This window comes from [Zimmermannella] alba NBRC 15616, assembly GCF_001570905.1.
In the GTDB taxonomy this organism is placed as follows: domain Bacteria; phylum Actinomycetota; class Actinomycetes; order Actinomycetales; family Microbacteriaceae; genus Pseudoclavibacter; species Pseudoclavibacter albus.
The window spans coordinates 57,672-115,342 of the sequence record NZ_BCSO01000002.1; the positions used below are offsets into that span (position 1 = coordinate 57,672).

46 protein-coding genes (2 of these 46 cut by a window edge) are annotated in these 57,671 nt (G+C 65.2%); 25 read left to right on the forward strand and 21 right to left on the reverse strand.

What is annotated here, in order from left to right; all coding sequences use genetic code 11:
- Window positions 1–60: the 3' portion of an LCP family protein gene (locus tag ZAL01S_RS02940; protein ID WP_159421554.1), read on the forward strand. The gene continues 1,317 nt to the left of window position 1, outside the view; the window shows 60 of its 1,377 coding nt (coding positions 1,318–1,377); its start codon lies beyond the left edge, outside the window; its stop codon occupies window positions 58–60.
- A 19-nt stretch (window positions 61–79) separates the two neighbouring features.
- Here ZAL01S_RS02940 and ZAL01S_RS02945 read toward each other — a convergent pair whose 3' ends face one another.
- The 8 genes from ZAL01S_RS02945 to ZAL01S_RS02980 all read right to left on the reverse strand — a co-directional run bounded on the left by ZAL01S_RS02945 (window position 80) and on the right by ZAL01S_RS02980 (window position 12,261).
- Complete coding sequence (locus ZAL01S_RS02945) at window positions 80–1,228, reverse strand: glycosyltransferase family 4 protein (RefSeq protein ID WP_066079505.1); 1,149 nt, start codon at window positions 1,226–1,228, stop codon at window positions 80–82.
- Window positions 1,225–2,085, reverse strand: coding sequence for a dTDP-4-dehydrorhamnose reductase (rfbD, locus tag ZAL01S_RS02950; RefSeq protein ID WP_066079882.1), 861 nt, complete (start codon window positions 2,083–2,085; stop codon window positions 1,225–1,227). Before rfbD ends, ZAL01S_RS02945 begins: the two co-directional genes overlap by 4 nt.
- A gap of 32 nt (window positions 2,086–2,117) precedes the next feature.
- Window positions 2,118–3,104, reverse strand: a complete 987-nt coding sequence (gene rfbB, locus ZAL01S_RS02955; RefSeq protein ID WP_066079507.1) for a dTDP-glucose 4,6-dehydratase — start codon at window positions 3,102–3,104, stop codon at window positions 2,118–2,120.
- Window positions 3,105–3,243: 139 nt separating this feature from the next.
- Entirely contained in the window at window positions 3,244–4,470 is a 1,227-nt protein-coding gene (locus ZAL01S_RS02960; protein WP_066079510.1) for an SGNH hydrolase domain-containing protein, read from the reverse strand.
- Window positions 4,471–4,615: 145 nt separating this feature from the next.
- Complete coding sequence (locus ZAL01S_RS02965; protein WP_066079513.1) at window positions 4,616–5,539, reverse strand: glycosyltransferase; 924 nt, start codon at window positions 5,537–5,539, stop codon at window positions 4,616–4,618.
- An 80-nt stretch (window positions 5,540–5,619) separates the two neighbouring features.
- Window positions 5,620–7,842, reverse strand: a complete 2,223-nt coding sequence (locus ZAL01S_RS02970) for an acyltransferase family protein (protein ID WP_066079516.1) — start codon at window positions 7,840–7,842, stop codon at window positions 5,620–5,622.
- Window positions 7,843–7,869: 27 nt separating this feature from the next.
- The gene (locus ZAL01S_RS02975) at window positions 7,870–10,038 is read right to left on the reverse strand and encodes an acyltransferase family protein (protein ID WP_159421555.1); all 2,169 of its coding nucleotides are present in this window, start codon (window positions 10,036–10,038) and stop codon (window positions 7,870–7,872) included.
- Between the two features lie 96 nt (window positions 10,039–10,134).
- On the reverse strand, window positions 10,135–12,261 hold the full coding sequence (locus ZAL01S_RS02980) for an acyltransferase family protein (RefSeq protein WP_066079521.1): 2,127 nt from the start codon (window positions 12,259–12,261) through the stop codon (window positions 10,135–10,137).
- A 127-nt stretch (window positions 12,262–12,388) separates the two neighbouring features.
- Between ZAL01S_RS02980 and ZAL01S_RS02985 the strand changes: the two genes are divergently transcribed.
- Window positions 12,389–13,003, forward strand: coding sequence for a dTDP-4-dehydrorhamnose 3,5-epimerase family protein (locus tag ZAL01S_RS02985; RefSeq protein WP_066079524.1), 615 nt, complete (start codon window positions 12,389–12,391; stop codon window positions 13,001–13,003).
- A gap of 3 nt (window positions 13,004–13,006) precedes the next feature.
- A complete protein-coding gene (rfbA, locus tag ZAL01S_RS02990) occupies window positions 13,007–13,894 on the forward strand; it encodes a glucose-1-phosphate thymidylyltransferase RfbA (protein ID WP_066079527.1) in 888 nt (295 codons plus the stop codon).
- Between the two features lie 210 nt (window positions 13,895–14,104).
- On the opposite strand, the gene ZAL01S_RS02995 is transcribed toward rfbA, so the two are convergent.
- Window positions 14,105–15,247: a glycosyltransferase gene (locus ZAL01S_RS02995; protein ID WP_083523008.1), complete on the reverse strand. Its 1,143-nt coding sequence runs from the start codon at window positions 15,245–15,247 to the stop codon at window positions 14,105–14,107.
- A gap of 103 nt (window positions 15,248–15,350) precedes the next feature.
- Here ZAL01S_RS02995 and ZAL01S_RS10225 point away from each other — a divergent pair, with 103 nt between their 5' ends.
- The 5 genes from ZAL01S_RS10225 (at window position 15,351) to ZAL01S_RS03020 (ending at window position 23,696) form a co-directional block, all read left to right on the forward strand.
- Window positions 15,351–16,793: a rhamnan synthesis F family protein gene (locus tag ZAL01S_RS10225; protein WP_159421556.1), complete on the forward strand. Its 1,443-nt coding sequence runs from the start codon at window positions 15,351–15,353 to the stop codon at window positions 16,791–16,793.
- A gap of 78 nt (window positions 16,794–16,871) precedes the next feature.
- Window positions 16,872–17,513 carry a hypothetical protein gene (locus tag ZAL01S_RS03005; RefSeq protein WP_066079536.1) on the forward strand — a complete coding sequence of 214 codons (642 nt, stop codon included), beginning with the start codon at window positions 16,872–16,874 and terminating at the stop codon, window positions 17,511–17,513.
- Window positions 17,514–17,621: 108 nt separating this feature from the next.
- A complete protein-coding gene (locus ZAL01S_RS03010) occupies window positions 17,622–20,780 on the forward strand; it encodes a rhamnan synthesis F family protein (protein WP_066079539.1) in 3,159 nt (1,052 codons plus the stop codon).
- 112 nt (window positions 20,781–20,892) lie between these two features.
- Window positions 20,893–22,119 (forward strand): acyltransferase family protein, encoded by a 1,227-nt coding sequence (locus ZAL01S_RS03015; RefSeq protein ID WP_066079543.1) that lies wholly within the window; start codon window positions 20,893–20,895, stop codon window positions 22,117–22,119.
- Window positions 22,116–23,696 (forward strand): alginate O-acetyltransferase AlgX-related protein, encoded by a 1,581-nt coding sequence (locus tag ZAL01S_RS03020; protein WP_066079546.1) that lies wholly within the window; start codon window positions 22,116–22,118, stop codon window positions 23,694–23,696. Before ZAL01S_RS03015 ends, ZAL01S_RS03020 begins: the two co-directional genes overlap by 4 nt.
- 5 nt (window positions 23,697–23,701) lie before the next feature.
- Here ZAL01S_RS03020 and ZAL01S_RS03025 read toward each other — a convergent pair whose 3' ends face one another.
- From ZAL01S_RS03025 to ZAL01S_RS03035, 3 genes are read right to left on the reverse strand one after another with little or no spacing between them, the layout of a single operon-like run.
- On the reverse strand, window positions 23,702–24,229 hold the full coding sequence (locus tag ZAL01S_RS03025; RefSeq protein WP_066079549.1) for a hypothetical protein: 528 nt from the start codon (window positions 24,227–24,229) through the stop codon (window positions 23,702–23,704).
- A 5-nt stretch (window positions 24,230–24,234) separates the two neighbouring features.
- A complete protein-coding gene (locus ZAL01S_RS03030; RefSeq protein ID WP_066079552.1) occupies window positions 24,235–24,507 on the reverse strand; it encodes a hypothetical protein in 273 nt (90 codons plus the stop codon).
- A 30-nt stretch (window positions 24,508–24,537) separates the two neighbouring features.
- Entirely contained in the window at window positions 24,538–25,671 is a 1,134-nt protein-coding gene (locus ZAL01S_RS03035; RefSeq protein WP_083523009.1) for a C2 family cysteine protease, read from the reverse strand.
- 212 nt (window positions 25,672–25,883) lie between these two features.
- Between ZAL01S_RS03035 and ZAL01S_RS03040 the strand changes: the two genes are divergently transcribed.
- The 7 genes from ZAL01S_RS03040 to ZAL01S_RS03070 all read left to right on the forward strand — a co-directional run bounded on the left by ZAL01S_RS03040 (window position 25,884) and on the right by ZAL01S_RS03070 (window position 34,212).
- On the forward strand, window positions 25,884–26,942 hold the full coding sequence (locus ZAL01S_RS03040; protein ID WP_066079558.1) for an NAD-dependent epimerase/dehydratase family protein: 1,059 nt from the start codon (window positions 25,884–25,886) through the stop codon (window positions 26,940–26,942).
- Between the two features lie 80 nt (window positions 26,943–27,022).
- A complete protein-coding gene (locus ZAL01S_RS03045) occupies window positions 27,023–27,823 on the forward strand; it encodes an ABC transporter permease (RefSeq protein ID WP_066079561.1) in 801 nt (266 codons plus the stop codon).
- A complete protein-coding gene (locus ZAL01S_RS03050) occupies window positions 27,823–29,022 on the forward strand; it encodes an ABC transporter ATP-binding protein (RefSeq protein WP_083523010.1) in 1,200 nt (399 codons plus the stop codon). The genes ZAL01S_RS03045 and ZAL01S_RS03050 overlap by 1 nt, the downstream gene beginning before the upstream one ends.
- A 390-nt stretch (window positions 29,023–29,412) precedes the next feature.
- Entirely contained in the window at window positions 29,413–32,097 is a 2,685-nt protein-coding gene (locus ZAL01S_RS10440) for a hypothetical protein (protein WP_066079565.1), read from the forward strand.
- Between the two features lie 133 nt (window positions 32,098–32,230).
- Window positions 32,231–33,073, forward strand: coding sequence for a glycosyltransferase (locus tag ZAL01S_RS03060; protein WP_066079568.1), 843 nt, complete (start codon window positions 32,231–32,233; stop codon window positions 33,071–33,073).
- Window positions 33,073–33,801, forward strand: a complete 729-nt coding sequence (locus ZAL01S_RS03065) for a glycosyltransferase family 2 protein (RefSeq protein WP_066079572.1) — start codon at window positions 33,073–33,075, stop codon at window positions 33,799–33,801. Before ZAL01S_RS03060 ends, ZAL01S_RS03065 begins: the two co-directional genes overlap by 1 nt.
- A 9-nt stretch (window positions 33,802–33,810) precedes the next feature.
- Window positions 33,811–34,212, forward strand: a complete 402-nt coding sequence (locus ZAL01S_RS03070; RefSeq protein WP_066079575.1) for a DUF2304 domain-containing protein — start codon at window positions 33,811–33,813, stop codon at window positions 34,210–34,212.
- 61 nt (window positions 34,213–34,273) lie between these two features.
- Here ZAL01S_RS03070 and ZAL01S_RS03075 read toward each other — a convergent pair whose 3' ends face one another.
- Both ZAL01S_RS03075 and ZAL01S_RS03080 read right to left on the reverse strand, forming a co-directional pair.
- A complete protein-coding gene (locus ZAL01S_RS03075; protein WP_066079578.1) occupies window positions 34,274–36,076 on the reverse strand; it encodes a DUF2142 domain-containing protein in 1,803 nt (600 codons plus the stop codon).
- Complete coding sequence (locus tag ZAL01S_RS03080; protein WP_066079580.1) at window positions 36,073–37,572, reverse strand: O-antigen ligase family protein; 1,500 nt, start codon at window positions 37,570–37,572, stop codon at window positions 36,073–36,075. Before ZAL01S_RS03080 ends, ZAL01S_RS03075 begins: the two co-directional genes overlap by 4 nt.
- Before the next feature lie 196 nt (window positions 37,573–37,768).
- Here ZAL01S_RS03080 and manA point away from each other — a divergent pair, with 196 nt between their 5' ends.
- The 4 genes from manA (at window position 37,769) to ZAL01S_RS03100 (ending at window position 44,216) form a co-directional block, all read left to right on the forward strand.
- On the forward strand, window positions 37,769–39,049 hold the full coding sequence (gene manA / locus ZAL01S_RS03085; RefSeq protein ID WP_066079583.1) for a mannose-6-phosphate isomerase, class I: 1,281 nt from the start codon (window positions 37,769–37,771) through the stop codon (window positions 39,047–39,049).
- Window positions 39,050–39,313: 264 nt separating this feature from the next.
- Window positions 39,314–39,631 carry a WhiB family transcriptional regulator gene (locus ZAL01S_RS03090; protein ID WP_083523013.1) on the forward strand — a complete coding sequence of 106 codons (318 nt, stop codon included), beginning with the start codon at window positions 39,314–39,316 and terminating at the stop codon, window positions 39,629–39,631.
- Between the two features lie 56 nt (window positions 39,632–39,687).
- Entirely contained in the window at window positions 39,688–42,648 is a 2,961-nt protein-coding gene (locus ZAL01S_RS03095; protein WP_066079586.1) for a glycosyltransferase family 2 protein, read from the forward strand.
- A gap of 2 nt (window positions 42,649–42,650) precedes the next feature.
- Window positions 42,651–44,216: a DUF5719 family protein gene (locus ZAL01S_RS03100; RefSeq protein WP_066079589.1), complete on the forward strand. Its 1,566-nt coding sequence runs from the start codon at window positions 42,651–42,653 to the stop codon at window positions 44,214–44,216.
- Between the two features lie 18 nt (window positions 44,217–44,234).
- Here the strand turns inward: ZAL01S_RS03100 and ZAL01S_RS03105 are convergent, their stop codons facing one another.
- Window positions 44,235–44,600 carry a hypothetical protein gene (locus ZAL01S_RS03105; RefSeq protein ID WP_066079592.1) on the reverse strand — a complete coding sequence of 122 codons (366 nt, stop codon included), beginning with the start codon at window positions 44,598–44,600 and terminating at the stop codon, window positions 44,235–44,237.
- 161 nt (window positions 44,601–44,761) lie between these two features.
- Here ZAL01S_RS03105 and ZAL01S_RS03110 point away from each other — a divergent pair, with 161 nt between their 5' ends.
- A complete protein-coding gene (locus tag ZAL01S_RS03110; protein ID WP_066079595.1) occupies window positions 44,762–44,974 on the forward strand; it encodes a DUF3499 family protein in 213 nt (70 codons plus the stop codon).
- On the forward strand, window positions 44,964–46,418 hold the full coding sequence (locus ZAL01S_RS03115) for a phosphomannomutase/phosphoglucomutase (protein WP_083523014.1): 1,455 nt from the start codon (window positions 44,964–44,966) through the stop codon (window positions 46,416–46,418). The genes ZAL01S_RS03110 and ZAL01S_RS03115 overlap by 11 nt, the downstream gene beginning before the upstream one ends.
- A gap of 52 nt (window positions 46,419–46,470) precedes the next feature.
- Here the strand turns inward: ZAL01S_RS03115 and ZAL01S_RS03120 are convergent, their stop codons facing one another.
- Entirely contained in the window at window positions 46,471–47,340 is an 870-nt protein-coding gene (locus ZAL01S_RS03120; protein ID WP_159421558.1) for an RDD family protein, read from the reverse strand.
- Between the two features lie 16 nt (window positions 47,341–47,356).
- On the opposite strand from ZAL01S_RS03120, the gene ZAL01S_RS03125 reads away from it, so the two are divergent.
- Window positions 47,357–48,349, forward strand: coding sequence for a stage II sporulation protein M (locus tag ZAL01S_RS03125; protein WP_066079601.1), 993 nt, complete (start codon window positions 47,357–47,359; stop codon window positions 48,347–48,349).
- Between the two features lie 2 nt (window positions 48,350–48,351).
- On the opposite strand, the gene ZAL01S_RS03130 is transcribed toward ZAL01S_RS03125, so the two are convergent.
- The 5 genes from ZAL01S_RS03130 to ZAL01S_RS03150 are packed head-to-tail and all read right to left on the reverse strand — an operon-like array spanning window position 48,352 to window position 54,098.
- The gene (locus ZAL01S_RS03130) at window positions 48,352–49,659 is read right to left on the reverse strand and encodes a DUF58 domain-containing protein (RefSeq protein WP_066079606.1); all 1,308 of its coding nucleotides are present in this window, start codon (window positions 49,657–49,659) and stop codon (window positions 48,352–48,354) included.
- Window positions 49,660–50,613, reverse strand: a complete 954-nt coding sequence (locus ZAL01S_RS03135) for an AAA family ATPase (protein ID WP_066079611.1) — start codon at window positions 50,611–50,613, stop codon at window positions 49,660–49,662.
- Window positions 50,603–51,913: a DUF4350 domain-containing protein gene (locus ZAL01S_RS03140; protein ID WP_066079614.1), complete on the reverse strand. Its 1,311-nt coding sequence runs from the start codon at window positions 51,911–51,913 to the stop codon at window positions 50,603–50,605. Before ZAL01S_RS03140 ends, ZAL01S_RS03135 begins: the two co-directional genes overlap by 11 nt.
- A complete protein-coding gene (locus ZAL01S_RS03145) occupies window positions 51,910–52,611 on the reverse strand; it encodes a DUF4129 domain-containing protein (protein ID WP_066079617.1) in 702 nt (233 codons plus the stop codon). Before ZAL01S_RS03145 ends, ZAL01S_RS03140 begins: the two co-directional genes overlap by 4 nt.
- Window positions 52,608–54,098: a hypothetical protein gene (locus tag ZAL01S_RS03150; protein WP_066079620.1), complete on the reverse strand. Its 1,491-nt coding sequence runs from the start codon at window positions 54,096–54,098 to the stop codon at window positions 52,608–52,610. Before ZAL01S_RS03150 ends, ZAL01S_RS03145 begins: the two co-directional genes overlap by 4 nt.
- 194 nt (window positions 54,099–54,292) lie before the next feature.
- Here ZAL01S_RS03150 and mtrA point away from each other — a divergent pair, with 194 nt between their 5' ends.
- The 3 genes in view from mtrA to ZAL01S_RS03165 are tightly spaced (at most 3 nt apart) and all read left to right on the forward strand, a layout consistent with a single transcriptional unit that may run on beyond the window.
- On the forward strand, window positions 54,293–54,976 hold the full coding sequence (gene mtrA, locus ZAL01S_RS03155; RefSeq protein WP_066079624.1) for an MtrAB system response regulator MtrA: 684 nt from the start codon (window positions 54,293–54,295) through the stop codon (window positions 54,974–54,976).
- A gap of 3 nt (window positions 54,977–54,979) precedes the next feature.
- Window positions 54,980–56,923: an MtrAB system histidine kinase MtrB gene (mtrB, locus tag ZAL01S_RS03160; protein ID WP_244875312.1), complete on the forward strand. Its 1,944-nt coding sequence runs from the start codon at window positions 54,980–54,982 to the stop codon at window positions 56,921–56,923.
- On the forward strand, window positions 56,920–57,671 hold the beginning of the coding sequence (locus ZAL01S_RS03165; protein WP_066079627.1) for an LpqB family beta-propeller domain-containing protein. Its footprint extends 949 nt past the window's final position; only the first 752 of its 1,701 coding nucleotides appear in the window; it begins with the start codon at window positions 56,920–56,922; the stop codon falls past the right edge of the window. The genes mtrB and ZAL01S_RS03165 overlap by 4 nt, the downstream gene beginning before the upstream one ends.

The following is a 57,671-nucleotide window of genomic DNA, read 5'->3' on the forward strand; positions in this document are numbered from 1 at the left end:
GAGGACGGTGCGCCGCAGGGCCTCGCGCGCGATCCCGAAGACGAGCGCGCCGTCGCGTAGTGCTTGAGCCGCTCAGCGGCTAGATGTCGGCGTGGAGGGTCCAGAGTTGCTCAGCCGAGTAGCCCCAGTGGTAGACGCCCTGACGGTCGCGGCCGGCGATACGCAGTCGACGCTCGACCGTCTCGTCAGAGAGGACACGAGCAATCGCCCAGCACAGGCGCTCGTGGAAGCTTGAGAGATCGCCACGCTCAACGACGAGTGTCGCATCCATACCCACCTCGACGAGGGCAGGAGCATCCGAATGGATGACGGGCGTCCCGAACTTGAACGCCTCAACAATCGGGTGACCGAAGCCAGCAGCGAGGCTCGGCACGAGAAGCGCGGCGGCACGCTGCAGGGCCACTGCAAGCTGCGGGTCGGGGATGACGCCAAGGTGGACGACGCGCTCCGCCGGGCATCCGGTGCGAGCGAGCAGCTCGTCAAAGCTGTGGCCAGGAATCTCGCGCTGCCCCACCACGACGAGCTTGAGACCCTCAAGCTCCGGACGGGCGATCGCACGGAGTGCGTGCTCCAGGCCGTGACGCGGCTCAAGATCGGCGAGGGTGACGACGTAGAGATCGGGAAGACCCAGCGATTCAGCCATCTGCTCGGCCTCGTCATAGTCGTCCGGGAGGCGAATCGTGCGCGAGGAGGCACCACCAATAACACGGAGACGGTCACCAAAGTTGTAGTGCTCGAGGAGTTCGTCCGCCACTGCATTCGTGGGTGTGACAATTGCCGAAGCGAAGCGGTAGGCGCGCTTGAGGAGCAGCTCCTTCGCTTTCACCTCGTCGGGCGTGACCAATTCGGGGTGCGTGAGGAAGGCGAGGTCTTCGAGCGTGACGACCGTCTGATCGATGCCGTAGCTCAGCGAAATGTCCTTCATCGGTGCCCACAGGTTGAAGGAGTGGAGGAAACCGCCGCCAGCAGCCGAGAGCGAGTGCCCTCGCGGCCAATTCTTCGTGAGCGACTCGCGCTTGCGGCGAGCCAGCGACACCTCGGCGAGGCCGGGGATCTCGGCCGAGACCGCCTCCTCCTCATCCACGCCCACCTTGGGGAGGACGCCCTCGACGCTCGTGCCGTGAGGCGCCCGGCGAACAACTTCGCGGGCAAGGCTCACGGCCGTGCGGCGGGTGCCGCTCGGTCGCGCGTCAAGGAGTGGATCGAGAAGGAGGCGGAGGGTCGTCATGCCGAGGTTTCGTCCTCCAAGAGGCCCTGGGCAACAGCGTCGTGGAACGCCTCGCGCCAGTCACGCATCTCGGGGATGCCAGCACGCGTCCACGCGTCGTGGCCGAGCACCGAGTACGCGGGACGAGCAGCCGGGCGCGGGAAGGAAGCCGAGTCGGTCGGCTTCACGTTCGCACGCGGGTAGCCAGCAGCCTCGAAGATCTCCTGCGCAAACTCAAACCAGGTGGCCTGGCCCGAGTTCGTGCCGTGGTAGATACCGGCGGGTGCACCCGCGTCGAGGAGGCGAACCGTCTGCACGGCGAGGTCGGCCGTCGAGGTCGGCTGGCCGAGCTGGTCGTTCACGACCGAGATCTCCGGCTTCGTGGCGGCAAGGCGGGCCATCGTCTTGGCGAAGTTCGGGCCGCCAGCGCCGTACAGCCAGGCGGCGCGGATGATGTAGCTCTTCGCACCGTTGCCAGCCGTGACGGCCTTCTCGCCCTCAGCCTTCGATTCGCCGTAGACGTTGATCGGGTCGTAGGCGCCGTTTTCCGGGTACGGCGAGCTTGCGTCGCCCTTGAAGACGTAGTCGGTCGAGTAGTGCACGAGGGTCGCGCCGGCGGTGGCGCAGGCTTCAGCGAGGACTGCGGGGCCCTCAGCGTTCACGCGCATGGCGCCCTCGCGGTCGTCTTCCGCGCCGTCGACGTTCGTGTACGCGGCGCAGTTGATGACGACATCCACACCCTTGAGCGCTTCAGCGACCGCTGCTGCATCGGTGATGTCGAGCTCGGTGCGGTCCTTCGCGATGACCGTTCGACCAGCCAGTGCCTTCTGGACGTCCTGACCGAGCATGCCGGCGGCACCGGTCACAAGGTAGACCATCTCCGACGGGTCCTTCAGTGCTGCGACGTCGCTCACGAGAGAGCAGCCCGTTCCTTGAGCGGCTCCCACCAGGCGCGGTTGTCGCGATACCACTGGACGACGTCAGCGAGGCCCTGCTCGAAGGGAACCTGCGGCTCATAGCCGAGTTCCTTCTGGATCTTCGAGATGTCGACGCAGTAGCGAAGGTCGTGGCCCTTGCGGTCTTCGACGTGGTCGACGTACGACCAGTCCTTGCCCATGAGCTCGAGGAGCTTCTTCGTGATCTCAACGTTGGTGAGCTGCGTGCCGCCACCGATGTTGTAGACCTCGCCAGCGCGTCCCTTCGTGTAGACCATGGCGATGCCGCGGCAGTGGTCGTCAACGTGGAGCCAGTCGCGGACGTTTTCGCCCGTGCCGTAGAGCGGCACGTGCTTGTCGTCCATGAGGTTCGTGACGAAGAGCGGGATGAGCTTCTCAGGGAAGTGGTACGGGCCGTAGTTATTCGAGCAGCGCGTGATCGAGATGTTCATCTTGTGCGTGCGGTGGTAGCTGCGCGCGATGAGGTCGGAGCCCGCCTTCGAAGCGGCGTACGGCGAGTTCGGCTCGAGCGGCCACTCTTCGGTCCACTCGCCCTCTTCGATCGAGCCGTAGACCTCGTCGGTCGAGACGTGCACGAAGCGGTCGATGCCGTGGCGGAGACAGGCGTCGAGGAGCTTCTGCGTGCCGAGCACGTTCGTCTCAACAAAGATCGAAGCGTCACGGACCGAGCGGTCGACGTGCGACTCGGCGGCGAAGTGCACCACGCCGTCAACCTGCGGAATCCACTCGTCGAGGACCTTGTCGTCGCGGATGTCGCCGTGCACAAAGGTGTAGCGCTCGGAGTCGGCGACCGGAGCGAGGTTTTCCTTGTTGCCGGAGTAGGTGAGGGCGTCGAGCACGACGACCTCGGCGCCTTCGAGGCCGGGGTATGCATCTTCGAGGGTGCGGCGAACGAAGTTCGAGCCGATGAAGCCGGCTCCGCCGGTGACGAGGAGTTTCATGAATCGTCCTTGCTGTGTGCGGTCGTGCGCGCGGGCTGGCTGGGCTGCCGGGCCGGTGGCGCGGTCCTGGTGATTCTACTTTGCTGGCCCTGGGCGCCAGCCAGGCGCGCGGCCGAGCGTGATCGGGCGCACTGGATGCCTAGACGACGATGGGCGGCGCGGGCTCGGAAGTCCGGTCGACGTAGGTTCCGTTGTACGGGTTGAGGGGCCACCACGTGTGATCTTCATGGATGGCCTCGGCGAGCGGCTTCGCAAGGGTACGCCAGTAGCTCGCCGTCATGTGGTTGTCATCCATGTACACGCTGATGCCACCCTGCGAGGGGCTGCACAGATCCTTCGGGCAGATGAGGTTGCTGAGATCAACCCACGTTGCGCCCGCCTTCTCGACCTCGGCCACGTGCTGGTTGATCTTGCCGGAGAGGTTCGGCATGGCACAGGCAGCCTCATCCTGTGGATGCTCCTTCGCACAGGTGGCCATGTTCGTGCTGAAGCGGGGGCTGTCGCGGAGCGCAACGACCTCGGTCGTTGTCTTCGACTCGATCATCTTCACCCACTCAGCGAAGCCGGGGAGGAGGTCTTCCGTGCCGTCGGCGTGCGACTTTGTGCCAATGACGAGAACGAGGTCGGGTTGCTGCTCGAGGATGTACTTCGTGCCCGTCTCCCAGAGTTCCTGGCATCCATTCGCCGGGGAGTCGACCAGGTCGAAGCGGCATCCGGGCCACGCTTGCGTGCGCAACGCCCACGTGGGTTCACGACCCACCGCTTCGAGCAGTGCTGCGGAGGCGAGGATCGTGTGTGAGTTGCCGAGCGCATAGATGGTGCGCTCTGCCGGTTGTGAGGGATCGGCCTGGCCGAGGGAATTGCAGTAGTCACTCCGGTACGGATCGTTCGGAAGGCAGTGCGCACCGACAGAGCCCCAATCGGGCAGCGACTGCGCGGGAGCATCCTTCGGATTCGTGCCAATGGCGTTGGCGCCGACATGCGCCCAGACAGATTGCGGAAAGGTGCCGCGCGGACCCGGGTCGGGCTTGGCTGCACGTGGCACGTACTGTGCGGGCTCGCGAAGTCCCACCGACATTGCCCACGATGGTGACATCTGGGCGGCAATGAGGACGGCGCTCCACGCAATGAGCACACACACGAACCCAGCAATCACGAGGCGGCGCACGAGGACGAGGTCAATGGCTCGTGCAAGTGCAGCAGGGCCGTCGAGGACGGTTCGTTGCAGCGACTTCACCGCCGAGCGCGCACGGGACGATGGCGCTGCGTTTGAGCCTTGCGACGGCAGCAGCGCGGGGAGCGTCAGCGAGTTGGTGCTTGATTCACGGGTCGATGCATTGCGGCGATCGTGAGTAGACCACCCCATACTGCTCCATCCGTTTCCCCGTGCACTCAAGTCCCCAAGGGTAACGGGAGCACCTTGCGTGGTCGAGGTGAGCGGCTGTGAATACTTCGCAACGGATACGTGAGCGGTGTCTGAAGTCGAAGATTCCGTCGGGGGATGCAGGCGACTACCAGAGTCCCGTCACCATGAGCGTCGCGAGGATGACGCGATCGCGCGGCGTGCGCCGGAATTCGCCAGCCCGGCGGGCCAGTCGCAGCCGGTTGATGCCACGGACGTCCGAGAGGACTTCGTGCAGCCACTGCAGGCGGGGGAGCTCGGCGGGTGTCGCGACGTGGATGCACGATTCGACGACGATCTGCACGAGCTTTCGGTGCCAGCGGGATGCGGTGAGCTCGAGTCGCTTGGCGGCAGCCTTGAGCGTGCCGTTCGCGCCGATCGCGTTCTCACCGTGCTGACGGTAGGCGACGGTCGGCTCAGGATCGACGTACCAGGAGCATCCCGCCGCGCGCGCGAGCGCATAGAAGAGGAGATCGTGGCTCCAGGCCTTGCGGGCCGGGCTGTCTGGGTTCTGGAGCTGTTCGCGAATGAGCCGCATGAGGCGACGGCTCACGAGCATCGAACTGCCGGGGCCGGGCGTCTCGAACACATAGTCGGCCAGCCGCTGCGGAGTGTCCTTGCGAATGAGGCTTTCGTGGCCATGCTCGTCAAATGCGACAACGTTGGAGGACACACCATCCACGCCCTGGTCGCGCAGGATCGTGGCGTGCCGGGCGAGTTTGCCGGGCAGCCACACGTCGTCCTGGTCAGCGAATCCGATGAACTCCGCCCACTCGAGATCAGCCTCGTCGATGAGGCGATAGAAGTTGCCGGACGGCGAACCAAAGGTGCCTTGCGGGAGGACCGTGACGCGCGGGTCGCGTGCCGCAATGGTGTGGAGCAATTCCAACGTGCCGTCCCGTGACGCATCGTCGGAGGCGAGCACACGCAACTCGACGCCCTCCTGGTTGAGGATCGACTCGAGCTGCTGCTCGAGGTAGCGCTCCCCATTGTGCGTGGCAAGCAGCACACAGACGCGGGCGGGATTCGACATGGCGCGAGTCTACCGATCAGCCTTGGCAGTCCACGGGGAGCACACGCCCGTCCCGGCGGCTCCACAGCCTTGGGTGAGTTCTAGACGATGCCGGGCCACGCCTGTGCCGGAAACCACTGGATGCGTGGGGCGACGGCATCGCAGAGCTGCTGTGTGAGCGACTGGTAGAACTGGCGGGTGATGTGGTTGTCATCCATGTACGTGACCACACCGCCCATGCTGGGTCGGCACTGCCCATCAGGGCAGATTGCGGGAGTGAGATCGACCCATGTGCCTCCCGCCGCTTCGATCACGGCAACCTCCGCGGCATCAGCAGCCGGTGGGGCCGGGTTACTGCAGCGCTCGCTCGCGTAACCGTTGTCGCTCGCGCACAGGAAGGGGTCCTTGGCGAATCGAGGAACATCGCGAAGCACGAGCACCTCACTGCCGAGCGTGCCTTCGATGGTTTGGATCCACGACGGCAGGCCCTCGAAGAATGATTCGCCCTCGTCGGGCATGCCCTGGCGGGAACCGAGAACGACGATGAGATCAGGGGCAGCCTCACGGGCGTACTGACCCGCGGCTGCCCACGCCTTCTGACACGTTTCCTCTCTGCTGCCTTCTGGCATGTCATCGCTGTAGGCAAGATCCCAATTCGCGAGATTCATGTCGCAACCTGGGCCAACATAACTGCGTACGCGGAGGTTGTGTTCCGGGGCCTGCGCGAGCACATCGAACATGGCGGCGGCCTGGGCCATGTGTGAGTTTCCGACGAGCAGGACGTCCCGCAGCTCGCCCGTCGGCGCTTGAGGTTCTTGCTGCCAGCAGAACTTGGTCGACAACGTCAGGCCGAGGTCAGTGCAGTGCGTTCCCGCAACCGTCCACGCCATCTTCACGTCGTCGTGGGTGGGGATGAGCCGTTCGCCCGCATCGAGTCCGGGGTTCATAGCGCCGTATGTCCATGGCTCGGCAGCATTGACAAGGGGTGGCTCCAATGCGTCGAGGCGACTGTTGATACTCGCGAGCTGAGCCCCGCTCAGCTGCCGCATGCCGAGGACGGAGCCAAGCACGAGGGCGATTGCCACCGTGGCGACGAGGGCCGGCGTCGCCATTTGTTTAAGGAAGACGAAGCGGCGCGGACGTGGGTTCGCCGAGTGGCGGCTCCGCAACAGGTGCGCACGTGCACTGGTTCGCTTCGCGGCGTGCGCCACGACGGCAGCTGCGGGACGCTCGACAAGCCGTGCCACGAGCACCGCCAACACTGCCGAGATCGCGAGCACGATCGTGCCCAGCAGCGGCGTTGCCGCGCTCCGCCCCGTGAGCGATTCGGCAAGGACAAGCACCGGCCAATGCGTGAGATAGAGCGCGTAGGTGTAGCCGCCCGCGAGGCGGAGCCACGGATGCGCGAGGAAGGGGTTCACGGCGCTCGCATTGTCATCGCCGCGGTGCGAGTCAGCGGCAGCAATGATGAGCCCGGCCGAGACCACCGGCCAGAGTGCTGCCCAGCCGGGGAACGTGGAACTCACCGGCAGCACGATGCCGCAGAGGATGACGCCAGCGAGCCCGATCCAGCTCATCGCGATCCTGAGCATCCGCGGCAGCCGAAGCAGCGGCACGACGATGGCGAGGAGCGAACCTGCACCAAACTCCCACAGGCGCGCGGCGGAATCAAAGTACGCGTGCTGCTGATTTGCTGCCGTGAGCGTGATCGCATACGTGAACGAGGCGATCGTGACCGCGGCAAAGAGTGGCGTGAGGACCCACCGAACATCGCGCTTGATGAGTCGTGCGACGAGTTCGGCGGCCAGGTGCAGGATCGGCCAGAGTACGAACACCTGGCCCTGGATGGAGAGCGACCAGAACTGCTGATAGGGATCCACGCTGCCGACCTGGGCTGCGAAGTAATCAACCTGGTTCGCCTGCAGGAGGAAGTTCATCCAATACGTCGCGGAGGCGATGGCGCTCCAGAGACTGTCCAGGGCGTAGCGCGGACCGTCCACGAAGTACACGCCGAGGAGCGTGAGCACGATGACCGCGGCTGCCGCTGGAAGCAGGCGCGCAAACTTTGCGATGACCGTTCTGGCGGGGTTTGTGAGGGCTCCGCCGAGCGCCTTTGCCGTGTGGGACCGGGTGAGCAGGTACGCCGAGATGAGCAAGAAGATGTCAACGCCACCGGAGACACGATCGAACCAGACGTGGAAGCTCGCGACCAGAAGCAGCGCGACGGTTCGGAGCCCCTGCACCTCAGGAATGTAGGCGGGCTTGCGGTCCGACCCGGCGACGGAATCCGGCTCGCGCTCGCGGGACGAAGCGGTGGTGGTCACGTGTGAAGTCACCTCGTTCCGTCGTCGTCATCCATGCCGAACACTGCTGAGCCGCGGGGCATCTTGGCTACTGTCCAGGCCACGCTTCTCGCGGCCACCAGGGAATCTCGTCGCGCAGCGCTTCGGTGAGGCGCTTCGCGAGCGATCGCGAGAAAACACCGTGAGGTGGTTGCTGTCGTAGTACGTGACGAGCCCGCCATTGCTCGGACGGCACACATCGTGTCGGCAGATGACGTCGTTGAAGTCGACCCAGGTGCCGCCTGCAGCCTCGATTTCGTCAACGTACTCCTCAAGCTCGGGCTGGTCGACGGAGGTGGGCTTCACGCACTCCGGCGCCTCATAGCCGTAGGTTGAGGCGCACTCGAACATGTTCACGTCGAAGCGGGGAACGTCACGAAGCACGATCACCTCGCTCGTCGTGGTGTCTTCGACGGTCCGCACCCAATCGGCCAGATGGGGGTTGGATCCCGTGAACAGCTGGTCCGGCCCTTCCTCTGAAGAGAAGCTCCCCAGCACGACCACGAGGTCAGGCTGCGTCTGCTCGATGTACTGCGCAGATCCGGTGAACACGTCGTCGCAGGCCGAACCGCTGCCGGCCTCGAGGAAGGTGCAGCCGGGGTACGCCTGGGTCGTGACGAGCCAATTGGGCTGCTGCTCGGCAATCTCCATAAACATTGAGGAATAGGTCACCGAGTGCGAATTCCCGATGATGTAGATCTCACGGTCAGGGCGCTCGGTGTCACCCCAGGTGTTGCACAGACCGAGCGGCACAAAGCCTTGGATGGGGTCGGGGCACAGCGTGGAGGGGCCGGTGAACAGCTGCTCACTCATGATGAGGCGGCCGGGGATGGGGTCCTCGAAGAGTGCGTCATCCGGTGCCTGAGGACCCATCTCATACAGCGGTGCGTTCGCAACCGCCGCAAACTCGCCCTCGCGGAATGACTCGTAGTAGTTGTGTGAGCTGCCGATGGCGCCGAAACCGAGCGCGAGGCAGGCTGCGAGGGCAACGGTGCGGCGCCAACCGATCTGCGGGAGCCACGCGGGGAGTGCGGGCCGGTCGAGACGTGCGAGCCGCGCGACGGGCTTGTCGGCAACTTCCGTAATGACGATCGCAGCGACCGCCGAGATGACGAGCAGGAGTGCGCCTCGGAGTGCATCCGGTCGGTCAACGCCGGTGAGGGCGGCGTGCAGGATGAGTACCGGCCAGTGCGTGAGGTACAGGGCGTAGGTGTATCCGCCAATGCGCTGGAGGATGGGGTGCCCGAGAAGCCACGGTTGATCTTCGGCCGTGCGCGAGGGGGCATCCGCCGGCGCGATGACGAGGGCCGCCGAGATAATCGGCCAGAGCGTCGCAACACCAGGGAAGCTCGACTGCACCGGCAGCACGAACCCGCAGCTCACGGCGCCTGCGATGCCGAGCCAGATGAGCACGGTTGCGACGCGGCGAGGGATGCGCAGATACGGGACGATGAGCGCGAGGAGGGATCCTGCCGCGAACTCCCACAGGCGTGCGGGCGTCGAGAAGTACGCGTAGGGCTGGTTGAAATCGGTGAGGCGAAGGGCGTACAGGAACGAGCCCAGGAACGCGATACTGAAGCCTGCCATGAGGATCCAGCGCACCCGGATCTTCGTGATCCTGGACGCGACTTCGGCGAGCAGGTGCAGCACCGGCCAGAGGAGGAACACTTGCCCCTGAATCGCGAGCGACCAAAAGTGTTGGAACAAGCTCGCGTCGCTGCGGGACTGTGCGTAGTAGTCCACCTGCGCGCCCTGCAGCCAGAAGTTCATCGTGTAGGTGAGGGCCGCGAGGCCCTGCGCCATCATCGTGTTCCAGAAGCGCGAGTCGAGGATGAGGAAGCCCGCGAGCAGTGTGAGCGCGATCGTGAGGACGGCAGCCGGCAGGAGGCGCGTGAACTTCTTGAGGATAAAGGTGATCGGCCGTGTGAGCTTCCCGCGCTCGGCCTGGGTGGTGAGGCTTCGGGTCAGCAGGTAGGCCGAGATGAGCAGGAAGATGTCGACGCCACCCGACACACGCCCAATCCAGATGTGGAACGTCGCAACCAGCAACAGTGCGATGGTGCGAAGCCCCTGAATCTCGGGGACGAATCGCGTCGTCGCGACGGTTGGCGTCTCCTCCGCGGTGGTGTGATCTGCGTGCGGCGCTGCACCACCACGCAAGCTGGGGGAAAGCTGCATGCCTTCGACCATGCCACAGTATCGACCTGCCGCGTGGTATCCGCTCGCACGTTGCGGTGAATAGTGGTCGAAACGATGGCGGCGCGGTAGGCCTTGCTAGACGGCCCACACCTTGTCTGGCCACCAGCCAATGAGTGGCGCGAGCTGATCAGCCGTTTTTTGCGCGAGCGAGCGTGCGTAGGCATCCGTGAGGTGGCTGTAGTCAAAGTACGTCACGAGCCCGCCCTGAGCGGGGCGGCACATGTCGTCCGGGCAGACGACGTCCGTTAGGTCGACCCAGCTGCCGCCAGCGGCTTCAATGTCGAGCTGGTACTGCGTGAGCTCTGGCGACTCCTGGGAGCCGGAGCGGATGCAGTCGGGGTTATCCCAACCCTTCTGGGCACCGCATTCGAGCATGTCGTCGTTGAAACGGGGCACGTCGCGCATCGCAATGACCTGGGTGCCTTGGGCGGTGACACTCTTCACCCATGAGACCAGGTCTTCGCCGGGCACGTTGTGGAGGTAGTCGGGTGCTTCCTGCTGCCCCTGCGTGGCGACGACGAGGACCGCATCCGGTTTCTGCTCGCGGATGTAGCGGTCAGCGGTGGTCCAAAGATCCGCGCAGGCATTGCCTGTGTTGCCCGGGTCGACAAAGAGGCAGCCCGGCGCACCCTGTAGGCGCACGTGCCATGACTCACCGTTCGTGAGGTTGCGGGCCGTCTCCATGACGGTGCCGGAGTAGACGACCGCGTGTGAGCTGCCGACGATGAGGATGTCGCGGTCGGCGGTCGCCGCATCGCCTTCCTCGAAGCAGATGTCGCTCCAGTACGGGTCGTCCTGCGAGCACTTGTTCTGGGGTCCGGCACCCATCTGTTCGGTGGCGATGAGCTCGCCCGGGATGGGGCGGAAATTGGAAGCGTTCGCGGGGCCTTCGGCGCCCATGTGACGCACATCCACGTTCTTCGACTGCTCCGCTTCGACGACCTTCTCGTGCTCGTAGATCGTGCGCGAGCCGACCACCGAGGCCGCAGCGAGCAGCACGCAGACGGTGAGGACCGCGAGGGCGCGGAAGCCGAACTGGGGGACGAACAGCGGCCAGCGCTCACGTTCGCGCATGAGCTTGCGGTCGCGTGCCAAGAGCTTCGCCGCGGGCTTCTCCGAGATCCACGTGATGACGACTGCAGCGACCGTCGCGATACCGAGCAGCATCGTGCCCCGGAGGAATCCCGGGTGCGAGCTTGCCGTCGTGATCGACCAGATGATGAGCACCGGCCAGTGCGTGAGGTAGAGCGCGTAGCTGTATTCGCCAGCGGTCTGCAGCCAGGGGTGGCGAAGGAACGCGTTGCCACGGTAGTCGTCCGTGCGCGGAGCATCCGCGGCCACGAGGACGAGCGCGGCCGAGATCGTGGGCCAGAGCGTCGCCCAGCCAGGGAAGCTCGACTGCACCGGCAGCACGAACCCGCAGCTCACGGCGCCCGCGATACCGAGCCAGGTCATCGCGTGGCGGAGCCAGCCGGGGAGCTTGAGATACACGACGACGAGCGCGACGAGCGAACCGAGCGCGAACTCCCACAGACGTGCCGGTGTCGAGAAGTACGCGTAGGGCTGGTTAACGGCGGTGAGATTCAGCGCGTAGATGAAGGATGCGACAACGCCGATTGAGGAGCCCGCGATGAGGATCCACCGCACGCGGATCTTGGTCACCTTCGCGGCCGCCTCAGCTGCGAGGTGCAGGAACGGCCACAAGATGAAGACCTGCCCCTGGATCGCGAGCGACCAGAAGTGCTGGAAGATGCTCGCATCTGTACGGCCCTGCGCGTAGTAATCGACCTGCTGACCCTGCAGCCAGGAGTTCATGGTGTAGCTCGCAGCGGCAAAGGCCTGTTCGGCGAAGGACTCCCAGTGGCGCGGGCCAATGAGCAGGAAGCCAGACGCGAGCGTGAGGAGGATCGCCGTCACCGCAGCGGGGAGAAGGCGCGCAAACTTCCGCAGGATGAAGGTGATCGGCCGCGTGAACTTCCCTCGCTCCGCGTTCGTGGTGAGACTGCGGGTGAGGAGGTAGGCCGAGATGAGCAGGAAGATGTCGACGCCGCCGGAGACCCGGCCAAACCAAATGTGGAAGCTCGCCACCAAGAGGAGTGCGATCGTCCGGAGCCCCTGAATTTCGGGAACGAAACCAGCCCCGGAGCGTGCGTCAGCGGCGGTGCTGGGGGATGTCGACGGGGAGCTCGAAGGCGCAGACATAGGGCTCAATCCTCACCCGCGAGCCTGTGTGATGCAAGCTTAGGGAGGCTTATGAGGGCATCCTGGAATGCGCCTCGCCGCAGCAACACTGGGCTTCGATGCGGGCTCGCCGTCTAGACTCGCCCGCATGGAGATCCGCGAACTCAGCATTTCTGGCAGCTACGAGATCACGCCCAAGCAGTTCGGTGACGATCGAGGCGTCTTCCTCGAGTGGTACCGCTTCGACAAGCTCGCTGAGCTCGTCGGCCACCCGCTCGAACTCAAGCAGGCAAACACCTCCGTCTCGAAGAAGGGTGTCGTTCGCGGCATCCACTTCGCCGATGTGCCTCCGAGCCAGGCGAAGTACGTCACGTGCACGCGCGGTGCCGTCATCGACTTCGTCATCGACATCCGCGTCGGCTCGCCGACGTTCGGTCAGTGGGACAAGGTTCTGCTCGACACGACCGACCGCCGCGCCATCTACATCTCGGAGGGCCTCGGCCACTGCTTCGTCGCGCTTGAGGATGACTCGACCGTCTCGTACCTCTGCTCGGAGACGTACAACGCGCCGCGTGAGCACGGCATCAACCCGCTCTGCAAGGAAGTCGCCCTCGAGTTTCCCTTCCCGGAGTCGGAGCTCCTCCTCTCGCCGAAGGACACCGACGCTCCCGGCCTCTCGGAAGCAAAGGAGCAGGGTCTCCTCCCCACCCTCGAGGCATGGCAGGCATTCCAGAACGAACTCAACAACAAGGCAGGTCAGTAGCCAATGAAGGGCATCATCCTCGCCGGTGGATCCGGCACCCGTCTGTGGCCGATCACCAAGGGCATCTCGAAGCAGCTCATGCCCATCTACGACAAGCCGATGATCTACTACCCGCTGTCGACCCTCATGATGGCCGACATTCGGGAAGTGCTCATCATCACGACGCCCGAGTACAACTCGCAGTTCAAGGCGCTCCTCGGTGACGGCTCGCACCTCGGTATGGACATCCAGTACGCCGTGCAGCCCTCGCCGGACGGCCTCGCGCAGGCGTTCATCATTGGTGAAGAGTTCATCGGCAATGACGCGTGCGCGCTCGTGCTCGGCGACAACATCTTCCACGGCACGGGCCTTGGTTCGGCGCTTCGCGCATACGGCGAGGTCGACGGTGGCCTCATCTTCGCGTACCCGGTCTCGAACCCGGAGGCGTACGGTGTCGTCGAGTTTGACCAGAACATGAAGGCCATCTCGATTGAAGAGAAGCCTTCGCGTCCGAAGTCGAATTACGCCGTTCCGGGCCTCTACTTCTACGACAACAACGTCATCGAGATCGCGAAGGGCGTCAAGCCCTCGGCTCGTGGCGAGCTCGAAATCTCGAGCGTGAACTCGGCCTATCTCGAGGCGGGCAAGCTCCAGGTGCACGTGCTCGACCGTGGTACCGCATGGCTCGACACGGGCACGTTCGAGTCGATGATGCAGGCATCCGAGTACGTCAAGGTCATCGAAGACCGTCAGGGCTACAAGATCGGCTGCATCGAGGAGATCGCCTGGCGTGCGGGATGGATCTCGGACCAGGAGTTCGCGAACCTCGCCGCGCCGCTCGAGAAGTCCGGCTACGGCCGCCACATGAAGCGCGTGCTCGCTGAGCAGCGCCAGCAGCCGCACAAAAGCTAGCAACGGTTCACGTCACAGGCCCGGGGCATGAGCCTCGGGCCTGTGACATGCGTCTGTCCGCCTGCGGCCTCCCGCTGGCGCCCGCCGCCACCGCAAAACATGTGCCAAATGGTTGGTGCGGCGCCAAATGTGGCACCGCACCAACCATTTGGCACAGAAAACTTGCGCTCCGTGGGGCGCCGATTGGGGGTAGGGGCAGGAGGGGGAGCGCTACGCGAGGGGGTCGCGGTGCTTCGCGTCGGGGCGATCGGGGATCGTCTTCAGCGAGCCCGTGTCGAGACGGTCAGCCTGCGACTGGAAGAGGTCGCGGATGATGTCGATCGCACCGCGCGAGTAGGTGCGGTAGCGGCGCTTCAAACCCCAGCGCAGGACCGTCGGCCAGCGGCGGAAGCGCTGCTCGGGAAGCGTGAGACGGGCGCGTTCGTGTGACACCTTGCGGCCAATGAGGGCACGTTGATCTGTCGTTGCGCCGAGCGGGCCCGTGCGGTCGAGGAGCGCCTCAGCGCGCGCCACGCGGTTGAGCTGCGCGCGGTATCCCTTGGCGGTGGCGCGCTCGACCTTCTGGCGAAGCGACAGGCGGCCGCGACCGATGAGATTCCCGGAGTGGAGGCGGTAGTCAATGAGCGGCTCTCGGACGACGGCGATTTTGCCGGCGATGGCGGCAGCAATCGCGAGCCACTCGTCGTGAATCCACGGCGCGGGAGCAAGGCCCGCGCGACGCGCGAGCGCGGGGCGCAGCATGACGGTGGCACCCGTGACGATGTTTCGGCGGATGAGCTCGGTGAGCGGCTCCGGGCTCGCGTAGTCCTGCCACTCGCGCTCGGAAATCTCGAGCGTGCCAAAGATCGTGCCGCCGAGGGGCTGCCCGAGGTCGTCGATGACGCGAGCATCCGAGTGGACGAGTTCGAGGCGTGGGTTCTCCTTGAACACCTGCAGGAGGCGCTCGATTTTGCCGAGGTGCCAGCGGTCATCCTGATCGGCAAGCGCTGCAAACTCCGTGCGCACGCGCGTGATCGCGAAGTGGAAGTTTGCCGCGACGCGCAGCGGCTGCGGGCGTGAGTAGATGCGGTAGGGGAAGCCCGAGTCATCCAGAATGCTCTGCGCGATCTGGATGGTGCGGTCACGTGAGGCGTCGTCCGAAATGATGATCTCGGCGACCGGGGTCGTCTGGTCGAGAATCGACTGCAGCTGGTCGGCGAGGAATCGCTCACCGTTGTGGGTGCAGACCACGGCGGTCACAGCACGCTCGGGTGCCTCGCCATCAGCCCACGGAGTCGGACGAGATGCGACCAGTCGAGTGCCCGCGAGGCGGTCTCCGGACCCAAAGCGCTTCCCTGGCTGCGTCCTGCCCACGGCCCACCTCCCTCAATTTCAGGCTCACAGTGCTGGTGGTAGCTTGTCACGAAATCTCGATATGACGGTGACAGCGGCTGTGCGCCGCCCGAGAGGGAACCCCGTGCAACGACACCTCGTCTACTTCAGCTACGACCCCGACGTGCGAGTTGACGCGGCATCCAGGTACCTCCTCGATGCCCTGCGCGAGCACGTGCAACACCTGGCAATCGTCGTGAACGGAACTCTCGGCGAGGAATCGCACGCATGGGCTTCCGAGCGTGCGGATGTCGTCCTCGAACGCGAAAACGTGGGCTTCGACGTCGGCGCCTATCGATACGCAATTGATGCGCTGCGCGACACACATGCGGATGCAGACGAGCTCATCCTCGCGAACTTCACGAGCTTTGGGCCCGTCGGCGACCTCGGCGAAATCTTCGATCGTGCTGCGCTGACGGATGCTGATATCTGGGGTCTGACTGCGCACGGCCCGCTCATCCCGAATCCGTACACGCACCGCGGCGTCATGCCCGAGCACCTGCAGAGCCACTTCCTCGCGGTGCGCCGTCCAGTGCTCGAATCGGCAGCCTGGCGCGAGTACTGGCAGACGATGCCCGAGATCACGAGCTACAGCGACTCCATTCAGCTGCATGAGGCGCGCTTCACGCCGTGGATGCGAGCCCGCGGCTTCAGCGTCGCCGCGCTCTGGGAGCGGCCCCTTCGGGCAGGAGAGCAGGCATCGGCAGCGAATGCCACGATCGAGCGGCCACTCGAGCTCCTCGAAGCTGGCTATCCGCTCGTGAAGCGACGCCTCGCCTGGCATGAGCCGTTGGAACTCGATCACCGGGGGAGCTTCGTCGCTGAAACCTTCGCGGCGATGGCTGAGCGCGGCTACCCGATGGAGCTCGTGCTCGATGCTGTCCGCAGCGCATCGCCGCGTGCAGTCGCCACAAACCTCGGATGGCAGCTCGCGACCGACCAGACGCCGGGTGAGGTGCTCGAGGCGACCCCGTGGGCTGGCATCGTGTATCCGGCAGACCTCCACCCCGGGCGCGACCTCCGTGGCGAAGCCGAGGACGCTGCGGCGACGGCGCGAGCTGCCGCCGAGTTCCTGGGCCCTCTCGACACACTCACCCTCGACACGAACCCGCTTCGTCCGCATCCCCACACGCTTGCCGTGCGGCCGGAGCTCATGGCGGAACTCGACGCGCACCTCGAGCGTGCCGGCGGCCTCGACCACATGGCGACGACGCTTGGATGGAGCGCAACACGCTGTGAGGAAGCGCTCGCGCTCCTGCTCCCGCCGCTCGCCCTGCGCCGCGGCCTTGCGACGCTTGAGGTTGCGCCGGCAGCCGCCTGGGCTCACGCGGCCCAGCGCGCCGTCACACGGGAGCAGGCCCTCAGAGACGCACTGCCCCACGGTATCCGGATGCCGTTCGCTGAGGCTCGGGCTCGCGCTCGCGGTGTGCTCGCACCGCAGCGCGCCACGGTAACGCTCGAGCGGACGGCCCCCGAGCTCGCACGACGGGCGAAAGCGCTCATCCAGAGCATCCGCACACCGCGATAACCCCTCGCGCGGCACGCGGCATCCCAACAGCTCTCTCCCGCGGCTGGCCGGTAGCGTCGAGCTAACGAAGGAGGGCGCATGAGCGACGACACTCTCAACCTCAGCGGAGAACCCCAGGCCGACCCGATCGAGCAGGAAGCCGAACGCCGAGGCATGGCCAAGGGCATCGCGATCGTGCTGGCGGTGCTCGCTGTCCTCGCCCTCGTGGCGCTGTGGCTGTTTAACTGGGGGCCGCTCAAGCCCCAGCCGGCTGCCGACAACACGGTGCCGGTGACGACGCTGCCGAATGACGGCTCGCTCGCGCCGGAGCTTGACTCGACGAAGACGCCCGAGGCTGCACCGACGAACCCGGATTACACGCCGGAGGCCGGGGCGAGCGACGCACCCGCCACGAACGCCCCCTCGAACGGCGCGAAGCCGAGCGGGGAAGTGACGGTCGCGCTCTCGCGTTGGAACTGGATCGCCGCGAAGCAGGCCATCTCGGTCGCCGGCTTCCTCCCCGGTGTCGTGGAAAACGGCGGCACGTGCACGCTCGAAGCCACGAACGGCTCCACCACCGTGAGCAACAGCCAGGCCGCGACGACGGACGCTCACCAGACCGTGTGCGCCATGAACCTCGTCGACCCCAAGCTGACCCCCGGCCAGTGGACCGTCACGATGAGCTACGAAGGGCCGTCCGGATCGGGCACGTCCGAGCCCGCACAGGTCACCATCAACTAAGTCCCTTGAGGCGCATCTGCAGCAAGCCTTGAGCGCCCGGGAAGTACGCTAGATCGGCCGCGGAGCGAGAGCCTGCGGCACTCGTCCAATCGACTCACGAGGAGCATCATGTCGCCGCGCGTCACCGTCGCCACCCGGACGAAGAACCGTCCGATCTTGCTTGCACGGGCACTCGAATCGGTGGCGAATCAGCGCTTCGGCGACTACGAACTCGTCATCGTGAACGATGCGGGCGAGCTCGCTCCTGTCGAGCGCCTCGCGAAGGAGAAGCTCGACCCCGCCGGTATCAACTACCGCATCGTCGACAACCCCGAGTCGCGCGGCCGCGAAGCAGCCATGAACATCGGCTTCGAAGGGTCCACGGCGGACTACCTCATCCTCCACGATGACGACGACAGCTGGCACCCTGACTTTCTCGAGAAGACGGTCGCGTACCTCGACGAGCACCCGGAAGCGGGTGGCGTCGGTACGCGCACTGCGGTCATCTTCGAGTCCATCCACGGCGAGGAGGTGCGCGAGCACTCGCGCCAGATCCTCGCGGAGGATCTCCACGAGGTGACACTGCGTGACATACTCCGCGCCAACTACGTCCCGCCGATCGCCCTGCTGTTCCGTCGTGACGTGTACGAAGAGATCGGTCCCTTCGACGGTGCCCTTCCCGTGCTCGCCGACTGGGAGTTCACGATTCGCCTCCTCGCCGCACAGCCGGTGGGCTTCATCGACGGCGAGCCGCTTGCGTTTTGGCACCACCGCCGCGGAGCAACGGGCGACCTGGGCAACTCGGTGGTCGTCGCGGCGAACGACCACGCAAGCTACAACGAACGCATCCGCGACGAGAAGCTCCGCGACTACCTGAAGGGTGGCAGCCCCGCTGGCGAGATCCTTTACCTCGCCGACCAGTTCCGCCGTCTCGAAGAGCTCGTCCTCGCGGTTGGTGCAGAAGGCTCCGGCGAGGCAGCCGAGCGTCGTCTCAAGGAATCCAAGAATCTTGACTCGACGCGCACCGAGCTCGAAATTGCGATTGGACGCCTTGAGGGGCGCCAGATCGAGACGCAGCTTGCACTCGCTCGCATCGAGCAGATCATTCGTGCCGGTGGGCCACTCCAGCGCAACATCGTCGACGGTGTCCGTGCCCTCTCCAGCAACGCCCGCCCTGTCCTCGCACGCGCCACGACGCGCGCCGGTGCCTTGGGCAAGAAGCTGCGTGGTCGAGTAGCTGCCGCGGCCGCGTCGACCGTCCAGACGCAGGCGCCGGCTGGTGAGCATCCGATGGACGAGTTCGCTGCACCTGATGCGGTCTCGCCGGCATCCACCGTCGGCAAGGTTGAGCGCGTGGCGCAGCCGGAGTACGCGCGCATCACGCGCGGCGACGCACGGATGCCGAAGGACGGCCGCCGCGCCATCATCTACTTCGTGTACGACCCGGCGGGGGAGATTGACGACTACGTCGAGTACAAGCTGACGGATCTGCGCAAGCACGCTGACTACCTCCTCGCCGTCTCCAACGGTCCGCTCTCTGCACACGGTCGGACGCGACTCGAGGGCCTCGTCGATGAGGTGTTCGAACGCGAAAACAAGGGCTTCGACGTGTGGGCCTACAAGGAGGCCCAGGAACATATCGGCTGGGACCGCCTCGCCGAGTTCGATGAGCTCATCCTCATGAACTACACCTTCTTCGGCCCCATTTACCCCTTCCAGGAAGTCTTCGACCGGATGGATCCGAGCGATGTGGACTTCTGGGGCCTCACCGAGCACGGCTACGTCGATGAGCACGAGTTCGGTGACAGAGGGGGCGCTATGCCGCCGCACATCCAGTCCCACTGGATCGCCGTCCGTGGCCCGATGTTGCGCTCGCCCGAGTACCGCGAGTACTGGGACACGATGCCGATGATCGAGTCCTACAAGGACTCGATCCGCCGCCACGAATCGCGCTTCACCCGCCACTTCAACGAGCGTGGCTTCGCGCACCTCGTCGCCTGGCCTGAGCGCGACTACCCGTCGAAGCACCCGATCTTTGACGACATCGTGCAGATGCTCGACGACCGCTTGCCGATCGTGAAGCGTCGCCTGTTCTTCCACGACCCGCTGTACCTCGAGAAGAACGTCATCATCGGACGGGATGTTCTCGAGCGCATCGAGCGCGCTGGCTACCCGCTTGAGCACATTTGGCACAACATCGTGCGTTCCTCGAAGCCGCGCGCCCTCGTGACGAACATGAACCAGCTCGACATCCTCCCGCACGAGCCGTTCCCCGCGGCGAGCGGCAAGGCACTCGATGCGGGGAACATGCCGTCGATCGCGGTCGTCATGCACCTCTACTACGACGACATGCTCGATGAGATGCTCGACCGCGTCGACCTCGTGCCTGGCACGCCGCGACTGGTCATCACGACGAGCGACGAGGAACGTGCCGAACGCATCCGTGCAGGCCTCGCTCGTCGCGGTTGGGAACAGGGTGAGGTGCGCGTCGTCGAGTCGAACCGCGGCCGTGACATCTCCGCCTTCTACCTTGCCTGCGCAGACGTGCTGCGCGATGAGTCGATCGACATCATTGTGAAGATCCACGGCAAGAAGTCGGCACAGGACGGCTACAACGCCGCGCAGTGGTTCAAGCGCCACCTGCTCGACAACCTTCTGCCCTCGGCCGGCTACACCGAGAACCTCATCGCCATGTTCCAGCGCGACGAAACCCTCGGCCTCATCTTCCCGCCGGTGGTCAACCTTGGCTACCCGACGCTCGGCCACGGCTGGTTCACGAACCTCAACCCGGCGAAGGAACTCGCGAAGAAGCTCGGCGTCAAGGTCCCACTCGACGACGCGACGCCGCTCGCCCCGCTCGGCAGCATGTTCATCGCGCGCCGCGAAGCGCTCGACATCCTCGTGAATGCTGGCTTCACGTGGACCGACTTCCCGGATGAGGGCGGTTACCACGACGGCACGCTTGCCCACGTCGTGGAGCGCTTTGTCGCCTACGCCGCGGCCGAACGCGGCTTCCGCACGGCCACGGTCATGTCACCCGAGATGGCGGCCATCAGCCACGGCTTCCTCGAGTATCGCCTGCAGGCAGTCACGCACGTACTGCCCGGCACGACGACCGACGAGATCATCCACAGGGCTCAGAACCCGGGCGTTGGCTCACTCGCGCTCATGGGCATGAGGTGGGTGAACCGCAAGTTCCCGGCTGTCGGCAAGGTCATGTGGCCGGCCTACCGTGGTGCGGTCATCGGTGCAAAGGGGGCCCGCAAGGCCATCCGTCGCGCACGATAGCTGCTGCAAAGCGCTTCGGTCGGTCGCGAGAGCGACGCCGAAGGCGACGCATCCCGCGTAGGATGAGCGATCGCGAACCTTCGTCGCTCTCATAGGAAGACCGAACGACTCCATGCCGTTGACCCTCGACCAAGCCTTTAACCCGCGCGCAAACAGCATCGGGTTCCTGCGGTGGTTGATGGCGTTCGCCGTGATCTTCTCGCACTCCGGTCCGCTCGCCGGCTTTTACGGCGGCGAAGATCTTGGTGCGGGCATCTCCGGCGAGCAATCCCTCGGCGGTGTCGCCGTGGCTGGATTCTTCTTCTTCTCCGGCTTTCTCATCACGAAGTCGCGTATGGGCAAGTCGACGATCTTCCGCTATTTCTGGCGTCGTATTCTGCGTATTTTCCCCGCATTTTGGACGGCGCTCCTGGTGACGGCGTTCGTCCTCGCGCCGATCGCCTGGAACCACCAGCATGGCACCATGGACGGCTACTGGAATGCGGAGCAGGAATCACCGCTCACGTATTTCCTTAACAACATGTTCCTGGAGCTCAACCAGCGGAATATCGCGTCGATGGGGGATACGCTGCCCTTCGCAGCACATGGCGGCCACGACTGGAATGGTTCGGCCTGGACCCTCGAATACGAGTTCAAGGCGTACATCATTGTTGGTCTCCTCGGGCTGTTTGGCGTCCTCGCCAACCGTTGGATCGCGGGTTTCGTGGCCGTTTCGCTCATCACGGTGAACGCGCTGCAGTGGGGCGGCGCCATGAACGTCGGCACGGGCGTCTACGAACTCTTCGGCAACCCGTACAACGCGATGTTCTTTGCGCCCTTCGCCTTCGGCATGCTCTTTGCGCTCTTTGGCGACAAGATCCCGATCGATGACCGCATCATGTGCTTTGGCGTTGTGCTCGCCATCCTCGCCTATGTGAATGGCGGCTGGAACGTATGGGGACAGTATGCGTTCCTCTACGTCCTCATGTGGATTGCCGTGCGTGCGACCGCACTCAATAACTGGGAAAAGTACGGCGACTTCTCGTACGGCATTTACATTTTCGCCTGGCCGGTGATGACCTTCTCCGCCTTCTTTGGCCTGCACGAGACGGGATGGTTCGTGTACCACCTCGTCATCATCGTGGTGACGCACATCCTCGCGTTCTGCAGCTGGCACCTCATCGAAAAGCCCGCCATGAGTCTCAAGAATTGGACGCCGAAATGGCTCGCAAAGATCCTGGAATGGGGGACTCCGGCGGTGGATTCCGTGAAACGGCGACTCGTGAACCCGGACTTCTCATCCTCGAATTTCGCGAAGCGCCTGCGACTCGAGCGTGAGGACGCGGAGGTGCAGGCATGAACGGCCCGTGGAAGCAGACAGACGACGCAGAACAGGGGAACACGCCCGATCACGCTGAAGCGGTGACCCCCGGTGCCGCCGCACCGGAAGCGGTGGGAGTTTCGGGAACGACCGATGCGGAGGAAGCTGTGTGTGGCTCCGCAACGTCATCCCCGGCCCCAATGAGCCGCCGTGAACGTCGCCGCTCCGAGGGGCACCACCGCCCGGGCGATCCAGAGCTTGAACCGCAGCGCAGCCGCTCCACATACCAGTCCACGGGCGCCGTCCCTCGTCTGCCGCAGCCGACGCCGGGGGAAAACGCCGAGCGCGAGGCAGCGTATGCCGTTCCTGAGCCTCCCCGCATGGACGTCGGGGGCGGCCTTCGTGAAGCGCCGGGTGAGCTCCATGTCCACGGGCCTCTGCGCCGCTTCTGGGAACGGATCAAGCTTGTACCGCTCATCATCCTCGTCCTCTGCGTGATCGCCGCGGTCGTTGCCGGCATCATGCGGCAGGGAGACCTCAATGCTGCGCTCTCCGGGCGACAGGCCGCTGTGCCGCCAATCGCGCCGGGCGCCGTCGCAAGCGCTGAGGCATACCCGAGCTTTGCCGAGTGCCAGCCCGCTCCGGAACCAATTCCTGCTGAGCAGCCCTGGCAGGGCGCCGCCTTTGCTGAATCGGAGGCCATCTTCACCGAGAACAACGTCTCCGGCGGCGAGCGCGTCATCGAAGGCCAGGACGGCTGGGTGTTCTGGAGCGACTACCAGTGGAAAAACTTCTCGCAGGCGCTTGGACGTCGCACCCTGAGCCAGGAGGAAATGGACGCCTGGTACACCCACTACAAGGGCATCGCGGATGAGCTCGAAGCAGAAGGCATCCCCATCGTCATCCTCATCGCTCCCGGCAAGTGGGACGTCTACCGCGACAAGCTGCCGACCTGGACGAAGGACATCCAGGGTTCGACGACCTTCGACTACCTCCGTGCGGCACACCCCGACCTGCCGATCATTGATGTTCGCGACGGCGTTCGTGCAGCGCGTGATAAGGCCGACACCTACGAGCCGCTCAACTCGCACTGGACGAACTACGGCGGATGGGCGGCGTGGAAGACGGCCGCACCGTGCATCCAGTCACTCGGCGAAGGCTTCCGGCACGTCGAGGCGCCTGCCATTACCTCGGTGAAGAACGAGATGAGCAATAGCGAGTTCGCTCAGGACGGCTACTCGGAGGCCCCGAAGGATGCCACGACGCCGGTGTGGGCCGAGAAGCCCTCGCCCATGACCGTCATCGGCAAGGACGGGCAGGAAAAGCAGACGACGAGCGACTACCCGGCCGACATGCTCGAGGCGCCGCTCACGACGCACACCGAGCACGCGCAGACCGACCTCACCGCGCTCATCTACCGCGACTCCTTCGGGACGGCGCTCGCGCCGAGCTGGCAAGCGTCGTTTGCCACCACCCTCCAGCGCTCACACGGCATCAGCTCGGACGGTTCGACGCCGGACATCGTGGCGGAGGCGAAGCAGCACAAGCCCGACATCGTCATCCTCGAGTTCACCGAGCGCTATCTGCACTTCGTGCCCGGGCAGCCCGCGCAGTAGCCGCGCTATCGTGCGGCATTGAGGGCGAGGCAACTCGACTCGTCGTCAATGGCCGGGAGAGGACCGCTGTACGCTTCAGCATCGTTGTCCCCACGCCCGTGCAGATAGATAACGCTGCCATTTGCTGCTTCGGCGCGAATCCCTGACCAGCCCTGAGCGCCGGTTTCTTCTTCGGCCGAAGGGAATCCGTGTCGCTCAAGGATCGGATCGACCGTCGTCAGGACCTGGTTCATGTCGGTGCGGCTGAACGCGAAGGAAAGCTTCGCTACTCCAGTGCTATACCGGCATTGGCCTTCCACGAACTCAAACCCACTGTGCTGCCCCTCGGTCGGCACAGCGGCGATTGTGGCGTCAGGTTGGAGTGGCAGGAGTGCGTCCATGGTCTCGGTGAGGAGCGAGTCCATCTCGGAGGCGATCGTGGTCTGGTCGATGGGAGCGGCTGCTGGGGTTGGTCTGGTGCGAGGGGTGCTGCAGGCGGTGACCGACAGGATGAGAACTATGCTCAGCCCTGACGCGATGACGAGCTTCTTCATCGCAGCTACTTGCCGTCGTGGCTGATCGCAATGTCAAAGACGCCGCTGCGGACGTCCATCGCATCAGGCTCGTGCGCGGCCACAAACTTGATCAGGCCGACCTTGTCAAACTGGACGGCGTCACCGAGCTCAAAAACGTGGTTGATCGGCTCGATGTCTGCCCGCCGAATGAGTAGACGACACTTCATGACTCCTGCTCGAGTCGGCGCCAACTGCATAACACCGATGAGCGTGCCATCGAGGTCGAGTTGCGACCCCTGCCGAATTGTGTATTCCATATCGAATCCGCCTCACGACGACTTTGCTGACTAATTAACTTGAACCGCCTGGACATCATCGAAGTTCCGATAGAAGTCATCGGCGCTCATCGTGATGGAGCCATCCTTGTGGTTGCCGTCTTTTCCGGGGCCGCCATCTGGGCCCCAGGGGTTCGCAAGCGTCACTGTTCCGTTCTGGGGATCGACATCTGTGATGACGTAGACATGACCGTTCACGACGTTGGGATCCGTTTTCTCGTCGAAGACGCGGGTGTGCTCCGATCCGGCAGTGAGCGCCTGCCCGTTTGAGAGCCGTTGATCGAGGTCGTCGAGGGACGGTCGGTCACTGAACCACGGGTCGAGACTGAGTTTGTCTGCCTTCCGCCCGGTAATCGCCTGCATAGCGTCTTCCGAGTGTCCACCGTCAATGTCGCTGTAGGAGCCACCGCGATCCTGAGCAAGGGCTTTTTCATAGATGGATGCCCAGTTGGGCTGGCTGTTCGGTCCAGTGACGCCGTTGCCCTCCTTGAGGAAGCTGTTCTCGACTGTGACCTCATAGGGTTGGCCATTCTTGTCGTACAAGGTCACCTTGTACGTGTTGGTCAGGGCATCGTAGGTGATGTGGTCTTCTGGCCAGTTTGGATCCTGCTCGGCAATGGCTCCGAGCGCCGCCAAAAGCCAGCAGTCACCGATGGCATGCTGTCGAATGGACTCAACAGGCGATAGGTCTCGACCCTGGCCCTCGTCGTAAGGGGTCGTATCCAGATCGACAGGCGCGTCGCGGTCTTCGTGCCACTTGTCGCTGTCAGTGGAGACATGAGGCATCTCGTCCTTCTTTTTGTCCCACGGGAAGGCGGCAACTTCATCACCAGGAACACCGTCTCCTGAATCAGTGAACGAACCGCCCGATGTGCTGTTGCTTGAGCACTCGTCTTGTTCGTCAGCTTGACGGACAAGGTCATCTGAGCGCTCATCAATGAGCGCAGCGAGCTGGTTGAGTGAGTTGGCCATTGCCGGCGTCGTCACATCTTTAAACAGGGTGGCATCGACGCCGAACCACACGACGCCCTGGCTTGCACTTAACGAGGTCTCAGCAGCGCTGTCAATACCGGTGCCACTCAGCGCGAAATCCTGTGCGACCCCCCTGAGCTCGTCTGTGTTCGCGCCGAACATTCCTGCTGGCATGATTCCCCCGTTTGCCTACCCCTGAGATGATGCGCAATGCGGGATCAAGCCTAGAGCGCCCTGAGGGCTTGGACATCCGCCTTTCGAAGTACCACGGCTCCGCGGAGGGCCTACCGTCGATGGCCGCGTGTATGTGGTTATCTGGGAGATGAAGAGCGTTGGATCAAGCAGGCGCTCGTTGTGTCATTGAGCAAGCTGAAGGAATCCCATACATGACCACCACGTGCCTCGTCACCGGCGGTGCCGGCTTTATCGGCTGTGCCATTTCTGGCCTGCTCGCTGAGCAGTTCGACCGCGTCGTCGCGGTTGACAGCCTGCACCCGCAAATCCACCCGAGCGACGAGCGCCCTGCCGCCCTCGACGAGCGCGTTGAGTTCGTCAAGGGCGACGTCCGTGACGCCGACATGTGGGACCGCCTCCTCCAGGACGTCAAGCCCACCCACGTCGTCCACCTTGCCGCCGAGACCGGCACGGGCCAGTCGCTCACCGAGGCGACCCGCCACGCCACCGCCAACGTCGTCGGCACCACCGAGATGCTCGACGCGTTTGTGCGCCACAACGCGCTTCCGGAGAAGATCGTCCTCACCTCGAGCCGCGCCGTTTACGGCGAGGGCAAGTGGGTCGACGGTGACGGCAACGAGACCTACCCGGGTCAGCGGTCGGCCGCCATGCTCGAGCGTGGCGAGTGGGACTTCCCGGGCCTCACGGCCACGCCCTTCGTTTCCTCGCAGGTGAAGCCGACGCCGACGAGCGTCTACGGTTCGACGAAGCTCGCACAGGAGCACATCCTCACCTCGTGGTGCCTCGCCATGAACGTGACGCCGGTGCTCTACCGCCTGCAGAACGTCTACGGCCCCGGCCAGTCGCTCATCAACCCCTACACCGGCATCGTGTCGTTCTTCGCTCAGACCGCGAAGCGCGGCGAGACGATCCCCGTGTACGAAGACGGCCAGATCATCCGCGACTTCGTGTTCATCGACGACGTCGCTGACGCCATCGTGAAGGGTGTCCTGCACTCGGGCGCCAACCAGCACGCCTACGACATCGGCTCCGGCGAAGGTACCTCGATCCTCCGTCTTGCTGAGCTCATCGCCGAGCACTACGGTGCGCCGGCCCCCGAAATCAACGGCAAGTTCCGTAACGGTGACGTGCGTCACGCATCGTGCGAGATTGACGCCGCCAAGGAAGCACTCGGCTGGGAGCCGAAGGTCATGGTCGATGAGGGTGTCGTCCGCCTGTGCCAGTGGATCGACCAGGAGGTCGGGCGATAACCGAGACGACGGCCACTTCGGCCGAATCGGCACGAGCCGGGCGGGGGAGTCGCTTCGCGAAGCATCCCACGCTCGGCCTTGTGGCGAACCTGACGCTGCGCGAGATCCGATCCGAATACAACCGGACGGCGCTCGGTCGGCTGTGGTCGCTGCTCAACCCGCTCGCCACGATCGCGATCTTCGCGATCATTTTTGGGCTGCTCTTCCGCGCCGAGCCGCACGTCGGCACGAACTCGGGGCTGCAGAACTACGCGCTCTGGGTCGCCTGCGGCATCATCCCGTGGAGCTTCATCTCGACCGGCATCATGGCTGGCATGGGCTCGCTCGTCGCCAACACGGGGCTCCTCACGAAGGTGTTTTTCCCGCGCTGGGTGCTCGTCGCCTCAAGCGTCGCGTCCAAGACCTCTACGCACCTCATTGAGCTCTGTGTCCTCGCCGTCATCATGGCGATCTTTGGCGGATGGCAGGTGCTGCTTGTTGCGCCCGTGCTCATCCCGATCGTCATCCTGAGCGCAGCATTTGTGCTCGGTATCAGCCTCATCCTCTCGGTCACGGTCGTCTACTTCCGCGACATGGAGCACCTCTGGGCTGTGTTCAACCAGGTGTGGTTCTACGGCACAGGCGTCGTGTTCGGTGTCGAACTCGTCGCGGCCGCAGAAGAGCAGCTCGCGCACGACACCGGCACGCGCTGGCCGCTCCTCGCCGTGTTCCAGGCGAATCCCGCCCACCAGTTCCTTGAGGCCTACCGCGCAGTGCTCTATGACTTCGCGCTGCCGAGCTGGGAGACCTGGGCGCACATCACGGCCTGGGCGATCGCCATGCTCGGCATCGGTTGGTTCGTCTTCAAACGCTTCTCGGGCCGCGTTGTAGAGGAACTGTAATGACCGCTCCCGCGATCACCGTTGACAACGTCTCGAAGACCTTCCGCGTCTATAAGGACCGCAATCGTTCGCTCAAGGCAACGATCCTTTCGGGGCACCGCGCCAGCTACGAAGAATTCTGGGCCCTCCGGGATGTCTCGCTCGAGATTCCCGAGGGCAAGACCTTTGGTCTCCTCGGGAACAACGGCTCGGGGAAGTCAACGCTCCTCAAGTGCATTGCACGGATTCTGGAGCCCAACCGCGGCAGCATCTCGCACCGGGGCCGACTCGCGGCGATGCTCGAGGTCGGTTCGGGATTCCACCCCGAGCTCACTGGGCGCGAAAACGTCTACCTCAACGGTTCGATCCTCGGCATGAGCCGGCAAGAGATCGACCGCAAGCTCGAGTCGATCGTCGACTTTTCTGGCGTCGGTCAGTTCATCGACCAGCCGGTGAAGAATTACTCCTCGGGCATGTACGTGCGGCTTGGCTTTGCCGTGTCGATCCACGTGGAGCCTGACATTCTCCTCGTCGACGAAGTGCTTGCCGTCGGTGACATTGCCTTCCAAGAGAAGTGCATGGAGAAGTTCGCGGAACTCAAGCGTTCGGGGCGCACCGTTGTCGTGGTCTCGCACGGTCTCGAGCAGATGCGCTCCTTCTGCGATGAAGCGGCCTGGCTCTCGAAGGGTGAGCTGCGCGCGGTCGGCAACGCCCGCGACATCATCGACGACTATGCGAACCTTGAGCACGGCGCGACGACGGATGCGCAGGGCGGCACCCGTTTTGGCACGGGTGAAGCTGTCGTCTCGAAGATTGAGCTCTTGGATGCTTCTGGGCGCGAGGTGCGGCACCTGCGCACGGGAGATGCCGCGACGATCCGCCTCCACTACCTCGCGAAGGAGCGCGTCGAGAAACCGGTGTTCGGTGCCTCGATCGACTCGGTCGACGGGCCGTACATGTGGGGTCACCACGGCCGCGACGCGGGCTTTGTGCCCGAGTCGATTGGCCCTGGGGAGGGGTCGATTGATATCGACATCCCGGCCATCACCTTCCGCCCTGGCACCTTCCAGATTTCAGCGTCGATTCAAGACTCGACGTGCACGCACATGTATGGCGCGTGGCAGCGGGCGGTGACCTTCGCGGTAGGGCCGGGCGAGCCTTTCGAATCGGGTGGCCTCGTGACCCTCGGCACCCGCTTCGGCAACCACCGAACCCGCTAGCCGCCCGCGTGTGCTGTCAGAATTGCACGCTCTAGGGAACACGACGCTCTATATGGGGGTCTGTTCCGTAGAGCGTGCAATTTGGTCAAGAGTGCGGCCACGAGAGCGAATTACACGCGTGTGATTTAGCACATTTCGGGCGTTTTGCCGAGATTTTTGCACACGGCGTGTCGCGAGTGGTGGGTGTGGCGCGTGTGGCTTGAGATCCGCGCCAGTATGCGGAAATCGGCGTTTCTGGGGTGGCAAATGTGACGAATGTGACGAACGAGCTTCGTGATCTAACTGTGGCCTTTGTGGCAGAAGATCTGCATACTTAGTTCTCGTTGGACCATCAGTGCGCTCCCCGCGCTCGAGGTTGAACCTGTCACGCCCCCAACCCGAGGGAACACCATGCTTCGCCGGATCCTGTCACTGCTCACCATCGCCGCGCTCGCGGCGGGTGGTTTCATCGCTCTGCAATCAACGAGCCTGCTCGGGCTCAACAAGGCCGAGGCTGCGGATGCCTCCGCCTTCCGCCCCGGCAACCTCATCAGCGATGAGAACTTCTACAACGGCAACGCCATGGATCACCACCAGATCTACGCGTTCCTCTCGGAGTTCGTGGCCCCTGGCACCGGCAGCAGCAATGCCCTCGTGAACTACGTGCAGTCGACCCCGTCGATGCCGGCCAACGGCTACTGCGACGCCTACCAGGGTGTCCCGTGGGGTGAAAACGCCTCGCAGATCATCGACAAGGTCGGCAAGGCATGCCACATCTCGCAGAAGGCGCTCCTTGTGCTCCTCCAGAAGGAGCAGAGCCTCGTCTCGGACGCATGGCCGAGCAACCGCCAGCTCACGGCAGCAACGGGATTCGGGTGCCCGGACACTGCTCCGTGTGACTCCAGCTACGGCGGCTTCTTCTACCAGGTGTACAACGCTGGACGACAGATCCAGTACTACAAGGCGAACCCGTACGAGTTCAACCACATCCCGTTCCAGACGAACAACGTCCTCTACAACCCGGACTACGGTTGCGGCTCCTCGCCGGTCTACATCGAGAACTACGCGACGGCTGCGCTCTACAACTACACGCCGTACCAGCCGAACCAGGCAGCGCTCAACAACCTCTACGGCGAGGGCGACGGCTGCTCTGCCTACGGCAACCGCAACTTCTGGCGCATGTACACCGACTGGTTCGGTGACCCGCACGGCGCCCCGGCCGAGCAAGAGCCGAACGCTGACCTCATCAAGGGTGACCAGAGCGACGACATCTTCCTCTACGCTGGCGGCACGCGCTACTACATCCCCGCGAACCTCGCGGGCGACCTCACGAAGCTCGGCAAGCCGCAGGTGCTGCCCCAGACCAAGGTGAACTCCCTCCCGTGGGGCTACTGGGTCTCAAACGTGGTGACGAACGACCGCCAGCAGCCGCGCTTCATCTCGAATAACGGCACGTGGGCGCTCGCGCACTGCCAGATGGCCGAGGACTACGGCACGCCGTGTAACAAGGCTGCCCACATGCAGGACTCGCAGCTCAACAAGCTCGACCAGAAGGGTATCCTCACCTCCTTCGTGAAGCAGCCCAACGGTCTCATCTACCTCGTTCAGTCGGGTACGAAGCGTGAGGTCCCGAGCCTCGATCAGCTCAAGGGCATGGGCTTCGACACGACCACGACGACGCTTCCGGATGGCACGCTCGACTACCTGCCCACCGGCGACCCGGTGGCTGGCTGGGGCGTCATCACGACCGACCTCAACCAGAAGGCAAACCGTGCCGTGCTCGACGGCTACCAGACGCACCCGCTCGGTGGCGGTGCCGCGAAGTTCAGCTACTTCGCCTCGACCGCGACCATGACGAGCGAGAGCCTCGGCAAGTTCGACCAGGGTGACACTGTCACTGGTCTCGTGAGCACGGGCGACAAGTCCTACATCCTCACGGACAAGGGCCTTGCTGAGGTCGACCCGAAGGCCTACGGCGCGACGCCCGCGGCCAAGGTTCGCACCTCCTTCGTGAACAACCTCCCGAGCGCGAAGCCGATCACCGGCGCACACCTCATCAAGGGTGACGGTCGCACCGAGGTTGTCCTCGTCGACAACGGCACCCGCACGGTGTTCCCGAACGCAGAGACGGCACAGCAGGAAGCCACCAAGCGCGGCATCTCGACCGCCATCACGGTCACGACAACGGCGCTCGTGGACTCCATCCCGACCGCAACCGCGAAGCCGACCCCGACTGCAACGGCCACGCCGACCGCAACGCCGACACCGACCACGACGGCGATGCCCAGTGCGACCCCGACGGCAACGCCTTCGGCCACCCCGTCGGCGACGGCCACGGCGAAACCGAGCGCGACCCCGGCTGCCACCGGCACGAGCACGGCCAAGCCGAGCGCACCTGCCTCGACCGCGCCGAGCGCACAGGCTGTTGAGCAGCTCGCCGAAGGTGAAGTCATCACGAATGAAGACGGCACCGGTACGTGGATCGTGGACGGTGACCGACTCCTCCAGATCGCAACCCCCGCGGTCGCCCAGGACCTCGGTCTCGAGTTGAGCGCCCCGCGCACCGTGAATGACGCGACCTTCGCCTCCTTCAAGGGACGCTTCGAGCCGCTTTATACCTCGGCAGTCCGCTGCGACGGCAAGACCTTCGTGGGCCTTGACGGCGAGCTCGTGCCCTTCGCGAACACGACGATCGAGCAGGCCTACAAGCTCAACCATGTCGACATCTCGAACGCGCTCTGCGACAAGCTCGTGATCTCGACTACGCGCTCGATTGACACGACCCGCGTCGAGAGCGCGAGCGGCAAGATCTACGAGGCAGTGAACGGCCAGCTCCGTGAACTCCTCAACGATGAACCGCTTGCAGCACACGAGGGTGACGCGAGCGCTGCGCCGACCGCGACGGCCACCGCAACGGCGGCAGCCACCGCAACCGCCACGCCGACTGCGAGCGCGACGCCGAGCCTTTCGGCAAGCCCTGCACCGACGGCTCCGGCAGAGCCTGCTCCGGCAGACCCGGCAACGCCGAAGGCGATCCGCCTCCCGGCCGCGATCACCTCGATCATGCCGAAGACCAGCACCACCACGACGAACTAGTCGCGACGATTGCACGGTGTGAGGGCACTCCCAATGCGGAGGCGCCCTCACGCCGTGTCTGCGGCCATCGATGCATCCGGCACTTCGTGGCGAGGCACGATGGTGGACACCGACACCTCGGTAGGATGTCCGCGTGCTTCCCGTCTCCGTTCTCCTACCGGTGTACCACCGGGTACCCGCTGAACAGTTCGAGGCATCCCTGAACTCCGTCCTCGAACAGACGCAGCCTGTCGCTGAGCTCATCATCATTGCGGACGGGCCACTCACTGATGAGCTTGATGCCATCATCGAACGAGCCTGCAACGAGCACGACACCGTGCAGTGTCTGCGCTTGGCCGAGAACCGCGGCGTCGCCGTCGCAACCCAGGCTGGCCTTGAGCGTGCCACGCAGCCGTGGATCGCGCGCCAGGACGCCGACGATATTTCGCTGCCTGAGCGTTTCGAACGTATGATGGCGCTCCTCGAAATTCGCCCCGACCTGGGCGCCCTCGGCGCCGCCATGTACGAGTTCTCCGGCACCCCCGACAACATTGTCGGCACCCGCTCCATGCCGGAATCTGCCGAAGCCGTGAAGCGCTACGCGCGCTTCAACAACCCTGTGAACAACCCCACTTCGATCGTGCACCGAGAGCGCACCATCGCGGCCGGCGGCATCCAGCACCTGCACCTCATGGAGGACTACGACCTCATGGCCCGCCTTATCGCGGCAGGTCACCCGGTTGAAAACCTCGCCGAGCCGCTCGTGCTCTTCCGCGCCGACCCGGGCATGTTCACGCGCCGCCGCGACCGCCGCATCTTCGCTTCCGAGTGGGACATGCAGCGGCGTCTCAAGCGTTACGGCCTCATTTCCACGCCGCGGATGCTGTTCAATATGGCGGTTCGATCCGGCGTGCGGCTCATCCCCGCAAGCTGGTTCACCAAGCTCTACGCGCTCGTGTTTCGACGTGACCGCGCCGACGCAACAGAGAGGGCCTGATGGCACACACCATCACAGACCACACCACGGACGAGATCGCTCACGGATGGAGTGACGAACTCGCGCAGGCGAGCTGGCTCGTCGTCCCGCTCTACAACGAGGGCCAAGTCATTCGCGAGGTGATGACGGAAGCCCGTCGGACCTTCCCAAACATTGTGTGCGTGGATGACGGTTCGGTCGACGATTCGGCCGTCGAAGCCCGCGCCGCAGGCGTGCACGTCGTCAAGCACCCCGTGAACCTGGGCCAGGGTGCGGCGCTTCGCACCGGTCTCGACTACGCGATGAGCCAGCCGGGTTCAACGTACTTCGTCACCTTCGACTCCGACGGTCAACACCGCGTCGTGGATGCCCAGCGCATGGTCGTGCGCCTCGCGACCGAGCCGCTCGACATTATCATCGGCTCGCGCTTCCTCGACGGGCGCACGAAGCCCGGCGCGCTCAAGAAGCTCGTGCTCAAGATGGCCGTCATGTTCCAGACGGTGACCTCGGGCGTGAAGCTCACGGACGCGCACAATGGCCTGCGTGCCCTCAACCGGACGGCCGGCCAGGCGCTCCCGATCATGCAGAACCGAATGGCGCACGCCTCCGAGATCGTGAACGACATTGGCGCGAAGAAGCTGCGCTACGCCGAAGAGCCCGTCTACATCGTCTACACGGATTACTCACGGGCGAAGGGTCAGTCGCTCTGGAACTCGGTCAACATTCTGCACGAGCTGCTGCTCAAGTAAGGGACAGTCATGGGAGAAGGACAGCTCATCATCAAGATTGCCCTCATCGCGGTGCTCGCGATTGTGGGGCTCCTGCTCGTTGTGCCCGGGCGCGGTGCCCGAGGCCAGGCCATCCAGCGTCTCTCGCTGCTCTTGGCTCTGTTCCTCGGCGTTCTCGCGGTCATCTTCCCGGATGCGACCACGAGCGTTGCGAACTTCCTCGGCATTGGCCGCGGCGTTGACCTGCTCTTTTACGCGGCGATTGTTGCCGCGATCGGCTACGTCGTGACGACGACGCTGCGCCTTCGCAAGGCCGACCGCGACTTCACGATTCTCGCTCGCAAGGTCGCGCTCCTGGAAGCCAACCTTCGCGAGGGGCACGACACGCTGCCGGAGCCCCCGGCCAGTGAGCCGATCCGCCCGCAGCACTAGGCGCACAACCAGTTCGCCCCGCCGTCACTGAGAGGGCAGGGCGAATTCGTTGTTCGGGATGCTACTTGTCCGCGTCCACGTCGGCGCGTGCCGGTGCGACCGGCTCGAGCTCGGCTGCTTCGTCGGCGCTGGCTTCATCCGCAGCCGTGTTCTCGTCGCGGTCGGGCTCCGGCTCGACAGCCGTATCATCATCCGCGTGAGCCGGCGACGCAACCGGGACGGTGTCGGTGCCGCGCTCGACTGGCTCCACCTCGGACTCGACCACGATGGGCGCGATAACCGCGGTAGCGATCGGAACTGCTACGTGCGGCGCCCCAGAAGCCACACGCCACCGGGCGCGACGGTTGCGCGAGGTGCGCGAACTCAAGCGAGCAATGAGGAGTACCCAGGCGAGCGCGGCGAGGCTGAAGACCACCACGAGGACCGGCCAACCGCCCGGCGTGGACGGTTCCCAGAGCGGCTCGCTGAGCATCTTCCGCCACTCCACCTTCGGCTCATCGAGGCCCGTGACGTAGCGGCGCAGGTTCCAGAGAATCGCGAATCCGTGCATGACCAGCAGGCCCGCGAGCAGCAGGAACATCGTCGTACGGCCGCGGTACAGGTGCACCAGTCCCGGAATCGCGTCGTCGAGGGTCGCGCCTGCGCAGAGCGTGAGCGCAAACACGATCGCAAGTACGTAGCGGTCCTGCCAAATGTGCCCGTGCGTGTACCAGGACATGCCCTGCAGAAGCGCAGGGACGGCGATGAGGGCCACGGTGAGCACGAGCGTGCGCACGCGTCCCCAACCGTCGCCGAGGAGCAGCGCCGCTGCGACGACCGCGAAGAGCAAGCCACCCCAGATAAGGATGATCGTGTCGGGCAGGCGCGTGTCGAGCCAGCCGAAGGTGCCGACGTAGCCGGCCGCGTGCTCGAGCGTGCGCGAGAGCATGTACTCGATGCCCTCGCGCGGCGTCACGACGCCCGCACCCCAGCCGAGGGTTGAGGGGGCACCGCTGCCGCCGACACGCTGCATCCACAGGTACGCGCCACCGCCAACGCCGCCGAGCAGTACGACCGCACCCCAGAAGAGCTTCGAGCGGATGAGTTCACGCCAGAGCCGTCCATCAATGAGGAGGGCCGCGGCAATGATGACGAACCAGAGCGGGCCGACCGAACGCGAGTTTGCGAGCAGCGTGCCCGAGATAAGCACGCCAAGAATGAGGGCCGTTCGCGGCATCCGGCGCCCGCGGTCGAGCAGCGCGATGAGCGAGGCCGACATTGCGAATGCGGCGGCGAGCTCCATCGAGGAAATGTTGACGACGGCACCCATAAACAGCGACATCGGGGTCAGTGTCACCGCAGCCGCGAGCATCGTCCACGAGCGGCGTCGGCGCGAGGCAAGGGCCGTGATACCCCAGGCGATGCCGAGTGAGTAGAGGAGTGCGCTGGCGAGGCGCATCCCGTGGATGACCTTCGCGCCATCCAGGAAGTAGCTCGGCCATCCGACGAGGAAGTAATAGACGGGGTTGTAGCTGCCTGCGCCCGAGAACACTTCGACCATCTCGCTCGGCTGGTTATCGATGGCGCCGAGGCAACTTCCCGGCATGCTCGGGTCGAAGCGGTAGCAGCTGACCATCGTTGTGAAGTCCTTGATGTAGCCGGGCACCTTGAAGGCGCGGTCGCCCGGCAGCGCCGGATCGATGCGTCCCGCGAGATCGCCATGGCTGACGCCGTAGGCCTTCACAATGTGGGCTGGCTCGTCGGGGCCAGCACCGAGCGGCGAAGCGAACACCCAACAGGTGAGGAGAGCGAAGACGATGACCCATGTGGCGAGGAACACCCGCCACACACGGAACTTGCGGGGCGTCGCAGGGGTCACACTCACGTATGCATCCTTCGAATTGCGGGGTCGAGTTCGGCGGTGTCGCTCAGACGGGGGCGCTGCACCTGTTCACGCTTGGGGTGCTGGATACGGCGGGGGAGCGCCGGGAGATCCTGCACGCGTAGCTTCGTGTAGAAGGCCAAGTAGCTCAGGAGCAGGAAATTGCCCTCCACGAGCAGACGAGATTCTGTCAGGGATTGCATGACGAGCGCCACCATGAGCAGGAATGCTGCCGTGGAGGTGTGCGGGATGGGGCGGGGCCCGGAGGCGTCACGCTGCGGCTTGTCAATCGAGAGCCACCAGCTCCGGATCGTCGTCGAGAGGACCGCGCCCGCGAAGAAAACCGCACCGATGATGCCGGTCTGCATCCAGGCGTCGAGGTAGGCGTTGTGGGCCTGCAGGTAGCGAAGGCCATCGAGGATGACGAGCTGCTTAAAGGTGTCGACCCACGGCGCCCAGTAGCTGATCCAGCCGATGCCAATCCACGGCTGCAGGCTGCCCAGGCCCACAACCGCTTGCCACACGGTGCCGCGGCCCGACATGTCGCCGGATCGATTCACGAGTCCGAAGATCTCATCGCGCCAGGTCACAAGGACGAACAGGCCAATCGCGCCGATGACGAATACCGCGAGATACATGAGCCAGCGCTGCGGCGAGGTGAGGCGGCGGGCACACCAGATGAGGGCGATGGCGAGTACGAGGACGGGGAGCGTCACGATCGGCGTCGCCGAGCGGGAGAGGAAGAGGGTGCCGAAGGCGATACTGCACCAGATCCAGCCAAAGCGCTTGCTCACACGGCCAGACGCCAGCTGCACGCCCGTCACGATGAGGGCGAGCAGGCACACGAACCCGAGCAGATTGCGGTTGCCGAGGATGCCCTGTATCGCGGCGCCCTGGAAGAGGTGGCCCTGACTCCAGTACACCGCCGGGTGGGCGGTCTCGGGCGTTGCACCGGCGACACCCGTGAAGAGCTCCAACTGGCCAGGGAAGTAGAGGTAGAGCGGCAGGATGCCTTGCGGTATGAAGAGCGCGACACCCAGCTCAAAGATGAGCGACATCGCGACGATCGCACGCATCGCACTGCCGAGGCTGTCGAGGAACAGCAGCTTCGTGCAGTTCACCGACAGCGCGAACGCGACGGTCACGGTCATGATCTGGATGACACTCGCCAGCAGTGTTTCGGGGCGGTACGCCGACCAGATCACACTCGCGAGACACCACAGCACGAAGAGCATGAGCGGCGAGGGCAGATGCGTGAGACGGGGGAGCGGCTTCTTCTTGATGATGAGCCACACGGCAACGCCAAAGAGAGCGAGCACGATAGCCGCGAAGCCATACCAGCTCAGCAGATTGCGCCAGAAGTCACCCGCGAAAGCAGTGAAGAGGACGACGGTCGCGTAGCTGCGCAGCCCAGGCCGGAACGGGGATCCCGGCTTGAACCCTGCGCGAGTGAGAGCGTTCGCCGATCGAGCTCCGGAAGGCAGGGCTGATTGCGTCATGAACTCTATTGTGGCGCAGTTGACGTATCTGCGGGGTTCCCGCGGAAGAAAGCTGCCGCTCGGTATCCCCCGCTTGGCAGGCGCAGGCCGTCGCAGATCATCCCCTCGGGGTGGATTCGATGACTGTGCCTGTCGGCCTCGAACGCGACACCGAGAGCGGGTAGCCTCTGGGCTGATGTTCATCGAGCTAAGGAATGTGCCGCGCGATTACGCGTGGGGAGCACCGGGAGCGATTTCACGCCTCCTTGGTGCCGACGGTGCATGCCTTGCCGAGCGTGACAGCACGGCGCCCGAGGCTGAACTCTGGCTCGGTGCGCACCACGGCTCGCCCGCGCGCGTGCTTGAGCGGGAGCGCCCCTTCGCCCAGTGCACACCTCTCAACGAGTGGATCGCTGCGGACCCGGAGCGTGCGCTCGGGCGCTACGCGAGGGGGCTGCACAATGACCGACCGGTCCTGCCATTCCTCTTTAAGGTGCTCGCTGCGGCCGAACCGCTGTCGCTGCAGACGCACCCGAGCCTCGAACAAGCCGTCGCAGGTTTTGCCGCCGAGCAGGAGCGCGGGGTGCCGATCGATGCGCCTGAGCGCAGCTACCGGGACCCGCTCCACAAGCCTGAACTGCTGCTCGCGGTCAGTGACCGCTTCCGTGCCCTCGCGGGATTCCGTCCGGTTGACGAATCCCTCCACATTTTCACCGTGCTCGCTGAATCACTTGGCGAGGGCGGTGACGCGGATGCGATCTGGAACATCGTCCGGGAACTCGAAGCGATCGAGACCGCTGGCACCGAGTGGGGCCTCAAGGCAATCGTTCGACGGCTCCTCGAATGGGGACCGAATACCCCGCTCGTGACCGCCGTGACGAACGCCGCGACCGTGCTGCGCGAGCGCTCGACCGAACTTGACGAACACGCCGCGCTCGCGGTCGACACGATTGAGCGACTTGCCTCGCACTACCCGGGTGACCCTGGCGTCGCGATTGCCCTCTTGCTGAATCGGCTCGAACTCGCGGAGGGGGAGGCCATCTTCCTCACCGCTGGCACACTCCATGCCTATCTGGAGGGTGTCGGCCTCGAGATCATGGCGGGCTCTGACAATGTCCTTCGAGGTGGTCTCACGCCGAAGCACATTGACATCCTGGAGCTTCTCAACACGCTTGACGCGCGTGTGCTGACCGAACCGCGCGTTGCTCCGCGCGAACTCGAGGAGGGGCTCATTGAGCTCGCTCCGGGTGTGCCCGACTTCCGCCTCCTTGTCATGACCTCGGAGCAAGAACGGACCGTCGCGCTTGACGGCCCAGCGATTGCGCTCGCGCTCGAGGGCGATTGGCGTCTCGACGGCGTTGCCTCGGGTACGGTGCTTGGTGAGTCGTCGGCAAGCTATGTCACCCCGGACGAGCAGTGCATCCGTATGCTCGGTGAAGGTCAGCTCGTCATCGCGACGACGGATGGCCGTGCCCGCGAGCACTTTGTCGGCGCCTAACAGCCACGTTGTGCTTGTGCGGCGTCCTCCCGTTCCTCGCTAGCGGGATGCAACGACTCGCGCTTTTCGGAATTTCCCAGTTCCCGCGGGTCATCCGCGTTGTCATGCGCGACACGCCGAAGTTCTCCACGCCTCACCTCCACGAAAACCCTCGACCTTGGGCTTAAGGTTTGCGGCCGCAAGCTTGACGTAGAGGGAATTACACGGGTGTAATTGATGCACACCACGCGGGAACGATCCGCGCGACCACTGGGAGAGCATGGTATGGCTGAGCTGGGAATGAACCGCCGAGTTCCGGACGACTGGTACGTCGACCCGGTACAGCTTGGCGTACCCGGCGTCCGCCGGGGTATTGACGACGACAACCTCCTTGCCTGGCAGGCGGACGCACTCTGTGCGCAGGTCGACCCCGAAGCCTTCTTCCCGGAAAAGGGCGGCTCCACGCGTGACGCAAAGAAGATTTGCGCCTCGTGCGAGGTCCGCGCCGAGTGCCTCGAGTGGGCGCTCGAGAATGACGAACGCTTCGGCATCTGGGGCGGCCTCTCCGAGCGTGAGCGCCGCAAGCTTCGCCGCGGCGCCTAGGCGAGACTCCGCGCGCCTCGCCAACGGGCGAGGCTGACGCGCTTACGATCGGGCCGATGCGAGCAGCAGTCACGGTCATTCTTGTCGCCCGAAACGGCGCCCACATCCTCGATCGCACGATTTCCGCGATCGAGGCACAAACACGCGCGCCCGAGCGCATCGCCATGGTCAATATTGACTCGCGCGATGGCACTCGCGAGATCATGCGACGCGCAGAACCAGACCTGCTTCTCTCTCTTCCCGAGGACACCGGCTTCGGTGATGCCGTCCGGGAAGCAGCCCTCGAACTTGATGGGCTCGACGGCGGCGAGGAAGGCTGGCTGTGGCTGCTCGGCGCCGACAACTCGCCCGAGCACGACGCGCTCGAACAGCTCATGGCCACCGTTGAGCGCAACCCCTCGCTACAGGTGACCGGCCCGAAGCAGGTTCGCCGCGACGACCCCGCCGTCATTGTCGAGTACGGCCAGACGATGACGAACAACGGCGCGAGCGTCGTCCTCCATCAGGGTGAACTCGACCAGGGGCAGTTTGAACGTCTCTCCGATGTGCTCGCGGTCGGGGCGGGCGGCATGCTCGTCCGCCGCTCCGTGTGGCGCGAACTCGGCGGCTTCGACCCGGGCCTTCCTGTCGTCGACGACGCCCTCGACTTCTGTCAGCGAGTGTGGCTCGGGGGCGGCCGCGTCCTCCTGACCCCGACCGCACGCGTGGAGCGTGACGGCAACCCCGAGACCCTGCTTTCGCCCTCGGGTGAGCGGATGAGTGCCTCGCAGCGCATCTTTGAGCGCCGGAAGGCTGAGCTGCACCGTCGGCTGAGCTCATCCACCGCGTTCGGCTTCATCCTGCACTGGCTCGGCCTCGTGCCGATGGCTTTCCTGCGCAGCGGATGGAATCTCCTGCGCAAGCTCCCCGGCCGGATCATCCCGGAGTTCGCGGCAGCCTTCGCGGTCGCCTTCGGGCGCACCGGTGCATGGGGTGCCCGCAGACGCTTCAGCGAGCACTTGAGTGAACCGCGCACCGCCATTGACCGCCTCCGAACGACGCCCGCCGAACAGCGCAAGCAACGAGAACTTCGCGCCGAGCAGTTGCGCGCACGCGCCCAGGGAACGAAGCAGCACGTCGACTTCCTCGCCACGGGTGGCGCGTGGGTCGTGCTCCTCGGACTCGTGGCATCCGTGGCAATGCACTTGCCGATCATGGATGCTGGCGCGCTCACAGGCGGCGCGCTCCTGCCGATCTCGCCCGATGTCGTCGAACTCTGGGGCAACACCGGCTATGGCGTGCGGGACGAAGGCCTCGGCGCGATGGGCCCGGCTGACCCCTTCACGCTCGTGCTCGCCCTGCTCGGCACCGTGACCTTCTGGCAGCCGAGCCTTGCGGTTGTCGGCCTGTGGCTGCTCGCACTGCCGCTTGCGGGCCTCGGTGCTTGGATGCTGGCCGCGCGCCTCACGGCTCGCCCGTGGCTCCGCGCCGTAGCGGGGATCGCCTGGATGGCAGCACCGCCGCTGCTCGTGGCACTCAACGAAGGACGCATCACGGCCGTCATCGTCCACGTGGTGCTGCCCTGGCTCATCCTCGCCGGTATGCAGGCGATTGAAACCTGGCGAGCGGTCGCAACGCTCGCGCTGCTTTCGGCCGTCGTCGCGGCTGCAGCACCGTCGCTCATCCCCGCGCTCGTGCTCCTGTGGCTCCTGTCGATGACGATGGGACGTGCGCACTGGCGTCGCCAGCTCATTGTGCCGGTGCCTGCGCTGGTGCTTTTCGCCCCGCTCGTGGTCTCGCAGTTCAACCGCGGCGGCCTCGCCGGGCTCCTGCGCATTTTCGCCGATCCCGGGCTCGCGGTCGCCTCGAAGCCCGTGACCGGACCTGCCGCATTCCTCGGTTTCCCGGTCGTCGACTTTGGTGGCTGGGTGGACACGCTCGCGAGCGCAGGCGTCGCTTTCGAGGCGCCACTCGTGCTCGCGATGCTCGCTGTCCCGGTCGCGATCGCTGCTGGCCTCGGCGTCATTTCGGCGCAGTTCCGCACCGCGGCGATGGGCCTCGTGATCGCCCTCTGCGGCGCGGCGACCGTCGTCCTCGCAGCGAAGCTTGAACTGCAGTCGATCGGGCAGGCGCCGGTCACGCTCTGGCTCGGCTCAGCGCAGTCCCTCATGCTGCTTGGCCTCGGCGGGATGGCACTTGCTGGGCTCGCGAGCCTTCGCCGCGCTGGCGCCGGCATCCTCGGCTCGCTCATGCTGCTCTCGATGATCGTCACGGCGATGCCGCCTGCACTCGCGCAGACGTTCTCGACTTCGCTCGTTGAAGCCGGTTCGACGAACACGGTTCCCGCGATCGTCCAGGCCCAGGGCACCGTTGAGCACCGCGTCGGCACGCTCATCCTGACCCCCTCCGATGGCGGCACGCTCCGCATGGTGCTCGACCGCGGCACCGGCGAAACGCTCGACGCCCAGTCGACGCTGCGCACAACCGCAGAACGCCTCTCGCCCGAGCAGGAGCGCCTCGCCTCGCTCGTGGGTGAACTCGTCTCCGATTACGCGGAGGCGCCGACGAGCGAACTGCACGCCTTCGGCGTGAGCTACATCCTGCTCGCCCCGGCCGAGGCCGATGCGAGCGACCTTCGGATGCGCCTGAGCACGAGCCTCGACGCGAACGGTGCACTCGCCCCGGCGGGCTCCTCGGTGCACGGCACGCTCTGGCAGGTGTCGAACGCGACACTCGCGCCGGCCGACCCGGAGATGAGCGCCCACCTGGCTGCCGGCAACCTCGGGACGTGGCAGGGACGCCTCATTCTCGCCGTCCAGCTCTTCGTCCTCCTCGTGACGCTGCTCCTTGCCCTGCCGACCGGCAGCCTCGAGGCGGATGCAGCCCTCGCCGAGCGCCCCGTGCACCGCCGCTGGGCATGGCTTGATGGTGAACTCACCGCTGCACACCGTCCCATGGATTACGGCGATGTTGCCGGTGAACGCGTCGACGCGTACGAACCCGATGACCAGGACCGCGAGGAAGGGATCTCACTGTGAAGATGACGTCCTCCGAACCCCGAGACGACTTCGAGCGCGACGAGCATGAGGACGCTGTCGAGCGCGCCGCTCTCGAAGCACGCCAGGAAGCGCTCCTCGCCGCGCGCATGGGCGAACTCGAACCGGCAGGCCGGACCGTCAAAGCCAAGGAGCCCGCGGTGGTTCGCGAGGAGCGACGTGGCCGCGAACTTGGCGCCCGCTTTGGTGTCGGTGTGCTCGCGCTTGCTGCGGCAAGCGGTCTTGTCGTGTGGTCGCTCACGCCCTTCATCCCGGCCCGGAGCGTGACGATTCCGAGCACGCAGGTGGCGCCGGTGCCCGGCACACAGGAGCGTGTGTGCCCGGGGCCACTCGCGGCACTCGGCCAGCAGGGCGGATCGACCGCGGCGACCCTCGTTGGCGACTCGAAGCTCGCCGGAGCGGGCGACACGGGAAGCGCGGAAGCGATCGGCATCCACGCCGCGAACGGGAGCGGTACCGGCGCACTCAAGGCGCCAGTGCTCTACACGGCTCCCGGTATGCAAGGGGATGTGCCCACGCGTCTTTCGGCCGCGCAGACGACCACTGTTTCTGCGCCCCTGGCAGGTTTTGCTGCGGCATCCTGCCAGCAGCCTTCGGCCGATCAGTGGGTGCTCGCCGATGGCAGCACAGGGACGACGTCTTCAGTGCTCTCGGTGACGAACTCGAGCGAGCGCGCCGCGAAGGTGACCCTCACGGCGTTCAGCGAGAACGGGCAGATCGCGATGAACTCGAACGCTGAGTTTGAGATCCCTGCCCGGACGCAGCGGCTGGTGAGCCTTGCTGGCCTGGCACCGGAACAGAAGTGGCTTGCGGTCCACGTGCAAGCCTCCTCTGGCCTTATCTCCGCGAGTATTCACGAGACCGTGAGCGAGCGCACGAACGGGCAGGGCGCGGACATCGTCGGCGCGACCGAAGCGCCGACACTCGGTGTCGTCATCCCGGGCGTCCCGGTGACGGCACAGCCGAGCCGCCAGGATGACGGTGGTGGTGCACAGAACACGCTCGTGCGTCTCGTCTCGCCGCAGGGTGATGCGAACCAGGCGATCGTGCGCATCCTCGACCACGAGGGCAAGGAAGTGCACCACCAGACGATGGCCCTGCAGATGGGCGTGGTTGCCGAGATGCAGCTCTCGCTCGTGACGCCGGGGGTCTACACGGTCGTCGTGGATGCGGAAGCCCCCGTCCTCGCAGCAGCCCGTGCGGGTGTGGTGGCCGAGAAGTCGCGCGACTTCGCCTGGTACCGGGCGGCCCCGGTGCTGAGCGGTGACCAGCTCGTCGCCGTCCCCGAAGGCCCGGGCGCCCGCATCTCGCTCTACAACCCGAAGGGGGAAGCCCAGCAGATTACCGTCGCCCGCGAAGGCGGCGAGGCTGAGACCGTGACGATTGCTCCCGGCGCGACGCACCGCGTGGACGCGAGCGCGGGGAATTACCACCTCGGCGCACTCCACGGGATCGCCGCGACGGTGAGCTATAGCGGTGCGGGTCAGCTCGCGGGCTTCGCCGTGACGAGCACCAACCCGCTCGCCGAGCCCATCGAGGTCGTCCGCTAGTACGGGGTTCGTCGCGCGTTAGCCGTTGTAGCGGTCGTGAGCGATGTTCCATGGCTCGCGGCCGTGGAGTTCACCGATGGCGGCGAGCACCGTCATTTCAGCGAGTGCACGCACGTGCACCGGATCCTCGCAATGAAGCTTCTCGAGCCGCTCGAGCGGCACACGATAGATCGTCACCTCGCGTGGGCCCGTCACCTGGAAGCGGTCAATCCCGTCCCCGGAACGAAGCTCGGTCGGCAGCGCGGCGAAGCGCACCTCCACGCCGTCCAGGTACTCCGGTGCGACGTTACGCAAATACATGACCGTGTCCTCAACCGAGAGCTGCCAAAGGAGCGCTCGACCCGTGAGACGCGGCAGGTACGGCCCCGCAATGCTCGAGCGCAAGCGCCGACCGTGGCGCGCACGGGCAACACCCCGGCTGCGTCCCGAGGAGGGACGACCGGACGAGCGTCCTGCGCGGCGAGATGAAAAGGGCACGCCTCCACGATAGGCCCCCACACCGTTTCGAACCCACGCCAGGCGCAGCCGCGTATCCTGAACACATCATGTTGAACCGCCCGTGCTGCCGCGTGACGTGTTCGCGGCCTGCGGTCGCGACGCTCACCTACGACTATGGCGACCGGATGGCCGTCATTGGCCCGCTCTCGGTCGTGGCCGACCCACACGCCTACGATCTGTGCCAACTCCACGCCGAGCGACTCAAGGTGCCGGACGGCTGGACGATCATCCGTCCGGTACCGTTGGGGCATGACATCTGAGCTCTTGATCCCACCGGTCGACGCCGCACAGCGAGGTGCCCTGGACAAGGTGGTGAAGAGCTACGACGTGCGTGGTCTCGTCGGGAGCGAACTCACGGAGCCACTCATCACCGCGCTCGGGGCCGCCACCGCGGATGAACTCGAGCTTGCGGGGGAGCCGCTCGTTATCGGCCACGACATGCGTGACTCGAGCCCCGCTTTTGCGAAGGCCTTTGCCCGCGGTGCAGTCGCGCGCGGCGCCAGCGTCATCCACATCGGTCTTGGCTCGACGGATGAAAGCTACTTCGCCTCGGGCAGCATGAACGCTGCCGCAGCCATGTTCACCGCGAGTCACAACCCGGCCGCGTACAACGGCATCAAGCTCTCGCGCCCCGGTGCGAAGGCGCTGAGCCGCGACACGGGCCTCGGCGCTATCGGCGAGCGCGCCGCCGCCTACCTCGAGCAGGGTATCCCGGCAGCCGCTGTTCCCGGCAGCGAGCGCGACCAGAACGTCCTCGCCGACTACGCGGCGAAGCTGCGCAGCCTCGTCGACCTCTCCGGTATCCGCCCGCTCAAGGTCGTCGTGGATGCGGCAAACGGCATGGGGGGCCTCACGGTTCCCGCGGTCCTCGGCTCGGCCGCAGGCCTCCCGGAGCTACCGCTCGAGATCATCCCGCTCTACTTCGAGCTCGACGGCACCTTCCCGAACCACGAAGCGAACCCGCTCGACCCGACGAACCTGGTGGACCTGCAGAAGGCGGTCCTCGAGCACAAGGCAGACCTTGGCCTTGCCTTTGACGGCGACGCCGACCGCTGCTTCGTCATCGACGAACTCGGCCAGCCCGTCTCGCCCTCGGCGGTGACCGCGATCGTCACGATTCGTGAGGTTGAGCGTGCCCGTGCCGCGGATGAAGAGGACATCACCGTCATCCACAACCTCATCACCTCGCGCATCGTGCCCGAGACGATCCAGCGTCTCGGTGCCCGGGCCGTGCGCACGAAGGTCGGTCACTCGCTCATCAAGGCTGAGATGGCCCGCTACAACGCCGTCTTTGGCGGTGAACACTCGGCGCACTACTACTTCCGCGACTTCTGGGGTGCCGACAACGGCATGCTCGCCGCCATGCACGTGCTTGCCGAGGCAGGTTCGAGCTGTCGCGCCGTGTCAGAGCTCGCGCGTGAGCACACGCCGTACGTCGCCTCGGGTGAGATCAACTCGACGGTTGAGGATGTCCCTGGCGCCTACACGCGCATCGTGGACGCGTTCCAGGACCGCGGCGAGTTCGATGAGCTCGACGGCCTCACCGTCACCGGTTCCACGAGCCGCGACGAACCGTTCTGGTGGTTCTCGGTGCGCCCGAGCAATACGGAGCCGCTGCTTCGCTTGAACGCCGAAGCCGCGGACGAGGCGACGATGGCCGCGATCCGTGACGAGGTCCTCGCCCTCATCCGTCAGGAGGCGTAGCCCGACACCGCCGGGGCACTCGCGCTGCTGGTGCGGCCCGCGCTCGCGGGTGCTAGCCGCGGTCGGGGAAGCCGTGCGGCAGGCGCGTGATCGTCGGCAGGATTCGGTGCTGCTGCTGCCAGCGCCGCTCGAGCGCGGCGAACTCGCGGTCGCGGCGGATGGCAGCCACTGCGCGGAGGAAGCTATCGGCATCCGTATTCGGCAGGGGATGCACGTAGGGCATGACCTCGCGGCCGATCGACTCCGCCATACGCTTGCGCGAGAACGGGTCGAGCCGCTCGAACTGGTCGAGGTAGTCGAGGATGCGGCGAGAGTTTCGGTCAGGGAGCCGTGACACATCCGCGCTCGCGGCCCAGCGGCGCAGATGCGGCGGCACCGCGAGCTCGCGCATCGGGAGCTGACGCTCGCGAACCTGCTGGCAGATGGTACCTGCGAGCATGTCGCCGACGCGCTTGCACTTCGGGTGCAGCATGCCCGCGACGGCAGCACAGCCACCGCTCGTCATGACGAAGTCGAGGATGCCCAGGAGCGCCCGAATGAAGGCGTGGCGAAAGCCGATGGCGCCGCCGTCATCGCGCACGATCTGCAGCCCCATGATCCATCGGCCGAGGCTGCGGCCCTTCGTGAGCGTCTCGATCGTCGCTGGCACGATAATCGTCGCCGTCACGAGGGCGAGGATGATGAGCGCGCTCAGCATCGCGACGTCGATGTCGTTCCCCGCGCGAGACGAGAATTCGAGCATCGTGCCGATGAACACCGCGAGGCCCACCATGACGACCGCCATCACAGCGGCATCGATCGTGCTGGAGACGGCTCGCTGCACGTATCCGGCACGGCGAATCTCGAGTTCAACCGCCTCACCGACGACGACAGAGTCACTCTCGAGGCTGAGCTTTCGATCCCCCATCGCCAATTGCGTCATGAGATCATTAAACCCGATGGACCTTGATGCTCTCACCCGCGTAAAACGCCCTACCTGGGATCGCCTCGCCGAGCTCGGGTCCTCCTCGAGCCTGAGCGGCCGCGAAGCGGATGAACTCATTGCGCAGTACCAGTCCGGTGCGGGCGACCTCGCCACCATCCAGACCGTGTACGGCTCCACACGCGAGGGCGAAGTGCTTTCGCAGCGCCTCGGCCGGGCGCGCAATCGCTTCACGGGTGCACCGGCCGGGATGCTTGTCGGCGTCCTGCGCTTCTTCGGCGAACACTTGCCCGCCGCCCTCTACCGCGTGCGCTGGTGGACGCTCGGCGCGGCCATCTTCACCATCATTGCCGCCACGCTCACGTACTTCTGGGCCTCGAGCGACCCGGCCATCCTCACGTACTACGCCTCAGAGGCGCAGCTCGAGAAGTACCAGGGCAACTTCATCGACTACTACTCCGAGTACTCCGAATCGAGCTTCGCTGCCCGCGTCTTCACGAACAACGCGTGGATTGCGGCGCAGTGCATCCTCTTCGGCATTACCGGGTTCATGGTGCCGTACGTGCTCATGCAGAACGCGAACGGCCTCGGCGTCTCTGCCGCTGTGCTCGGCCGCTACGAGCACCTTGATGTCTTCTTCCTCTGGATCATGCCGCACGGCCTGCTTGAACTCACCATGGTGTTCGTCGCGGCGGGCGCCGGCCTCAAGCTCTTCTGGTCGTGGATTGTGCCGGGCGCACGCACGCGCATGCAGGCGCTCGCCGAAGAAGGACGTTCCATCGGCATCGTCGCGATCGGCACGACGATCTTCCTCTTCATCTCGGGCCTCATTGAGGGCTATGTGACGCGCCAGGACTGGCCGTGGGCGATCAAAATCGGGATCGGCGTGCTCGCGTTCGGTCTCTACCTCACGTACTCGCTCTACCTCGGCCGCAAGGTCGCGCGCACGGGCGAACGCGGCGACCTCATCGAATTCGAGGCTGGCGCCCGCAACCTTGCGCAGGACTAGCGCTAGAGGCGTCCCGACTTCTTGAGCGCGAGATAGCGGTCAGCGAGCTTCGGTGGCAGTTCCTTCGGCGTCGCTGCGAGGACGTCCGCGCCGAGCTGGGTGAGTGCCTCGGCCACATGACGTGCGTCGAGACGAGCACGCTCGGCCGCAGCGGCACGGTAGACCGCGGCAACATCCGGACGCTCAGTCGTGAAGCGCTGCGCATCCGGGTCGCTCACACTCGCGACGAGCGTGAGATGGCGCCGGGCGAGCTGGGGGACGAGCGCGAAGAGCGACTCGCACTGCTCCGGAGTGTCGTGCGTAGAGATGAGGACCACCAGCGAGCGCTGTGTCGTCATGCTGTTCACGAGGCCCGGCACCATGTCCCAGTCGGGTTCGATGAGCTGCGGCTCGACGTCCGCCATCGCTTCCACAATGTTCGTGAGGAGCTGACCCGCACCCACACCCTGCACGCGGGCCCGGACGAGACGATCGAGTGCCAGCACTTCGACGTGGTCGCCAGCGCGCGAGGCGAGCGCGGCCAAGAGGAGGGCACCTTCAATCGCGGTGTCGAGGCGGGCTTCGTCTTCCACACGGGCTGCTGAGGAGCGTCCCGAGTCGATGACGATCACGACGTGGCGGTCGCGTTCGGGCCGCCAGGTGCGGACGACGAGGTCCTGTCGGCGGGCGGTCGCACGCCAGTCGATCGAGCGGATGTCGTCGCCGCGGACGTAGTCGCGCAGCGAGTCGAACTCGGTGCCCTGGCCGCGCACCATGAGGCTCGTGCGTCCATCAAGTTCGCGCAGACGGGCAAGACGTGACGGCAGGTGCTTTCGCGAGTTGAACGGCGGCAGCACCTTGAGCTCGCCGGGCGCCTTGAGCGACACCTGGCGGGCAGCGACGCCGAGCGGCCCAATGGAGCGCACGGCGACGAATTCGCTGCGGCGCGTGCCGCGGCGCGTGGGCGTGAGGGTGAGTCGGATGAGGCGACGCTCACCAGCGGGAATCGTGACGCGAGTCCGCATCCGGCCGCCTCCGGCCGATGGCTCCCACGCGTCACGCACGATGCCGCGGAAGGTGCGCTTGCCGACCACTTCGATCGCGAGGAGCGGCGAGGCTGATTCGCCGAGGCGGATCCGCTCGACCGGGCCACGCTCCACCGTGAGCTGGCGCGGCGAGGCAGCCAGTGAGAGATCAACGATGAGGATGACCAGGCACAGCAGCATCCAGACGCCGAGCACCCACAACGCACGCTCCCCGGTCGTGCCGAGCACGATCAGGGGGAGAAGCCCCGCGGCGAGGAGTGCGGGGAACCGCCAACTCAGTGCCACTTAGATCGGCACCCGAACCTGCTGGAGCACGGAGCGAATGATCGCGTCCTGGCTCACACCCTCCATCTCGGCTTCGGGGCGGAGCTGGATACGGTGACGCATGACCGGCAGTGCGATCTGCTGGAGGTGGTCGGGGGAGACCGCGGGCGAACCGGTCAGCCACGCCCACGCCTTCGCTGCGGCGAGGAGCGATGTGGCACCACGCGGTGACACACCCATCTTCACCGAGGGCGACTGGCGCGTTGCACGTACGAGGTCGACAAGGTACGCCAGGACGTCATCCCGGATGCCAATGTTCTGGACGTAGGCGCGTGCCTGCTCCAGCTCACCGGCAGCGAGCACAGGACGGATGCCTGCGGTCGCAAGATCGCGCGGCGAGAAGCCCGCGGCGTGACGGCGCAGCACCTCGATTTCGGCGTCGCGCTCCGGGACGCGGAGGATGAGCTTCATGAGGAAGCGGTCGAGCTGTGCCTCCGGCAGCGTGTAGGTGCCCTCGTATTCGATCGGGTTCATCGTGGCCGCAACCATGAAGGGGCTCGGGAGCGGTCGCGTCACACCGTCGACCGAGACCTGACGCTCTTCCATCGCCTCAAGGAGGGACGACTGCGTCTTCGGCGGCGTGCGGTTGATCTCGTCTGCGAGCAGCAGGTTCGTGAAGACCGGACCTTCACGGAACTCGAATTCGCCGACCTTGTTGTCGTAGACGAGCGAACCGGTCACGTCACCCGGCATGAGGTCGGGGGTGAACTGGACGCGCTTGGTTTCGATGGCGAGGGCCTGGCTCAGCGTGCGCACGAGGAGCGTCTTCGCGACACCCGGCACACCCTCGAGCAGCACGTGACCGTTCGCGAGGAGGGCGACGATGATGCCGTCAACGGCCGCGGTTTGGCCGACGACGGCCTTCCCGACTTCGGCTCGCACCTGGGCGAGCTTGCTGCGGAGTTCATCGGACATCGTGGGCTCCATTCGTTGTGCTGGGGTCGTGGCTCATGCCGGAAAGCGGAGTGGCGATGGTTCGTTCGAGCCTGAGGAGTTCATCGCTGAGCTGGACGAGATCGGCATCGCTCGTGGGGTTGGCGGTCAAGAGGATGTAGTGGGCGCGCTCGCGTGACATCCCGCTCGCCTGCGCGATTGCGTCGGCAAGTTCGTGGGCGGGGGTGCCGGCATCCAGGCCAAGGGCCCGGGCGCAGCGGGTGAGGGTGCCGATACGAAGCGCATCCGCTGCGCGCAGTCGCGCCTCGGCGCGTTGATACAGGCGTGCGCGTCCCTCCACGGTTTCGCTGGCGCGGACGACGACGGGAAGTCGTTCGTGGACGACGCGGCCGAGCCGGCGCCCGCGCGCCACGGCGTACGCGGCGACAACGAGGTAGAGGAGCAGCATGGCCGGGGTGAGCCAGGCGGGAACGTACTGGCCAGGGCCGAGGTCGGGGGATCCATCGGCGAGCTCGGGCGCAGGCTCGTACCACACGAGGGTCTTCGTATCGCCGAGGAGGCCAATGGCGGCAGCTGCGTTGTTGTGATCGTCAATGCGGCTGTTCGTAAAGGGATCGGCGGACGCGACGGTGACGATCTCGGTGCTGGTGCCCTTCGGCTTCGTCATGGTGACGAGGTAGCCGGAGCCCGCGGGGTAACACTGGGATCCCGTGGCGCCTTCGCCGAGCGTCGTCGTCGTACCGCCGAGGTTGGAGAGCTCACGAGCGTTCGTGCCGATCGCGTCGAGGCAGCGCTCACCGGCCGGGGCGGATCCGGAGGGGACTTCAGGGTCGTCGCTCGCGGTGTCTGCCGTGGCGAATCCGGTCGCGAGGACTGCGCCGTCCGGGTCGATGGCGGCGTCTGGGAGGCTCCCGATCACGACAATGCGGGCCACGCCGAGATCAGCGAGGCGCTGCCACTGCTCGCTTGTGAGGACGAGGTCGCGGTCGTGGACGAGGACGGTCGTGGAGGCCGGGTCGCTCACTGCCGCTGCGAGCTCGGCGCTGCGGCTCTTGAGCTGCACATCGATGCCGTGCCCGCGAAGCACCTCTACGAGCGCTTTGCCGCCCACCTGCGAGGGGGATGTCGGGTCGAGCAGCACCTTCTCACCACCGGCACGCGCCATTTGTGAGCCGAAGGTAATGATGACGATGAGGAGGGCGAGCGGCACGATCCACAGCCAGTGCTTCCCGGCGCGCAGCCGCTGCCGGAGCGTGGGGGTGAGGCTCTCAGTGGGCGTCGCGTCGGCGGGCGCGGTCGTCTCTGCTGTAGCGGCGGTCATGCTCGCGTCACCTGCGCTGCGAGTTCATCCATCGAGAGCTTCTCGCTCGGGGCGAGCGATTCGAGGCGAGTGTCGAGCTCCGCGACGGCACGCCATTCGGGTTCGGTGACGGGCTTGTCGAAGTACCGGGCTCGGTCAAAGACACTCGCCGCGGTCGCGAGTGCTCGGGCGTCGCTCGGGAACGCCTTCGCGGCCTGGAACTCGACATGGTGAGCGGTCGATCCCGGGCGCAGCACAATCACAGTGCGATCACCGAGGGAGCGGGCGATCGCGCGGAACTGCTCGCTCGCGGCTAGCGCGAAGTCGCCGCGATCAGTAGCTGCCTTCGCGGCGGCACGGAGTTCCCGGACGCTTCGCTCATCCCCATCGAGGAAGACGACGGCATCTGCCTGGGCAAGGCTCGACTTCGCGGCGCTGCCGACGAAGCGGAAGATCAGGAAGAGGATGCCAACGAGGAGGAGCACGAGCAGTACGATCGTGAGCCACGAGACGCTGAGGCCAAAGGGGCCGGTTCCTTCGGGAGCACCGAAGAGCGAGCCAAGCCAGTCGAGGAAGGCCTTCGAGATGCGGTCCCACAGTGTGGGTTTGGCGGCTTGGTAGTCCTGCTTCGCGAGCTCTTCAAGCACCCACTGCTGCGCCTCGTCACCGGAGGGGTCAAGCGGTGGGGTGTCGCCGCGCAGAACAGGTAGGTACGTCATTGAGCGTTCTGGCCTTGGCCGTCGTCCCAGGATCGCTGCTGCCAGGCGTCATTCGGCTGCTGGAAACCGGACGTCGGCTGCTCGAAGTTGGGTGCTTGCTGCGGGAAGCCTGGCGCCTGCTGCGGCGGCATCATTCCGCCAGGCTGCGGATACCCCATCCTTGGTTGCGGGTAGCCAGCAGGAGCCGCCGGCTGCTTTGCCGGGGCGAGTGCGCCGAGTCGACGGGCTTCGTCATCCGCATCGAAGGGGTCAGTCACCGGGATGCCCGCCGCAATGTCCTCGGTCGTCTTCTGCAGCTTGAGGTTGAAGCCTTCCTTGCGGAAGCGAAGGTCGAGGTAGATGAGCACATTCGCGCCGTACTGGACGATCGTCGAAAGCGCCGTCACCACGGTGAGCAGCAGGAAGAGAATCGAGAGGAGCACGATCATCACGACTGTGACGATCGAGTTATCGAGGGTGCCAGCTACTCCGAGCGGGATGAGGATGGCCAACGGGATGAGTGCGAGCATGTACAGCCCACCGATGACGATGCTCAACACGTTCTGGATGATGAACGACACCACGATCTGAATGCCGAAGGTGCGCCAGAAATATCCGCGTGTGAGCTGCCAGCTGCGCTTGATCGAGGCGATGCCGCCGGAGCCCTCAAGCACGGCAACGTTCGGCGCGAATCCGAGTCGCACGTAGATGGCCTGCGAGAAGAGAATCAGCCCGATATACAGGATGATCGACACGATCATCACGATGACTGCCATCGCAGCGTTGTCGCGCTGTCCAAGGTCGCCGCCGGTTGTGACGATGAGGATGAAGATCGGTGCCATGACGACGACGAGGGCGAGGAACCCAAACAAGGCCTGCACGAACAGGCTCACGAGGACGGCGGGCAGGCGCTTGAAGGCACGCTGCCACGTCTCACCGAAGGTCACCTTGTCGCCGATCGCGGCGCGAGCTATGGAGTGCGAGAGCGCCGCCTGCAGGAACCCGCCGCCGACCATGGCAAAGAGAGTGGCCAGTAGCTGCACAACGATCATGAGCGTCGCATTGCCCGCGGAAATCGTGCTTGAGTCGTAGGAGGACGACATTTCCAGGCGGTTGTAGGCGACGAAGTACATGAGCGCCATGGCACCGCCCATGATGAGCGTGCTCAGGAGCATCACGATGACCGAGGTGCCGAGGTTCACCTGCAGATTGGTGCGCAGGAGCTTGAAGCTTGCGCTGATGACATCGCCAAAGGTCAAGGGGCGGAGGGGGATGAGACCGGGCTTGGGAGCGGGAACCCATTCCGGTGCTTGCTGCGGGGCGGCGTCAGCGCTGTACTGCCACGCGTTGAACTGCGGGCCCTGCGGAGGGAAGCCCTGCGCGGGAGGCGGGAACTGCGGCCCCTGCGCGAATCCTGCAGCACCGGCAGCCTGTGGCGGAACGAACTGGCCGTTTCCTGCGCCAGAGGCATCGTTCGAAGCCTCATCCCACCACGGCTGCTGCGTCATCGAGTCCCCTTTATCTCCGAACTGCCTTCTCATGGTTCCACACTGAGGGAACGGGCAGTTGGCCAGGCAGGAGATTTCCCTCTGAGGAAGGACACAAGGGGGACGCGACGCCATGAAGATCGGCCGCTCAGGGGACACCGAAACGCAACGATGACCCGGTATGGTAGGCCGAGGAACTCCGGGGAGGTTGCGCAATGTCTGAGCGAATTCTGGTGGTCGACGACGACACCGCACTCGCCGAAATGATCGGCATCGTGCTCAACGCCGAAGGGTTTGAAACCGAATTCGTGCAGGACGGTGCCGCCGCGCTGCCTGAGTTCCGTCGCGTCAAGCCCGATCTCGTACTGCTGGACGTCATGCTGCCCAACCTCGACGGCATCCAGATCTGCCACCTGCTGCGCGCCGAGTCTGGCATCCCGGTCATCATGCTCACGGCCAAGACCGACACGACCGACGTGGTTCGCGGCCTCGAAGCTGGCGCCGACGACTACATCGTGAAGCCCTTCAACCCGAAGGAGCTCGTAGCCCGCATCCGCACCCGCCTGCGCGCCTCGAAGCCCGAGACGCAGGACGTCATTCGCGTCGGCGACCTCACCATGAACGTCGCCGCCCACGAAGTGCTCCGCGGCGCCGAGCAGATCAACCTCACGCCGCTCGAGTTCGACCTCCTCCTCACGCTCGCGTCGAAGCCACAGAAGGTCTTCACGCGCGAAGAACTCCTCGAGCAGGTGTGGGGCTACCAGTACAAGGCCGACACCCGCCTTGTGAATGTCCACGTGCAGCGTCTGCGCGCCAAGGTCGAGCACGACCCTGACAACCCGCGCATCGTGCAGACCGTCCGCGGCGTCGGGTATCGCGCCGGCCACACCCCCAACTAGCCGGTGCCCTATCGTCGGTTCGTCGGCCAGGCGCTCGACACGTTTCGGGCGCCCGGCTTATCGCGCGACCCAGAGCTCCCTGGCTCGTGGCTCACGCTTCGAGGCGTATGGGCGAACATCCTCTACCTCTGGCGCACGTCGCTGCCGTTCCGCACCATTGCGCTCGCGGTCGCGCTCTCGAGCGTCACCGTCCTCTCGGTCGGTCTCGTCATGTCGAACTCGATCGCGAAGGATCTCTTCACCACTCAGGTGACGCAGGTCCTTTCGGAGTCTGAGCGTGCGGCGACACAGGCGCAGCAGATCTTCAACTCGGGTGTTGAAACCGATGTCGTTGCCCTGACGCTCCTTCGCGAACAGGCGATGGACCAAGCGAGTGCCGCGACTCCGAACGCCGAAGGCTACGCGTTTGTTCGCTCCTCGAACGCGGGCTCCTCTGCGGTGCTGCAAGACATCGCGACCGAAGCCGTTGACGTTGAGCTCATCACACCGGAACTTCGGCAGGCCGTCGCGGCGGGCGGTTCACGCCAGCAGTACCAGTCCGTGCAGCTCACCCTCGCCGATGGGCGTACCGCCCCGGGCATCATTGTCGGCACACAGCTTGAGGTGCCGAGCGCCGGTGTCTACGACCTCTACTTCGTGTACAGCCTCGAAGAGGCGCAGCGCACCCTCGACTTCGTGCAGCGAACGCTCCTCCTCGCGATGCTCGTGCTCGTCTTCATCATCGCGGTCATTGTGGGCCTCGTCATGCGTTCGGTCGTCCAGCCGATTCGTGTGGCAGCGCAGGTGAGCCGCAAGCTTGCTGGTGGTCATCTCGAGGAACGCATCCCCGAAAACGGTGAGGACGACATCGCAACGCTGGCGCGCTCGTTCAACGACATGGCCGACAGCCTGCACGAGCAGATCAACCGCCTCGCGACCCTGTCGCAGGTGCAGCAGCGATTCGTCTCGGATGTGTCGCACGAGCTGCGCACCCCGCTCACAACGATTCGTCTCGCGGGCGGGATGCTCTACGACCGTCGCGACGAGTTCGATCCGACGGCCGCACGCTCGGTGGAGCTTCTCCACGACCAGGTGCAGCGCTTCGACCTGCTCCTCTCGGACCTCCTCGAAATCTCCCGCTACGACGCCGGTGCGGTTGAACTCCTGCGCTCGCCGAACAACCTTGCGGCGGTCGCCGAGGACGTCATCGAATCACTCACGCAGATCTCGCTCGACCACGGCACGCGCCTCGTGCTGCGTGCACCGGGCGGCTTCGGTGACTCCGAATTCGATGCACGCCGCGTGAACCGCGTCATCCGCAACCTCATCGGGAACGCGATCGAGCACGGCGAGGCGAAGCCGATCGTCATCTCGGTCGACTCGAACGAGACGGCAGTGGCGATTTCCGTGCGTGACTACGGTGTCGGCATGACGGAAGATCAGGCGGCTCGCGTGTTCGACCGATTCTGGCGCGCGGACCCCTCCCGCAAGCGCACCATGGGCGGTACGGGTCTTGGCCTCGCGATTTCGATGGAGGATGCCGTCCTCCACGAAGGCCAGATCGACGTGTGGTCGACTCCTGGCAAGGGCACGAACTTCCGCCTCACATTGCCGCGCACGGTTGGCATCCCGATCGAGTTCTCGCCGCTGCCGCTCGAACCCGAAGACGCCGGTGCCGACACCTACGAGCTTGAACCCGGCGACGATGAAGCCTTCGCTGTGTTCACGGACGAGGATGTCGACACGCAGCCGATCATCTTGCCGGATCTTGTCGCTGACACGGGCGATGAAACCGTCGCGGGGGAGCCGGTCGTCTCGACCGAGTCCATGCCGATTATCGAGCTTGCCGAAGATGCGTCCGCGGACGAGGCGGAGCCAGCATCGTCCTCTGCGGAGCCCGCTGGCGAGCCCGAGATCAGTGCCACGGAGTCCGATGCAGCCGATCGGGAATCCGGAGGTGCCCAGTGAACGGACGAAGCTGGTCGACGCGTGCACTCGTGATGCTCGTTGCTCTCGCCCTCGGGCTGACCGGATGTGCCCGCATCCCTGACGAAGGTGGCGTGCAGCAGGGCGTCGCCGTGACGGCGCACGATGAACAGGACACCCTCTACTACCCGGGGTCCCCGGTTCCTGGGGCAGGGCCGGAAGAAATCCTGCGCGGCTTTCTTGCCGCCGGCACCGGTACGAGCGACAACTACGGTGTTGCGCGCGAATTCATGACGCCGCCGGCTGCGATCTCGTGGGATGCCACGGCTTCAACGCTCGTCGTGGACGCCGACCCCACGATTCACCCCTTCGCGCACGGTGCGATCACCGTCTCGATGAACGTCGTCGCGACGGTTGACGCTCACGGACGCTACACAGAACTTTCCACAATGCAAACCCGCACGCTCGAGTACACGCTCGAACAGGTTGACGGCGAATGGCGGATTGCCTCCGCACCGGCGGGCATCGTGCTGCTCAAGCAAAACTTCGCGAATATCTTCGCGCCCTTTACGCTCGCCTTCCTCGATCAATCACGCACCTATGTGGTGCCGGAAATTCGCTGGTTCCCTTCACACGTGACAGCGCCGACGCGAATTGTGCAGGCCCTCTTGAGTGGGCCGAGCGATTGGCTTGCCGAGGGCGGCGTGAACTCGGCGTTCCCGCGTGGAACGCAATTGCTTGGGCCGATCCTGCCGGATCAAGGAAATGCAGCCGCGAATTTCTCGACGAA

Excerpts from the sequence above, each read along its gene's own strand:
- ZAL01S_RS02945 (WP_066079505.1), bottom strand. The coding sequence starts at position 1,228 with ATGACGACCCTCCGCCTCCTTCTCGATCCACTCCTTGACGCGCGACCG.
- rfbD (WP_066079882.1), bottom strand. The coding sequence starts at position 2,085 with ATGGTCTACCTTGTGACCGGTGCCGCCGGCATGCTCGGTCAGGACGTC.
- rfbB (WP_066079507.1), bottom strand. The coding sequence starts at position 3,104 with ATGAAACTCCTCGTCACCGGCGGAGCCGGCTTCATCGGCTCGAACTTC.
- ZAL01S_RS02960 (WP_066079510.1), bottom strand. The coding sequence starts at position 4,470 with ATGGGGTGGTCTACTCACGATCGCCGCAATGCATCGACCCGTGAATCA.
- ZAL01S_RS02965 (WP_066079513.1), bottom strand. The coding sequence starts at position 5,539 with ATGTCGAATCCCGCCCGCGTCTGTGTGCTGCTTGCCACGCACAATGGG.
- ZAL01S_RS02975 (WP_159421555.1), bottom strand. The coding sequence starts at position 10,038 with ATGCAGCTTTCCCCCAGCTTGCGTGGTGGTGCAGCGCCGCACGCAGAT.
- ZAL01S_RS02980 (WP_066079521.1), bottom strand. The coding sequence starts at position 12,261 with ATGTCTGCGCCTTCGAGCTCCCCGTCGACATCCCCCAGCACCGCCGCT.
- ZAL01S_RS02985 (WP_066079524.1), top strand. The coding sequence starts at position 12,389 with ATGGAGATCCGCGAACTCAGCATTTCTGGCAGCTACGAGATCACGCCC.
- rfbA (WP_066079527.1), top strand. The coding sequence starts at position 13,007 with ATGAAGGGCATCATCCTCGCCGGTGGATCCGGCACCCGTCTGTGGCCG.
- ZAL01S_RS03005 (WP_066079536.1), top strand. The coding sequence starts at position 16,872 with ATGAGCGACGACACTCTCAACCTCAGCGGAGAACCCCAGGCCGACCCG.
- ZAL01S_RS03010 (WP_066079539.1), top strand. The coding sequence starts at position 17,622 with ATGTCGCCGCGCGTCACCGTCGCCACCCGGACGAAGAACCGTCCGATC.
- ZAL01S_RS03015 (WP_066079543.1), top strand. The coding sequence starts at position 20,893 with ATGCCGTTGACCCTCGACCAAGCCTTTAACCCGCGCGCAAACAGCATC.
- ZAL01S_RS03020 (WP_066079546.1), top strand. The coding sequence starts at position 22,116 with ATGAACGGCCCGTGGAAGCAGACAGACGACGCAGAACAGGGGAACACG.
- ZAL01S_RS03025 (WP_066079549.1), bottom strand. The coding sequence starts at position 24,229 with ATGAAGAAGCTCGTCATCGCGTCAGGGCTGAGCATAGTTCTCATCCTG.
- ZAL01S_RS03030 (WP_066079552.1), bottom strand. The coding sequence starts at position 24,507 with ATGGAATACACAATTCGGCAGGGGTCGCAACTCGACCTCGATGGCACG.
- ZAL01S_RS03035 (WP_083523009.1), bottom strand. The coding sequence starts at position 25,671 with ATGCCAGCAGGAATGTTCGGCGCGAACACAGACGAGCTCAGGGGGGTC.
- ZAL01S_RS03040 (WP_066079558.1), top strand. The coding sequence starts at position 25,884 with ATGACCACCACGTGCCTCGTCACCGGCGGTGCCGGCTTTATCGGCTGT.
- ZAL01S_RS03050 (WP_083523010.1), top strand. The coding sequence starts at position 27,823 with ATGACCGCTCCCGCGATCACCGTTGACAACGTCTCGAAGACCTTCCGC.
- ZAL01S_RS10440 (WP_066079565.1), top strand. The coding sequence starts at position 29,413 with ATGCTTCGCCGGATCCTGTCACTGCTCACCATCGCCGCGCTCGCGGCG.
- ZAL01S_RS03065 (WP_066079572.1), top strand. The coding sequence starts at position 33,073 with ATGGCACACACCATCACAGACCACACCACGGACGAGATCGCTCACGGA.
- ZAL01S_RS03070 (WP_066079575.1), top strand. The coding sequence starts at position 33,811 with ATGGGAGAAGGACAGCTCATCATCAAGATTGCCCTCATCGCGGTGCTC.
- ZAL01S_RS03080 (WP_066079580.1), bottom strand. The coding sequence starts at position 37,572 with ATGACGCAATCAGCCCTGCCTTCCGGAGCTCGATCGGCGAACGCTCTC.
- ZAL01S_RS03090 (WP_083523013.1), top strand. The coding sequence starts at position 39,314 with ATGGCTGAGCTGGGAATGAACCGCCGAGTTCCGGACGACTGGTACGTC.
- ZAL01S_RS03095 (WP_066079586.1), top strand. The coding sequence starts at position 39,688 with ATGCGAGCAGCAGTCACGGTCATTCTTGTCGCCCGAAACGGCGCCCAC.
- ZAL01S_RS03100 (WP_066079589.1), top strand. The coding sequence starts at position 42,651 with ATGACGTCCTCCGAACCCCGAGACGACTTCGAGCGCGACGAGCATGAG.
- ZAL01S_RS03110 (WP_066079595.1), top strand. The coding sequence starts at position 44,762 with ATGTTGAACCGCCCGTGCTGCCGCGTGACGTGTTCGCGGCCTGCGGTC.
- ZAL01S_RS03115 (WP_083523014.1), top strand. The coding sequence starts at position 44,964 with ATGACATCTGAGCTCTTGATCCCACCGGTCGACGCCGCACAGCGAGGT.
- ZAL01S_RS03120 (WP_159421558.1), bottom strand. The coding sequence starts at position 47,340 with ATGACGCAATTGGCGATGGGGGATCGAAAGCTCAGCCTCGAGAGTGAC.
- ZAL01S_RS03125 (WP_066079601.1), top strand. The coding sequence starts at position 47,357 with ATGGACCTTGATGCTCTCACCCGCGTAAAACGCCCTACCTGGGATCGC.
- ZAL01S_RS03135 (WP_066079611.1), bottom strand. The coding sequence starts at position 50,613 with ATGTCCGATGAACTCCGCAGCAAGCTCGCCCAGGTGCGAGCCGAAGTC.
- ZAL01S_RS03140 (WP_066079614.1), bottom strand. The coding sequence starts at position 51,913 with ATGACCGCCGCTACAGCAGAGACGACCGCGCCCGCCGACGCGACGCCC.
- ZAL01S_RS03145 (WP_066079617.1), bottom strand. The coding sequence starts at position 52,611 with ATGACGTACCTACCTGTTCTGCGCGGCGACACCCCACCGCTTGACCCC.
- ZAL01S_RS03150 (WP_066079620.1), bottom strand. The coding sequence starts at position 54,098 with ATGACGCAGCAGCCGTGGTGGGATGAGGCTTCGAACGATGCCTCTGGC.
- mtrA (WP_066079624.1), top strand. The coding sequence starts at position 54,293 with ATGTCTGAGCGAATTCTGGTGGTCGACGACGACACCGCACTCGCCGAA.